This is a genomic window from Acinetobacter geminorum, assembly GCF_013009345.1.
GTDB lineage: Bacteria > Pseudomonadota > Gammaproteobacteria > Pseudomonadales > Moraxellaceae > Acinetobacter > Acinetobacter geminorum.
Window position 1 is genome coordinate 1 of the sequence record NZ_JABELE010000013.1, and the last position, 57671, is coordinate 57671.

The 57671-nt window shown below is 38.9% G+C and carries 45 protein-coding genes, 3 tRNA genes and 1 pseudogene; 26 read left to right on the forward strand and 23 right to left on the reverse strand.

Translation table 11 applies throughout. The annotated features are described in order from the left end of the window. The 3 genes from HJG58_RS13115 to HJG58_RS13125 form a co-directional block, all read left to right on the forward strand. Nucleotides 1–4722, forward strand: a 4722-nt coding sequence (locus HJG58_RS13115) for a BapA/Bap/LapF family large adhesin (RefSeq protein ID WP_235944511.1), incomplete at its 5' end; no start/stop codon positions are given. Between the two features lie 143 nt (nucleotides 4723–4865). Next, complete coding sequence (locus tag HJG58_RS13120; RefSeq protein ID WP_170249228.1) at nucleotides 4866–6521, forward strand: glycoside hydrolase family protein; 1656 nt, start codon at nucleotides 4866–4868, stop codon at nucleotides 6519–6521. After that, complete coding sequence (locus tag HJG58_RS13125) at nucleotides 6518–8248, forward strand: CapA family protein (RefSeq protein WP_170249230.1); 1731 nt, start codon at nucleotides 6518–6520, stop codon at nucleotides 8246–8248. The genes HJG58_RS13120 and HJG58_RS13125 overlap by 4 nt, the downstream gene beginning before the upstream one ends. On the opposite strand, the gene HJG58_RS13130 is transcribed toward HJG58_RS13125, so the two are convergent. Continuing rightward, nucleotides 8245–8961, reverse strand: a complete 717-nt coding sequence (locus HJG58_RS13130; RefSeq protein WP_170249232.1) for a zinc metalloprotease — start codon at nucleotides 8959–8961, stop codon at nucleotides 8245–8247. The two genes, HJG58_RS13125 and HJG58_RS13130, sit on opposite strands and share 4 nt — an antisense overlap. 82 nt (nucleotides 8962–9043) lie before the next feature. Between HJG58_RS13130 and HJG58_RS13135 the strand changes: the two genes are divergently transcribed. Next, nucleotides 9044–9373: an MGMT family protein gene (locus HJG58_RS13135; RefSeq protein WP_170249327.1), complete on the forward strand. Its 330-nt coding sequence runs from the start codon at nucleotides 9044–9046 to the stop codon at nucleotides 9371–9373. A 73-nt stretch (nucleotides 9374–9446) separates the two neighbouring features. Here the strand turns inward: HJG58_RS13135 and HJG58_RS13140 are convergent, their stop codons facing one another. The 5 genes from HJG58_RS13140 to carA form a co-directional block, all read right to left on the reverse strand. Continuing rightward, nucleotides 9447–9884: a universal stress protein gene (locus tag HJG58_RS13140; RefSeq protein WP_170249234.1), complete on the reverse strand. Its 438-nt coding sequence runs from the start codon at nucleotides 9882–9884 to the stop codon at nucleotides 9447–9449. Nucleotides 9885–10005: 121 nt separating this feature from the next. Beyond that, nucleotides 10006–10638, reverse strand: a complete 633-nt coding sequence (locus tag HJG58_RS13145) for a CatB-related O-acetyltransferase (RefSeq protein WP_170249235.1) — start codon at nucleotides 10636–10638, stop codon at nucleotides 10006–10008. 75 nt (nucleotides 10639–10713) lie between these two features. After that, nucleotides 10714–11190 (reverse strand): transcription elongation factor GreA, encoded by a 477-nt coding sequence (gene greA / locus HJG58_RS13150; RefSeq protein ID WP_002115570.1) that lies wholly within the window; start codon nucleotides 11188–11190, stop codon nucleotides 10714–10716. Nucleotides 11191–11278: 88 nt separating this feature from the next. Continuing rightward, entirely contained in the window at nucleotides 11279–14509 is a 3231-nt protein-coding gene (carB, locus tag HJG58_RS13155; RefSeq protein WP_068930225.1) for a carbamoyl-phosphate synthase large subunit, read from the reverse strand. A 14-nt stretch (nucleotides 14510–14523) separates the two neighbouring features. Beyond that, nucleotides 14524–15663, reverse strand: coding sequence for a glutamine-hydrolyzing carbamoyl-phosphate synthase small subunit (gene carA, locus HJG58_RS13160; protein WP_016146221.1), 1140 nt, complete (start codon nucleotides 15661–15663; stop codon nucleotides 14524–14526). Between the two features lie 124 nt (nucleotides 15664–15787). Between carA and HJG58_RS13165 the strand changes: the two genes are divergently transcribed. Both HJG58_RS13165 and HJG58_RS13170 read left to right on the forward strand, forming a co-directional pair. Then, nucleotides 15788–15946, forward strand: coding sequence for a hypothetical protein (locus tag HJG58_RS13165; protein WP_170249237.1), 159 nt, complete (start codon nucleotides 15788–15790; stop codon nucleotides 15944–15946). Nucleotides 15947–15975: 29 nt separating this feature from the next. Further along, nucleotides 15976–16563: a hypothetical protein gene (locus HJG58_RS13170; protein WP_033847991.1), complete on the forward strand. Its 588-nt coding sequence runs from the start codon at nucleotides 15976–15978 to the stop codon at nucleotides 16561–16563. Nucleotides 16564–16622: 59 nt separating this feature from the next. Here HJG58_RS13170 and HJG58_RS13175 read toward each other — a convergent pair whose 3' ends face one another. After that, entirely contained in the window at nucleotides 16623–17159 is a 537-nt protein-coding gene (locus HJG58_RS13175) for a DOMON-like domain-containing protein (RefSeq protein ID WP_170249238.1), read from the reverse strand. 16 nt (nucleotides 17160–17175) lie between these two features. Then, on the reverse strand, nucleotides 17176–17499 hold the full coding sequence (gene yhbY / locus HJG58_RS13180) for a ribosome assembly RNA-binding protein YhbY (protein WP_002115576.1): 324 nt from the start codon (nucleotides 17497–17499) through the stop codon (nucleotides 17176–17178). A gap of 199 nt (nucleotides 17500–17698) precedes the next feature. Here yhbY and rlmE point away from each other — a divergent pair, with 199 nt between their 5' ends. From rlmE to HJG58_RS13200, 4 genes are all read left to right on the forward strand, one after another. Further along, nucleotides 17699–18349, forward strand: coding sequence for a 23S rRNA (uridine(2552)-2'-O)-methyltransferase RlmE (rlmE, locus tag HJG58_RS13185; RefSeq protein ID WP_000235573.1), 651 nt, complete (start codon nucleotides 17699–17701; stop codon nucleotides 18347–18349). Between the two features lie 133 nt (nucleotides 18350–18482). Beyond that, nucleotides 18483–20378: an ATP-dependent zinc metalloprotease FtsH gene (gene ftsH, locus HJG58_RS13190; RefSeq protein WP_033848050.1), complete on the forward strand. Its 1896-nt coding sequence runs from the start codon at nucleotides 18483–18485 to the stop codon at nucleotides 20376–20378. 133 nt (nucleotides 20379–20511) lie between these two features. Next, complete coding sequence (gene folP / locus HJG58_RS13195) at nucleotides 20512–21363, forward strand: dihydropteroate synthase (RefSeq protein ID WP_216076571.1); 852 nt, start codon at nucleotides 20512–20514, stop codon at nucleotides 21361–21363. 134 nt (nucleotides 21364–21497) lie between these two features. Then, a complete protein-coding gene (locus HJG58_RS13200) occupies nucleotides 21498–21812 on the forward strand; it encodes a DUF5713 family protein (RefSeq protein WP_216076572.1) in 315 nt (104 codons plus the stop codon). Here the strand turns inward: HJG58_RS13200 and HJG58_RS13205 are convergent, their stop codons facing one another. Continuing rightward, a complete protein-coding gene (locus tag HJG58_RS13205) occupies nucleotides 21813–22190 on the reverse strand; it encodes a hypothetical protein (protein ID WP_375143865.1) in 378 nt (125 codons plus the stop codon). A gap of 40 nt (nucleotides 22191–22230) precedes the next feature. After that, nucleotides 22231–22316 (reverse strand) — tRNA-Leu (locus HJG58_RS13210). A gap of 196 nt (nucleotides 22317–22512) precedes the next feature. Here HJG58_RS13210 and HJG58_RS13215 point away from each other — a divergent pair. Then, complete coding sequence (locus HJG58_RS13215; RefSeq protein WP_170249239.1) at nucleotides 22513–24297, forward strand: alkaline phosphatase D family protein; 1785 nt, start codon at nucleotides 22513–22515, stop codon at nucleotides 24295–24297. A gap of 102 nt (nucleotides 24298–24399) precedes the next feature. Here the strand turns inward: HJG58_RS13215 and HJG58_RS13220 are convergent. Together HJG58_RS13220 and HJG58_RS13225 are read right to left on the reverse strand one after the other, a co-directional pair. Continuing rightward, nucleotides 24400–24485 (reverse strand) — tRNA-Leu (locus tag HJG58_RS13220). A gap of 11 nt (nucleotides 24486–24496) precedes the next feature. Beyond that, a tRNA-Cys gene (locus tag HJG58_RS13225) sits at nucleotides 24497–24570 on the reverse strand. A gap of 152 nt (nucleotides 24571–24722) precedes the next feature. Between HJG58_RS13225 and folD the strand changes: the two genes are divergently transcribed. Together folD and HJG58_RS13235 are read left to right on the forward strand one after the other, a co-directional pair. Then, entirely contained in the window at nucleotides 24723–25571 is an 849-nt protein-coding gene (gene folD, locus HJG58_RS13230) for a bifunctional methylenetetrahydrofolate dehydrogenase/methenyltetrahydrofolate cyclohydrolase FolD (RefSeq protein WP_170249240.1), read from the forward strand. A 240-nt stretch (nucleotides 25572–25811) separates the two neighbouring features. Then, on the forward strand, nucleotides 25812–26480 hold the full coding sequence (locus HJG58_RS13235) for a class I SAM-dependent methyltransferase (RefSeq protein ID WP_170249241.1): 669 nt from the start codon (nucleotides 25812–25814) through the stop codon (nucleotides 26478–26480). Nucleotides 26481–26502: 22 nt separating this feature from the next. Here HJG58_RS13235 and HJG58_RS13240 read toward each other — a convergent pair whose 3' ends face one another. Both HJG58_RS13240 and HJG58_RS13245 read right to left on the reverse strand, forming a co-directional pair. Beyond that, nucleotides 26503–26925, reverse strand: a complete 423-nt coding sequence (locus HJG58_RS13240) for a hypothetical protein (protein WP_086264431.1) — start codon at nucleotides 26923–26925, stop codon at nucleotides 26503–26505. A 117-nt stretch (nucleotides 26926–27042) separates the two neighbouring features. Beyond that, nucleotides 27043–28374 (reverse strand): MFS transporter, encoded by a 1332-nt coding sequence (locus HJG58_RS13245; RefSeq protein WP_005803945.1) that lies wholly within the window; start codon nucleotides 28372–28374, stop codon nucleotides 27043–27045. 373 nt (nucleotides 28375–28747) lie between these two features. Between HJG58_RS13245 and glpK the strand changes: the two genes are divergently transcribed. After that, entirely contained in the window at nucleotides 28748–30256 is a 1509-nt protein-coding gene (glpK, locus tag HJG58_RS13250) for a glycerol kinase GlpK (RefSeq protein WP_170249242.1), read from the forward strand. Between the two features lie 154 nt (nucleotides 30257–30410). Next, nucleotides 30411–31928 (forward strand): glycerol-3-phosphate dehydrogenase, encoded by a 1518-nt coding sequence (gene glpD / locus HJG58_RS13255; RefSeq protein WP_170249244.1) that lies wholly within the window; start codon nucleotides 30411–30413, stop codon nucleotides 31926–31928. A gap of 41 nt (nucleotides 31929–31969) precedes the next feature. Here the strand turns inward: glpD and HJG58_RS13260 are convergent, their stop codons facing one another. Next, nucleotides 31970–33802, reverse strand: a complete 1833-nt coding sequence (locus HJG58_RS13260; RefSeq protein WP_086264434.1) for a phosphoenolpyruvate carboxykinase (GTP) — start codon at nucleotides 33800–33802, stop codon at nucleotides 31970–31972. A gap of 391 nt (nucleotides 33803–34193) precedes the next feature. Between HJG58_RS13260 and HJG58_RS13265 the strand changes: the two genes are divergently transcribed. The 4 genes from HJG58_RS13265 (at nucleotide 34194) to groL (ending at nucleotide 38040) form a co-directional block, all read left to right on the forward strand. Continuing rightward, a complete protein-coding gene (locus HJG58_RS13265) occupies nucleotides 34194–35132 on the forward strand; it encodes a diacylglycerol/lipid kinase family protein (RefSeq protein WP_170249246.1) in 939 nt (312 codons plus the stop codon). Continuing rightward, nucleotides 35113–35871, forward strand: coding sequence for a metallophosphoesterase family protein (locus HJG58_RS13270; RefSeq protein ID WP_170249248.1), 759 nt, complete (start codon nucleotides 35113–35115; stop codon nucleotides 35869–35871). Before HJG58_RS13265 ends, HJG58_RS13270 begins: the two co-directional genes overlap by 20 nt. A gap of 185 nt (nucleotides 35872–36056) precedes the next feature. Next, entirely contained in the window at nucleotides 36057–36347 is a 291-nt protein-coding gene (locus tag HJG58_RS13275; protein ID WP_002120604.1) for a co-chaperone GroES, read from the forward strand. Nucleotides 36348–36405: 58 nt separating this feature from the next. Further along, nucleotides 36406–38040 (forward strand): chaperonin GroEL, encoded by a 1635-nt coding sequence (gene groL / locus HJG58_RS13280; RefSeq protein ID WP_002120607.1) that lies wholly within the window; start codon nucleotides 36406–36408, stop codon nucleotides 38038–38040. A 172-nt stretch (nucleotides 38041–38212) separates the two neighbouring features. Here the strand turns inward: groL and HJG58_RS13285 are convergent, their stop codons facing one another. Further along, the gene (locus tag HJG58_RS13285; protein ID WP_002118962.1) at nucleotides 38213–38587 is read right to left on the reverse strand and encodes a diacylglycerol kinase; all 375 of its coding nucleotides are present in this window, start codon (nucleotides 38585–38587) and stop codon (nucleotides 38213–38215) included. 106 nt (nucleotides 38588–38693) lie between these two features. Here HJG58_RS13285 and HJG58_RS13290 point away from each other — a divergent pair, with 106 nt between their 5' ends. After that, nucleotides 38694–39656, forward strand: coding sequence for an MBL fold metallo-hydrolase (locus tag HJG58_RS13290; RefSeq protein ID WP_170249249.1), 963 nt, complete (start codon nucleotides 38694–38696; stop codon nucleotides 39654–39656). A 44-nt stretch (nucleotides 39657–39700) separates the two neighbouring features. Here the strand turns inward: HJG58_RS13290 and HJG58_RS13295 are convergent, their stop codons facing one another. Next, on the reverse strand, nucleotides 39701–40843 hold the full coding sequence (locus HJG58_RS13295; protein ID WP_170249251.1) for a glycerophosphodiester phosphodiesterase: 1143 nt from the start codon (nucleotides 40841–40843) through the stop codon (nucleotides 39701–39703). 263 nt (nucleotides 40844–41106) lie between these two features. On the opposite strand from HJG58_RS13295, the gene HJG58_RS13300 reads away from it, so the two are divergent. Both HJG58_RS13300 and HJG58_RS13305 read left to right on the forward strand, forming a co-directional pair. Beyond that, entirely contained in the window at nucleotides 41107–44202 is a 3096-nt protein-coding gene (locus HJG58_RS13300) for a multidrug efflux RND transporter permease subunit (RefSeq protein WP_170249254.1), read from the forward strand. A gap of 73 nt (nucleotides 44203–44275) precedes the next feature. Then, nucleotides 44276–44851, forward strand: a complete 576-nt coding sequence (locus HJG58_RS13305) for a DUF4112 domain-containing protein (RefSeq protein ID WP_170249255.1) — start codon at nucleotides 44276–44278, stop codon at nucleotides 44849–44851. A gap of 48 nt (nucleotides 44852–44899) precedes the next feature. On the opposite strand, the gene htpX is transcribed toward HJG58_RS13305, so the two are convergent. Together htpX and HJG58_RS13315 are read right to left on the reverse strand one after the other, a co-directional pair. Beyond that, nucleotides 44900–45805, reverse strand: coding sequence for a protease HtpX (htpX, locus tag HJG58_RS13310; protein WP_017399628.1), 906 nt, complete (start codon nucleotides 45803–45805; stop codon nucleotides 44900–44902). Nucleotides 45806–46063: 258 nt separating this feature from the next. Beyond that, nucleotides 46064–46924 (reverse strand): lytic transglycosylase domain-containing protein, encoded by an 861-nt coding sequence (locus tag HJG58_RS13315; protein WP_216076573.1) that lies wholly within the window; start codon nucleotides 46922–46924, stop codon nucleotides 46064–46066. Between the two features lie 505 nt (nucleotides 46925–47429). On the opposite strand from HJG58_RS13315, the gene ttcA reads away from it, so the two are divergent. Both ttcA and HJG58_RS13325 read left to right on the forward strand, forming a co-directional pair. Beyond that, nucleotides 47430–48335 (forward strand): tRNA 2-thiocytidine(32) synthetase TtcA, encoded by a 906-nt coding sequence (gene ttcA, locus HJG58_RS13320; RefSeq protein ID WP_170249258.1) that lies wholly within the window; start codon nucleotides 47430–47432, stop codon nucleotides 48333–48335. A 204-nt stretch (nucleotides 48336–48539) separates the two neighbouring features. Continuing rightward, nucleotides 48540–48923 carry an SCP2 sterol-binding domain-containing protein gene (locus HJG58_RS13325; RefSeq protein ID WP_003650124.1) on the forward strand — a complete coding sequence of 128 codons (384 nt, stop codon included), beginning with the start codon at nucleotides 48540–48542 and terminating at the stop codon, nucleotides 48921–48923. A gap of 90 nt (nucleotides 48924–49013) precedes the next feature. On the opposite strand, the gene HJG58_RS13330 is transcribed toward HJG58_RS13325, so the two are convergent. Then, entirely contained in the window at nucleotides 49014–50126 is a 1113-nt protein-coding gene (locus HJG58_RS13330) for an MltF family protein (protein WP_170249260.1), read from the reverse strand. 372 nt (nucleotides 50127–50498) lie between these two features. Here HJG58_RS13330 and HJG58_RS13335 point away from each other — a divergent pair. Then, a pseudogene (locus tag HJG58_RS13335) lies at nucleotides 50499–50645 on the forward strand (transcription elongation factor GreB); the annotation flags it as partial. Nucleotides 50646–50816: 171 nt separating this feature from the next. Beyond that, nucleotides 50817–51794 carry a hypothetical protein gene (locus tag HJG58_RS13340; protein WP_168378301.1) on the forward strand — a complete coding sequence of 326 codons (978 nt, stop codon included), beginning with the start codon at nucleotides 50817–50819 and terminating at the stop codon, nucleotides 51792–51794. Nucleotides 51795–51829: 35 nt separating this feature from the next. Here HJG58_RS13340 and HJG58_RS13345 read toward each other — a convergent pair whose 3' ends face one another. Genes HJG58_RS13345 through HJG58_RS13355 form a run of 3 tightly spaced genes read right to left on the reverse strand, consistent with a single transcriptional unit; the run spans nucleotide 51830 to nucleotide 57545 of the window. Continuing rightward, nucleotides 51830–53179 carry an ISL3 family transposase gene (locus HJG58_RS13345; RefSeq protein ID WP_170249262.1) on the reverse strand — a complete coding sequence of 450 codons (1350 nt, stop codon included), beginning with the start codon at nucleotides 53177–53179 and terminating at the stop codon, nucleotides 51830–51832. A 12-nt stretch (nucleotides 53180–53191) separates the two neighbouring features. Beyond that, nucleotides 53192–56485 (reverse strand): type I restriction endonuclease subunit R, encoded by a 3294-nt coding sequence (locus tag HJG58_RS13350; RefSeq protein WP_170249264.1) that lies wholly within the window; start codon nucleotides 56483–56485, stop codon nucleotides 53192–53194. Nucleotides 56486–56501: 16 nt separating this feature from the next. After that, a complete protein-coding gene (locus HJG58_RS13355) occupies nucleotides 56502–57545 on the reverse strand; it encodes an Abi family protein (protein ID WP_235944513.1) in 1044 nt (347 codons plus the stop codon). Nucleotides 57546–57671: the final 126 nt, after the last annotated feature.

The window sequence follows — 57671 nt, forward strand, 5'->3', positions numbered from 1 at the left end:
GATGCAAGCGACATCACGGTTGTAGGCGGTACATTGACAGGCCTGACTACGACTGACAACATCACCTGGACAGCGGTGTTCACACCGGACGGTACAGGCACAGCACCAAGCATTGCGGTGGCTGATGGTAGCTACACAGATGTCTTGGGCAACTTGGGTACAGGCGATGTACTTGACGGTACAGACGGTTTCGTTGTAGACATTGTTCCACCAACACTTGCAATTACTACTGATGATCTAGCTCTTGCAGCAGGTGAAACTGCGAATATTAGCTTCACATTCAGTGAAGCAGTTGCAGGCTTTGATGCGACAGACATCGCGGTAGTGGGCGGTACCTTGACTGGCCTGACTACGACGGACAACATCACCTGGACAGCGGTGTTTACACCAGATGGCACAGGCACAGCACCAAGCATTAGTGTTGCTGATAATACTTACACAGACCTTGCAGGTAACTTAGGTACAGGTGATGTACTTGATGGTACAGATGGTTTCGTTGTAGACATTGTTCCACCAACACTTGCAATTACTACTGATGATCTAGCTCTTGCAGCAGGTGAAACTGCGAATATTAGCTTCACATTCAGTGAGGCAGTTACAGGCTTTGATGCAAGTGACATCACACTTATTGGTGGTACATTGAGTGCGTTGGTTACAACTGACAATATCGCTTGGACAGCGGTGTTCACACCTGATGGTACAGGCACAGCACCAAGCATTAGTGTTGCTGATAGTACATATACAGACCTTGCTGGTAACTTGGGTACAGGCGATGTGCTTGACGGTACAGATGGCTTTATCGTTGACCTGGTTGCACCAGTGGTTGGTTTCACAGATGTAACTACTAATGATGACACACCTCCATTGACTGGTACGATCGATGATCCGACAGCAACCGTGGTGGTGAACGTAGATGGTGTGGATTACCCAGCGACCAACAATGGTGACGGTACCTGGACCCTTGCAGATAATACTTTGCCAACACTCGCAGATGGTCCGCACACTGTAAGTGTAACGGCAACAGACCCTGCAGGTAATGTATCGATTCCGGCAACTGGTACGGTAACGATTAGTTCTTCTAGTATCTTGGCCTTTGATAACACTGATACAGCCGTACTTGCTCCTCAACCATTGCTTGTACAAGATGATGCCCCGTTAGGTAGCGAAACTTACCTAGCCTTGGTTTCACTTGCTGGACTTGATTTACAACTTGGTTCTGAAGCAATTGATTTTACAGTAGGCGCTGGTCAAGAAGGCAACGCGACATTTACCTATAGTGCATTGCTTGGTGCAGATGTTTTATCCGATTACTCATTGGTACTACAAAAACTAGACCCAATAACTGGTAATTGGACTTCTGTTTACGGTGGTGGTGAAGCTGATATTCTAGATTTAACTCTACTAGGTGGAACTCCAAGTGTAGTTATTGATGGATTAGAAGAAGGTCAATACCGTGCATTCATGACTTATAACGGTCTTCTAGGCATCGGTTTACTTGGTACCTTAACAGGGTCAATGGATGTCTATGATACGACACAAGTAGGTGGATACTACACTGAAGTTGCCGATGGTAATGTGATTACTGATATTAATACCAGTGGTGAAATAGATATCGTAACTCCTACAACAGTAGTTACAGCGGTAAATGGTCAGCCTGTTACAGCGGCAGATACTGTGATTAACGGCTTGTACGGTACTCTGTTAATCGATCCAGACGGTACATATACTTACACTCCTAACTTAGATTCCGCCGGAGTTGGTCAAACAGATGTATTTGTCTACACATTAACTGATCCTTTAACTGGTGATACAGCTCAAGCAAATCTCAATATCCAATTGAGCTCTGTGAAAGCGGTGGATAATGTTGTAACCGCAGAAATTAACCCAGAGCCGTTGCTTGTTGCAGATGATGTAGCTCTTGGAGATGCATCTTACCTTGTAGCTGTATCGTTAGCTGGTCTGGATTTACAATTACTCGCTGATGAAGCAATTGAATTTACTGTTGATCCGAACCGTGAAGGTACAGCAACATTCACATTTGATGCCATAATCACAGCAGATTTACTCAGCGATTATGCGATTGTTGTTCAGAAATTTGATGAAGCAACAGGTGAATGGGTATCGATTGGTGGTACTAACCCAGAAGCATCACTCATTGATCTATCACTTATCGGTGGTACGCCAACAGCTGTTCTTGAAGGATTGGATGCTGGTCAGTACCGTGCATTCATTGGATATGAAGGTTTAGTCGGTGTAGGTTTAGGCGGAACATTAACTGGTACGATGGATGTCTATAATCCATACATCGTGGCAGGTTACTCTGTTGAACCGATCTCTGGTAATGTCATCAAAGATGCAGGTCTCACTGGTGAAGTTGATGCAGCAAGCAGCAGTGCTGTGATTTCTCAAGTGAATGGTGTTGCGGTTGATCCAGTTGCTGGTGCAACAATCACTGGTGCATACGGTACATTGGTGATCGACCAAGATGGTAACTACACTTATACCCCAACTGTAGACGGAGCAAACTTAGGTCAGGTAGATCAATTTACCTACACCTTGCTTGATCCTGTAACAGGTAACACTTCTGAGGCAACACTTTATGTTCGTCTCGATAGTGACAGTGTAGATATGACTTGGAACGATGCAGATCCATCTCAACCAGCTGTAATTACTAGCCCGCTTCCAGTAGATGCAATGGATAACGTTGCTTCAGCTGAAATAGACATGGTGTATCCAGTAACAACTGAGGTACTTGATAATGCGATCAGCTATAACTGGTTACTCGGTGTAGGTGGAATTGTTATCGGTTCTAGAGAAGGTACAGCGACATTTACAGTTGATCCAGGTAATCTGACTGACGCCATCATTGCAGTGAACTTTGGTTCGGTTGCTACGGTTGTCGACGGTTTACATGTGGTATTAACACGAGTAAATCCAGATGGCACTCGTACTGTAGTTGCGGATAGTTCTGATACTGGCGTAATTGACTTGTTAGGTATCTTTGGTTCTGAAGTTCAATTCAAGATTGATAACTTAAGTGCCGGTACTTATGAGTTGTTCATGGAAAGCAACACATTACTTACAGCTCTAGGTAGTGTTACTGCGGATATCACACTAAATCATGGTGATATTACTCAACCACCTGTACTGGTCGTTGACCCTGTAACTGGTAATGTACTCGCTGATGATAACTCTACTGTTTACGGTACAAACTATGTGCCAGACTACATTACGACAACTTCAGTAGTAACTACAGTTACAGCTGAAAATGGTAATACAGAGGCAGTTGTAGTAGGTACTCCGACAACGATCGTAGGTGCATATGGCAGCTTGATAATCAATTCAGACGGCAGCTATAGCTATCAGGCAACTGCAGATATGGCGAATGTAGGTAAAGTTGATAGCTTCACTTACACGGTCACAGACCCAGTGACTGGCAGAACTGATACAGCTACATTACATGTTCAAGTTGGTTCGCCAGATGTTGATGTAACTTGGAATACAGCAGATCCTTCGGCAGATGCAACGCTTCCAACACCTTCTGCAACAGCTGATACTGACGATGCAACAATCAGTATGTCACCAGTGGTAGATCCACTTGTGGATGTGGTAAGTGGTAATGTGACCATCGGTAACTTGGTTGGTTTCCCAATTCCACTTCCTGTACTCAGCAGTACGGTAACATCGGATCAATTTGTGATTGCTGCTAATACAGTAAGCGATGTACATGTACAGTTGAACTACACTGCATCATTAAGCTTGTCTGCTTTCCCAACAACTGGATATACAATTCAGCAGTTCGTAGGTGGAACATGGGTTGATACAGCATATTCAGGTTCTGCAACTGCCTTGGCAGGTGTACTCGGTGCTCCGGCATTCTCGGCAGATGTACCACATTTGACGGCAGGTACTTATCGAGTTGTATTCAGTTTATCAAGTGTGCTTTCACTAGGTGTGGTAACTCTAGACTCTGTAGTGACAACTACAGCGACTCATCTAGACCAATATACACCAGATGGTCAAACAGACTGGATTACTGGCAACGTACTTACTAACGATGTCGTAGAAGGTACTCAGCTCTATGTACTGAACTCAACAACTGGCACATATGAGCTAGCTGCTGGTCAAGGAGTGAATACGGGTGAAGGCACATTGTATCTATACAATGATGGCTCTTACTTCTACAAACCATTAGACAGTGCTGCAAATGCGACTGTTGATGTGATTGATTACAAGTTGGTTTCAGTGATCGATGGTAGTGAATATGCCTCTACATTGACGATTAACTTGAGTCAAGAGTTGAATAGCCTTGCGGTAAGTACTGCGGCAAATGATACATTTGCTCTCGGTAATGGCTCTGATACCTTGATCTACAACACATTAACAGCTGCAAGTGTCACTGACGCAACTGGCGGTAACACAACAGGTGGTGGTGTAGATGTATGGACTGACTTCCATGTAGGTGATACTGCAACAGATGATCAAGCTGATAAGATTGACTTAAGTAACTTGTTAATTGGTTCTCAAACTAACTTAACAATCGGTCAATATGTGACAGTAAGTTATGATGCTGGTACTCAAACTGCGACAATCAGCGTAGACCGTGATGGCGGATTACTCATCGAAGGTACTTACACTGAAACGCCATTGCTTCAATTGACTAACCTTACAGGTCCTGTGACATTGAATGACTTGATCAATAATGGTCAAATCATTTTCTAAACTGACAAGTGACTTATAAAAAAGGGCCTTCGGGCTCTTTTTTTATGTTTAAACAATACGTTCACTTAGCGTTTCACATGTTCATGTTATGATGTATTGAAAACTTTATAGAACAACAAATAACGGATAGGGACTGATTTCGAGTGACGGCTTTTTTAAACTTCCAAAGACAACTGAACCTTTGGTTAGAACATATCGCTCCACATGCTTCCGCTTTTCAGGATGAAACAATTTTATTTATATCTTATGGGCCTAAAGACCAAAGATGTAACGTATGGCACAGTAAAAAGACAAGCTTTTCACAAGCAAAAAAAGAATTATTAGCTTTCATTAATGAACAGTTTGCACATGAGTCACTTGTTGATTATATAAAAATTGATGTTGCATATAATTTAACGAAGCAAACTTGGAAAGTAGTAGAGCAGCAGGTCCATCATCAATTTCACAACAACCACTACCGTAAAGGTATTGGGTTTGATGAACAATGTTCAGTAGCTTTTCTTGAGCAAGAGATTTATGGAAAAGCAATTATTCGAGGTTTGAGTTATGACAAACCCAACTTTTTTGATGAAACAAATCTGAATTACGCAATTAAGCAAAAATATAGCGCGACTAAACCACAGATTAAACTACAACAGCTACAAGGCATTTGGACTTTTGATACTTACGCAGCATTTTATGAAAATGGGCAATTGATTAATTTAGCGAGCGGTTATGATGCAAATGGTATTAGGGCGATTTCGAGCAATAAGAAACAGCATTTTCAGTCGTTAATTGAAAAAAATTCGGCATTTTTGCATGATCAAATTCAAGAAAATGGCAAATTTATCTATGGCTATTTTTCTGCCTATGATCGCAATATTCGTAACTACAATACTGTACGCCACTGTACTTCAGTGTATGCATTGCTAGAAACATTTGAAGTGCAGAGTAAGCCAGAATATTGGCCCAAAATACATGCTGCTATTCAATATGCACTGACCAACTTTTATAAAGAAAAAGACTCAGAAACTGCTTTTATGATTGATGGTAAAGAAGGGGAGTTTGAAATTAAATTAGGAGCCAATGCGGCAGCTATTTTAATGCTAACAAAATATCAAGAAATTACTCAAAAAACTGATTATCAAAAATATGCAGAGAAACTCGCAAATGGTATTTTAAAGCTAGTAGATTTAAATGGATCAACGACTCATGTATTAAATTATCCAGATTATGATTTAAAAGAAAAATTTAGAATTATTTATTATGATGGAGAAGCTGCTTTAGCTTTATTACGTTTATACCAAATTAACCAAGATTCTAGATTATTAGAAACGGTTAAGTTAATGTTTGAATGTTTTATTGAAAAGAGATATGAAAAATATCATGATCATTGGTTAAGTTATTGTACCAATGAACTCACTAAAATATGCCCAGAAGAAAAATATTTTATTTTTGGTTTAAATAATTACTTAAAACATTTTATTTTTATTAAAAATCGAAAAACCACATATGCAACTTTGTTAGAGATGTTAATGGCTGCTTATAAAATGGTGAACCGTTTAAAAGAGCAGGGGCGCACAGCACTTTTTGAGCAATCTTATATGTCTGAGCTTCAAAAACTAATTGAGTTTAGAGCAGATTTTCAAACTACAGGATTTTTTTATCCGGAAATGGCGATGTATATGGCACGCCCCGATAAAATTTTACATGCGTTTTATATTCGTCATGACCGTTTTCGAGTAAGGATTGATGACCAAGAGCATAACTTATCGGGTTACATCGCTTACGTTAAAGATTACCAAGGTGATGAGCCATGAAATATCAACCCGTTGAGATCAAATTATTAGCACATGTTGATACTACAAGTTTTGATGAAACTTTATGGCAATTCGAATTTGATGATGATATTTCAACGCTCTTACTCATCGACTATGCATTAGAGCAATTTCAGCAAAACAATATACAGGCTCAAGATGTCTATGCCGTGCCTGAATATCTATCTGAGCAAGTAGGTCAGCACAATCTAGGCTTAAAGCCTTCTGAAAATTACACCTTTACTGAGCTATTACAGTTCTTAATTTTTACCCAAGCAGCAGATGTAAAACATGCTTTAAGCAATATGCTTTGCGGTACAAGTGAAAAAGCACATTTAATTTTGTCCGAAAGAGCTGATGTCTATCACTTAAATTTAAAAAAAGAGGGTAAACGAAATCAGCTAAAACATTTGTTTTTATTAGTCAAAAATATTTATACCTATCCAGCTGAAATCAGAAATCTGTTCTTTGTAAAGGAGCTAAATTTTAAGGGTAAGGCCTATCATCCCCAGACGCCATTAATGGCTCAATCAGTCGTAACGGTCTTATACCTCTCTAATTCGTTTCGAGAAATTTATCTCACGTTCTTTGAAGAAAACCAGACCATCGGTTTCTTTTCATTTTTAGATGATATTCATCGAATTGAACATTTGGTTCCTTACTATCACTGCTTTCAAGAGCAGAACGTAAAACCTAAAGTTTGCTCTACTCAAAGTGGCATGATCAACATTTTGGGAGATACTTATTTTGGGGAGATCTATACAGAAAGGCGTAAGTCTAAGGGGCAAAAAGATGCCCTACAACAATATGGGTACAGCTATTCATTCGAAAAAATAAAAGCCTTTTTAGGTGAAAATGACTTAAATATTGCTAACTTTGAAGCAGTATTTTCTTTAGAATATCAATCACCATTAGCGCGTAAAAAGCCGTTTATTCTTAAAGCTGAGGCTGAAAAAACATTAGCAGAATTTAAGAATATTCACCTTAACCATGTTGTGTTGGCAAATAATCATCTAAAAGATTATGGAAATCGAGGATTAGCTTATACATTACAACAATTTGATCAGGCCAAAATTTCTTATATCGGTGCAGGATTGAATCAAAAAGATGCTCATAGCTACTTTGAAATCATGTTTAATAACAAGCACTACGCTATTTTTAATGGCTATTGGCACAGAGATACAGCCTATTTAGATTATGATTTTTACGCTTTAGCGCACAAGAGTGGAGTGGCTTGTCTAAATGGAGTTTTAATTGAACAAATAAGTCGTTATAAGTTGGCTCATCCTCACCATAAAGTCATCGTTATTTGTCATTGGGGTGTTGATTTTAAACCTATTACAAAAGAACAAACTAAACTCGCCAATATTTTAACCCAAGCTGGGGCTGACCTTGTGATTGGGCATGGTGCGCATACTGTTCAACCCATTCAATCCATTCATCAAAAGCCAATAGTATTTGGTATTGGTAATGCAGTTTTTAATAGTAATGGTGAGTATGCAGAGCACAATGCTCTACCATATGGATGTATAGCACGGCTAGATTTGTCAAAAGATCGACTGCGTTTATATCCGATCTATACCAATAATTTGAAAACATTTTGGCAGCCGTATCCAGTCGATGCTGAAGATTTCTTAAAGGCGAGTACTTACATGACATCTTTACTGACCTCTGAAAATTACATCGCTACCCAAGATAACTTAGGAGCATATATTGAAATTAAATTTTAGGGATATTGTTTGTACGTTGATAAAATCGTTTGAAGTTGTACAGGTGTAAAACCTAAATTCCTTAATCCACCACTACCACGTTTACATTCAGCACTTGCCATAATATTCGTTGGAGTCCGTTTTGTAGCATTCGGTGCGCAAACATGTTTTAGACCAAATGCATGCCCCATTTCATGAACGCTTCCTGCCTGAATATTATAATTTAAACGATTCCAGTCTAATAAAATAAAAGGTTTGCCATTATTACGAAAAGTTCTACTTGTTACATCTTCAAATTTCCATTTGGTTGAATAGGCATCATAAATAAAAACAATAACTTCTTTACTTGCAGTTCGTTTCGGAAAACAGGTGTTTACACTGGCAGGAATTGTTTCAAGGGAAATAGGATAAGGCTGATTAATTTGCTGTTTAAGATCACATCGTAATTTAGAGAATTCTGTATATGGAATATAGCGGTTTAATTTGAACTTAAAGATTTTATTGTTTTTATCATCTACATAATATTTATTTAATATTTTAATCTCCTTACGCATTTGTTGCAGATTATCAAATTTCGTAGATTCAAGAGCGTTGGTGGTAAAAACAAAAGTGACTGGAACAATAGGGCGGTCATCTGTAGGGACTTTAGGTGCTTCTCCTAAAGGAAGAGGGGGACGTGTTGTACAAGACACGCAAAGTAAAGTCCCAGTAACTACCAGTAATGTTTTTTTCATGCAGATTTCCCTCAAGCCCACCTTGGATTGCATTTAGTTTTATTCAAAAAATTTTTATATGATATGAATTATGTCAATTTTTATGGAGTCCACTTTGACAACTCAGTATGAACTACATCGGCAAATTTTAGAAGTCATTGCTTTGATTCCTTACGGAAAAGTTGCAACGTATGGACAAGTGGCTCGTATGGCAGGTTTACCTAAACATGCGAGGTTAGTTGGCTATGTCCTTAAGCATCTTGAAGCAGATCATCAAGTCCCTTGGTATAGGGTTATTAATTCTCAAGGCAAAATTAGCCTAAGTAAATTTAATGAAAAGGGTGAAAATGTTCAACAGTTAAAGCTAGAAGCTGAAGGCGTCTATTTGTTAAATGGCAAAGTAAACTTAAAGCAATTTGCTTGGCAGCCTTAAATTGACTTAAGGGCTATTTATTTAAAAATAATTGCCTAAATCATTAAAATTAACAAGATAGGAAATATGGAAATTATCGAACAATTAAAACAGGAATATGACTTTCGCCTAAGACTTTTTGTGCAACGCTACCCAGCACCAGTTTTCGGACACCTGTACGACCATGTGAACCCATCACAATGAGATCAACATTTAAGTCTTGAGCAGCCTCAATAATTTCTTCATGCACTACAAAACCTTCCAATAACTTAGTTTCAACAGTAATACCTTCTTCGGCAAATTTTTGCTTTGCTTGTTCTAAAATGTCGAGTAAATAAGTTCGTGTGCGTTCAATCAAATCATTCGTTTGACCAGTTTTTACATAGACATCTGCAATAAACGGGTCAAGTGCCATAACTTGTACAACCGTAATTTTGCTATTTAGCGCTTTTCCAAGTTTGATCGCCTCTTTCATGGCGATCATAGAAGTTTCAGAACCGTCAATTGGTACAAGAATATGTTGATATAACATGAGTATCTTCCTTATTGTAATGATGCTTATTTATTAATACTTTATACTTATTTTTTGACGATTTAAATTCAAGCACGTAATCATTTGTGATTTTATAACAACAAATTTTGTAGATAAATTTTTATAAATTGCGCAAATTTTCTATATGTGTAGATAAAGCATCAATATCATCAGTTTGAAGATATTCACGTATTTTCAAAATTTGCTTCTCATCTAAACCATAAAGTTTTAAAGCAAGTAGTTTGTCGATTTGTTCTTGAGGAAAGCGATATTTAATAATTTTTGCAGGCACGCCACCTACAATTGCATAGGGAGGAACATCTTTAGTTACCACGGCTCCAGTGGCGACCACTGCGCCTTCACCTAGTTTGACACCTTGCATAATCATGGCACGGCTACCAACCCAGCAGCCATCAGCAATAATAGTATCGCCAGCCGCCAAAAAATTACGAGTATCAAAAGGAAAAGTTGAAATCCAGTCGGGTCTATGAAGCTGATTACCACCCATCATGATTACACACTCAGCGCCAAAACAAACAAAATTGCCAATATAAAGTTGGTCAATTGGTTTTTCTGGCGTTGAAGCTTTGTCATGTAAATAACGGACTACACAACGTTCAAAGCCTTGATCCCAATAAGCTGAATAATAAGAATAATTTCCTTTAATATGGATATTTGGATTTTTCACAGTTTTGGAAATAAACTCAAATTCACACCAATGACGAACAGGAGTGTTAATTAAAGGAGTATCCATAAGTATTTTTCCAAAAAGTATATCAACGCTTGAACTAAAAAACCCCTCTTTAAGAGGGGCTGTTTGTACATTATCTTAGAGATATTCTACACTTACAATTTCATATTCCACTTCGCCTTGAGGAGTAACGATTTTTACTTCATCACCTTCACTCTTGCTCAAAAGGCCACGTGCGATTGGTGAGTTCACTGAGATTTTATTGATTTTAAAGTCAGCTTCATCATCACCAACAATTTTATAAGTCTTGCGTTCTTCAGTATCAAGGTTTTCAATCGTTACCGTAACACCGAATACAACACGACCGTTTTGTTCTAAGTCTTTAACATCGATGACTTGTGAAGCACCCAATTTTCCTTCGATATCTTGGATGCGTCCTTCACAGAAACCTTGCTGTTCACGAGCAGCATGGTATTCTGCATTTTCTTTTAAGTCCCCATGTTCACGTGCTTCAGCAATTGCTTGAGTAATACGTGGACGTTCAACAGATTTCAGATGTTGTAATTCTTTCTCTAAGGCGATTTTACCTTCAGGGGTCATTGGATAACGTTGCATTTCGGTCCCTCTTAAGTTGAGAAAACACAGTTAAAAAAATGAAAAAATCCCGCCACCGATAAGGTGACGGGACTTATCGGTAAAAAAATTAACCTACAGTTAAATCTTGCAAGCGGTATACATCCATTGGCAATTTCACAGCAAAGGCTTGGCAAACAGCTTCTGCGCCATTGATAGTCGTTGTGTAATACACTTTGCCTTGTAGGGCAGCACGACGAATCATTGCAGAGTCATATTGAGCCTGTTTACCTTCAGTGGTATTGACAATAAGGTGTATTTCACCATTTTTCAAGCGGTCAACAATATGTGGACGACCTTCAGTAACTTTATTTACAGATTCGCATTCTAAACCTGCTTCTTTAAGCACTTGGTAAGTACCACCTGTTGCAACAAGCTTGAAGCCATATTCAACTAATTTCTTAGCGATATCAGCGATGTATTTCTTGTCAGATTCACGTACTGATAAGAAAGCATGTTTTACTTCGCCTTCAGTTGGTAAACCAGGTAAGCGTTCATTCGAGCCTAAAACAGCTTTATAGAATGCTTCACCAAATGTTTTACCTACGCCCATCACTTCACCTGTAGATTTCATCTCAGGTCCAAGCATAGGGTCTACGCCTTGGAATTTAGCGAATGGGAAAACGGCTTCCTTCACAGCAAAGTGAGTTGGAATGATTTCTTTAGTAAATCCTTGAGACTCAAGAGATTGACCTGCCATACAACGCGCAGCAACTTTCGCTAAAGAATCACCAATACACTTAGATACGAATGGAACTGTACGTGAAGCACGTGGGTTAACTTCTAGAACGTAAATATCGTCACCTTTTACAGCGAACTGAACGTTCATCAAGCCAACAACGCCAAGTTCTTTTGCCATCGCAATCGTTTGACGACGCATTTCATCCTGAATTTCTTTTGATAAAGAATAAGGAGGAATTGAACATGCAGAGTCACCTGAGTGAATACCAGCTTGTTCGATATGCTGCATGATACCGCCGATCACAACGTCTTTACCGTCAGATACACAGTCAACATCAACTTCAGTTGCATCATCTAGGAAACGGTCAAGAAGAACAGGGGCTTCATTAGATGCTTGAACTGCTTCACGAAGGTAACGTTTAAGTTCTTCTTCGTTATATACGATTTCCATTGCACGACCACCTAATACATAAGATGGGCGAACAACAAGCGGATAACCTACTTTTGCAGCTTCAGAGATACCTTCTTCAGCAGATTTTACAATGCTGTTGTTTGGTTGACGAAGCTGTAAACGTTGGATCATTTGTTGGAAACGTTCACGGTCTTCAGCACGGTCAATCGCATCTGGTGATGTACCGATAATTGGAGTACCTGCTTCTTCTAAAGCACGTGCCAATTTAAGTGGAGTTTGGCCACCATACTGTACGATTACGCCTTTAGGCTTCTCTGTACGTACGATTTCAAGTACATCTTCAAGTGTTACGGGCTCGAAGTATAGACGGTCAGATGTGTCATAGTCGGTAGAAACAGTTTCAGGGTTACAGTTCACCATGATTGTTTCGTAACCGTCTTCACGCATAGCTAATGCAGCGTGTACACAGCAGTAGTCAAATTCGATACCTTGACCAATACGGTTTGGACCACCACCAATCACCATGATCTTGTCACGGTTAGATGGGTTTGCTTCACATTCTTCATCGTAAGTTGAATACATGTATGCAGTACCAGATTCAAACTCTGCTGCACATGTATCAACGCGTTTGTAAACTGGATAAACACCCAAGTTCCAACGTTGTTTACGGAATTGCTTTTGTGAAATGCCCATAAGGTGAGCAATACGAAGGTCTGATAAACCTTTGCGCTTGAACGAACGGATGTTGTCAGCGTTTAAGTCACCAAAACCTAAAGTTTTCACTTGAGCTTCAGTTTTAACGATATCTTGAATTTGGATAAGGAACCAGCGGTCAATCTTAGTCGCTTCAAAAACTTCATCTAAAGAGAAACCGTGACGGAAAGCGTCAGCTACGTACCAGATACGCTCAGGACCCGGAACTTTAAGCTCTTTTAAAATAGTTTCTTTTGCATTTGCTGCACCAGCTTCGATTTTTTCATCAAAACCGCTTACACCAACTTCAAGACCACGTAATGCTTTTTGTACAGATTCTTGGAAGTTACGGCCAATAGCCATCACTTCACCAACAGATTTCATCTGAGTAGTAAGAACTGGTTCAGCTTGCGGGAATTTCTCGAAGTTAAAACGAGGAATCTTCGTTACAACATAGTCAATAGATGGTTCGAAGCTTGCAGGAGTCACGCCACCAGTGATGTCATTTTTCAATTCATCAAGGGTATAACCAACAGCAAGTTTTGCTGCGATTTTAGCAATCGGGAAACCTGTTGCCTTAGAAGCAAGCGCAGATGAACGAGATACACGAGGGTTCATCTCGATAACAACCATACGGCCGTCTTTCGGGTTAATACCGAACTGAACGTTAGAACCGCCTGTCTCAACACCAATTTCACGAAGAACTGCAACCGAAGCGTTACGCATCAATTGGTATTCTTTGTCAGTTAATGTTTGAGCTGGTGCTACAGTGATTGAGTCACCAGTGTGTACGCCCATTGGGTCAAAGTTTTCGATCGCACATACGATAATACAGTTGTCGTTTTTGTCACGAACAACTTCCATTTCATATTCTTTCCAACCAATTAAAGATTCATCAATCAATAGCTGGTGAGTAGGAGAGAGGTCAAAACCACGTTCACAAATCTCAAGGAATTCTTCGCGGTTATATGCGATACCACCACCCGAGCCACCCATTGTGAATGATGGACGGATAATTACCGGGAAACCAAAGCGTGACTGGATTTCTAAAGCTTCTTCCATTGTTTCAGCAATGGCAGCTTTTGGACATTCCAAGCCAATTTTACGCATAGCGATATCGAAGAGTTTACGGTCTTCCGCTTTCTCAATTGCGTCTTTAGTTGCACCAATTAATTCAACATTATATTTTTCAAGAACGCCGTGTTCATCAAGTGCAAGAGCACAGTTCAACGCAGTTTGGCCACCCATAGTTGGCAATACTGCATCTGGACGTTCTTTTTCAATAATCTGTGCAACTGTTTGCCAAGTAATTGGCTCAATATAAGTTGCATCAGCCATTGAAGGGTCTGTCATAATGGTTGCTGGGTTAGAGTTAACCAAAATAACACGGTAGCCTTCTTCACGAAGCGCTTTACACGCTTGAGCACCTGAGTAGTCAAACTCACATGCCTGACCAATCACAATCGGGCCAGCACCAATAATTAAGATGCTTTTAATATCCGTACGTTTAGGCATTATTCGCTCCTTAATTACTGTTTAGATGCTTCGATAAGTTCGATGAAGTGATCGAACAATGGGGCACAATCATGTGGACCTGGGCTTGCTTCAGGATGACCTTGGAAGCTGAAAGCTGGTTTGTCTGTACGATGAATCCCTTGTAAGGTGCCATCGAACAATGATTTATGCGTTGCTTTTAAGTTAGCTGGTAAAGTTTCAGCATCTACAGCGAAACCATGGTTTTGTGAAGTAATCATCACTGTACCATCTTCAAGATTTTGTACAGGGTGGTTAGCACCGTGGTGACCATGGTTCATTTTTACAGTTTTTGCACCAGAAGCGAGTGCCAAGATTTGGTGGCCTAAGCAGATACCAAATACAGGTAATGTTGTGGTTTCAACAATAGTTTTTACAGCTTCGATTGCATAATCACAAGCAGCTGGATCGCCAGGGCCATTTGAAAGGAATACGCCATCCGGATTAAGTGCCAATACTTTTTCAGCCGGAGTTTCTGCAGGTACAACGGTTAATTTGCAACCGCGGTCTGCAAGCATACGCAAGATGTTGGTTTTGACACCGTAATCGTATGCAACTACATGATATTTTAATTCAGGTTGAGAGAAGCCTTGGCCTAGAGTCCATGAACCTTCAGACCATTCAAAACCAGTTGGATCGCAACATTCTTTTGCAAGGTCTAAACCGTTTAAGCCACCAAAAGCGCGAGCTTTGGCAATTGCTTCTTCTTCAGTAATATTTTCGCCAGCAAGGATGCAACCATTTTGTGCACCTTTGTCACGCAAAATACGTGTTAATTTACGTGTATCAATATCCGCGATTGCAACAACATTGTGCGCTTGCAGATATTCACTCAATGACTGTTCAGCACGGAAGTTGCTGTGTAGTAGTGGAAGGTCACGAATAATTAAACCATTCGCCCATACTTTATGGATACGACCAGATTCAACGTCTTCCGCGTTGCAGCCAGTGTTTCCAATATGTGGGTAAGTTAATGTCACAATTTGTTGTGCATAACTTGGGTCAGTCAAAATTTCTTGATAGCCTGTCATGGCTGTGTTAAAAACGACTTCTCCAGTCGTACTTCCCGTTGCGCCGATTGACGTTCCTTTAAAGATCGTTCCATCTGCGAGGGCTAAAATGGCGGGGGTGCTCAAACCAAAGCTCCTGAATTTCGGCTGTAAAAAAGCGAGGAGACCCAAAAAAGATAGGCGATGTTGTGATAAAACATGCCCCTCCCTATCGGTCTGCTCGCTTGTAACTTAACAGCGCATTATACGCATGGAACCTCAAAAAGTCTATTTATTTTCTGCTAAAAAACATAATTCATTGCTTGATTTTTACAAAAAAATTATGCGCTCATCCGAATCAGTTACTTTTAATAAATTGTCTAACAATTTGCTGGCTGAATTTTTAGAACTGGATTTATTGTATTGCTAGTTAAAAAATAAACAATATGAGGAAATAGTATGAGTAATGATCAAGTTTCAAAAGATGTGAGCGAGAAAGCTCAAGCAGTCGTTGATTCAGTAAAAGCTGAGGTGAATGAAGTGAAAGAAACCGTAGCTGCTACTACAACTAAAGCAAAAAGAACAGTAACTGCTAAAACTGCGCAAGTAAAAGAAAGTGTTGCAGAGAAAACTGAGCAGATTAAAGAAGTTGCTACAGAAGCAAAAACTCAAGTGAAAGAAGCTATCACTGAAACTCAAGAGCAGGTCAAAGAGGTTTTAAGTGAAACTCAAGAAAAAATTGAAGCTGAAACTCATGAGTTAAACAAGAATATTCAAAATCAATTTATTCAAATTAAACAAGATATTTTACAACGTCTTGATGTGATTAAAGCTCAGTTTAGCACTTCACAAGAAGGACTATCTGAACTTAAAAATGCTTTGAAAGCAGAAATTAATGCACTTATTGAAGATTTGACGAAAGTAAGTAAAGAACTTAAAGGTGATATTAGCCAGATTTCTTTGAAGCACAAAGATTCTTTAAGTGAAAGCATTAAACGTACTAAAAACAATGCAGTCGAAGCATGGAATAAAGCACGAGATAACTAATGATCTTAGCTTTTACCCAGCTATAAAAAAGCGAGAATTAATTTCTCGCTTTTTTATTTTTAAAACTGATGTAACCAGTCACGCTTATTATGGAAATCTGCACTTTTTCCACTATGCTGCATTGCATAGTACTGCATACCTTCTTTGGTTTTTAAAACTGCAGTTAAACCTAAATAAAGGTTTGCCCATTTCAAACGTTGCTGTTGCATAAATTGTCCCAAATCAAGACTAACATTTAAGCCATAATGAGTACGCTTGAGATGGTTCAGTTCGATATCGTAAGCAGCAAGGGGAGGCATACTTTCTGGATAGCGATATTCTTCAAACTGATAAGACTGCCATGCTTGAGAAGGGGAAAGGTTAATTTCCCGATAATAATCTTCATCATGCACGCCAACAAAAATTTCGAAACAAGTTTCTTCCCACAAAAAATCCTGACGAGGATTAGCCGTGACTTCTTGGGGCCAGACAATGAGTTGATTTGGATCACGAATCCAAAAACCGACATTTAAAGTGTGCGGTGCTTGCTGTTCAATTGCGCCAACAACAGAAACAGCATGAAAACGATCAAAAGCTGAAAGTTCGTAACTTGCCATAGTTTGTCAAATCAAATTAGTTTGCTAAATGAGCGTGGCGAACAAGATTAGACAAATGCTGATTTTGCTTAGCTGCTTTTTTGTAAAGTAAAACAATTTTACCAATTTTTTGCACAGCTTCTGCGCCAGTGGCTTCTACAATTGCATCAATTACAGCAGTACGTGCTTCACGGTCTTCACCAGCAACTTTAACTTTGATAAGTTCGTGGTCGTTTAAAGCACGAAGAGTTTCTTCGATAACAGCATCTGTTAAGCCTTGTCCACCAATCATGACAACCGGATTAAGCACATGACCAATTTGACGTAAACGTTTACGTTCATGGATAGATAAAGCGGCCATTAAAAATACCTGATTTTAAAAACGACTTAGTATAGCAAAAAACTTAAATTCAGATGTACGAAAAACTGTATAAATAATCGATCAACATTATTGAAAAAAAACTGTAAAACTTAGTGAGATTACGCTACATCCGTACTGTAATGAGAGTAATTTTCACGTACAATGAACGATCAGAAGTTTTTTTGATATTTAGTGAGTTATGGCAACACGCATTACAAACCAGAAATTGTCGAAAAGCAGTCGTGCGTGGATGAGGGAACATCTAGACGATCCTTTTGTAAAAAAAGCACAAAAGGAAGGATATCGTGCGCGAGCAGCATATAAACTTCTTGAAATCCAAGAAAAATATAAGTTGATCAAGCCAGGCATGACGGTAGTCGATTTGGGTGCAGCTCCTGGTAGCTGGTCTCAAATTGCTGGAAAACTTGTGGGTAGCAAAGGTTTAGTGATTGCTTCCGATATTTTGCCCATGGATGCTTTGCCTGATGTCACTTTCTTACAAGGCGACTTTAGAGAAGAAGCTGTATTTGAAAAATTGTTAAATATTTTAAATGGGCGACAAGTAGACATTGTAATTTCTGATATGGCCCCCAATACATCAGGTAATAGGGCTGTTGATCAACCTAGACAGATTTACTTATGTGAACTCGCTTTAGATTTTGCTCAAAAGGTTCTTGGTCCTAATGGACAGTTTGTGGTTAAAGTGTTCCAAGGCGCAGGATTTGATGAGTTTCGTAAACAAGTGGTTGATAGTTTTGATGTGTTAAAGACAGCAAAACCAGCAGCTTCTCGGGCACGCTCTAAAGAAGTTTTTTTGGTTGGACAAGGGCGTAAGAAAGCATTGCAATAAAGTTTACTTGCCAAGCTCCTAAAAATTGTGCATTTTGTACTTTTAGGTTATCCGCAAGCAATACAGTTGCTGTTTTTATGACGATCAGCCAAGATTGGGCATGATCAAATTAGATCGATATGGGAATAAAGCTTTGAGCGATTACTTCAAGAATGCCGTATTGTGGCTAATAATACTTGGTGTTCTGATTTTAATTTTCAGTAATATCAGTGACCGCAATAAGCCTACTGCGATGAAATATTCAGATTTCGTTGCAGCGGTGAATGCTGGCCAAATTAAGCAAGTCACAATTGACGGTTTAAATATTAATGGTGAAAAAACTAACGGATCACAGTTTGAAACTGTTCGTCCGCAAGTTGAAGACACTGAGCTTATGCCGAGCTTAAATAAGCAAAATGTTGTTGTAGAGGGAACAGCTCCTCAACGTCAAGGCATTTTGATGCAACTTCTCATTGCTAGTTTCCCTGTACTGTTAATCATTCTGTTATTCATGTTCTTTATGCGTAACATGGGTGGTGGTGCAGGCGGAAAAAATGGACCGATGAGTTTTGGTAAGTCGAAAGCAAAAATGCTTTCTGAAGATCAAATCAAAGTCAATTTTTCTGACGTCGCTGGTTGTGATGAAGCAAAACAAGAAGTTGTTGAAATTGTAGATTTCTTAAAAGATCCTGCAAAATTCAAACGTTTGGGCGCTACTATTCCTCGTGGCGTACTTATGGTTGGTCCTCCGGGTACTGGTAAAACGTTATTAGCCAAAGCAATTGCTGGTGAAGCTAAAGTTCCTTTCTTCAGCATTTCAGGTTCTGACTTTGTTGAAATGTTTGTGGGTGTGGGTGCGTCCCGTGTCCGTGATATGTTCGAGCAAGCGAAGCGTCATGCGCCTTGTATTATCTTTATTGACGAGATTGATGCAGTAGGACGTCATCGTGGTTCAGGTACAGGTGGTGGTCATGATGAACGTGAACAAACCTTAAACCAAATGCTTGTAGAGATGGATGGTTTTGAAGGTAACGAAGGTGTAATCGTAATTGCTGCGACGAACCGTGTTGATGTCTTGGATAAAGCATTATTACGTCCAGGTCGTTTTGACCGTCAAGTAATGGTAGGTTTACCTGACATTCGTGGTCGTGAGCAGATTCTGAACGTACATTTGAAAAAATTACCTTCAGTTACGGGTGTGGATGTTAAAGTTCTATCTCGTGGTACTCCAGGTTTCTCTGGTGCGCAGTTGGCAAACCTTGTTAACGAAGCTGCATTATTTGCTGCACGCCGTAATAAGAACACGGTCGACATGCATGACTTTGAAGATGCAAAAGACAAAATCTACATGGGACCAGAACGTAAGTCGATGGTTCTACGTGAAGAAGAGCGTCGTGCAACGGCTTATCATGAAGCTGGTCATGCGATTGTTGCCGAGATTTTGCCGGGTACAGATCCTGTTCATAAAGTAACGATTATGCCGCGTGGTTGGGCTTTAGGTGTAACTTGGCAGTTACCTGAACAAGACCAAATTAGCCACTATAAAGACAAGATGCTAAACGAAATTGCAATTTTGTTTGGTGGTCGTATTGCTGAAGAAGTATTTATCCAACAGCAATCTACTGGTGCTTCAAATGACTTTGAGCGAGCTACTAAAATGGCACGTGCAATGGTTACGAAGTACGGTATGTCTGACAAAATGGGTGTAATGGTTTACGAAGATGAAAACCAAAATGGTTTCTTTGGTAATGTAGGAAGCCGTACGATTTCTGAAGCAACTCAACAGTTAGTTGATGAAGAAGTACGTCGTATTCTTGATGAGCAATACAAAGTTGCACGTAATATCTTAGAAAGTAATAAAGATATTGCACACGCGATGGTAAAAGCTTTGATGGAATGGGAAACTATTGATCGTGATCAAATCCGTGACATTATGGAAGGTCGTGAGCCACAACCGCCTAAAGTATATGTTGCTGAAAACCCAGTGGCTGCATTTGAACCACCAAAAGATGGTCCATCTACACCGCCACCATTGCCAGCAATGAACTAATTAGTTAATTAAAAAAGCCACAGTCATGTGGCTTTTTTTATGGGTTTAATTTTGTTAAAAGCTGAAAACAAATCAACACCATACATAGATGATAATTGCTAAAATACAGCCTGATTTTAAACTGGAGCTTTTTATGCAACTAATGCCTTTGCCTCAACAAATTTTACAGTGTGGACAGCTTCAGTTAGATCTATCACAGCCTCACGTTATGGGTATATTAAATGTCACACCAGATTCTTTTAGTGATGGTGGAAAGCATAATCAAATAGATCAAGCGATTGCTCATGCGCTAGCCATGATAGAGCAAGGTGCCAGTATTATTGATATTGGTGGAGAGTCTACCCGTCCAGGGGCATCTGAAGTAAGCATAGAAGAAGAAATACGAAGAGTTGTGCCCGTAGTTGAAGCTTTAGCTAAACATAATATTGTTCTATCAATTGATACGAGTCAGCCTGATGTTATTCGTGCAGCGAAAGAAGCGGGAGCACATATTTGGAATGATGTACGTGCGCTTACTCGTCCCAATGCTTTAAAAACGGCAGCAGATCTGGATATACCTGTAGTGATCATGCATATGCGTGGTGAGCCGACTACAATGAATCAGTTAGACCAATATACGGACGTAACCTTAGATGTTATAACGGAGCTCCAGCAGCGCGTGAATGAAGCTTTAAATGCGGGGGTGAAAAAACATAATATTATTATTGATCCTGGATTTGGTTTTGCAAAAAATGCGCAGCAAAATTTAAGACTACTCAAAGAATTTTGGAAGCTTGGTGAAATGGGTTATCCGATTTTATCTGGCCTTTCTCGCAAACGTTTTATTGGTGAAGCATTAAAAGGTGTAACTGCAGATCAGCGAGCAATAGGAAGCGTTGCAGGGCATTTGCTTAGTATTCAGCAAGGAGCATCGATTGTTAGAGCACATGACGTGAAAGCAATGACTGATGCAATTCTAGTTTGGAAGGCGATGATACAAGCTTAACAAAGTAGGCTTTATAAAATCAGGTCGTGGCTCATTAAATTAATGAGCTAGATGATTGAGTCAGGGAAAAATATCGTTATTCTTTTGAAAATATGTTATAAGCGGCAAGTTTTTGCTGTTGTGTAAACTTTTGTATGTTCGAAGACTTACTTCTCCCGATGTTTGATGATGAATATTATCCAGATATTTTGGTCGCTGAACTCAAGCGGCTCATTGAACAATTTGCTAAAAAAGTTCAGAAGCCTGCTTTAGCTGAGCAGGATATCTATCGATATGCTCATCAAACTGTAATTGAAATCAATGAAATGAAACCTCAGTTCGAAGATCTAGATTCTTCCTTGGATGATAGTGCAGCTGACTATATTGCTGAAGCAATGATGATGGTGGCACAGGATGCAGGATATTTAGACCTTGAAATGGAAGAGCTGGTGATGAATCGAGAGTGGTGATTACTCTCGATTTTCAATATCTTTAAATACATCTAACAAGTGGCAAGATGCCTTTAAATGTATTTCGTCTATTTCTTTAACTTTTAAAATTAAAACACCATTCTCTTGATAATCTGCGTCCGCTAAAAAACTGACCCAATAAGTTTCTCGTTTTTGTTCCAGTGTTTTAAATTTATCTACTATCTGTTCGGGTGCTTTAACTAAATAATCATCTTTAGTAATAGAGCAACGTGAAAAATACCAATGGTTGTCTTTGAAAGAAATGGTGCCAGAAAAAAGATCTGTGGCGTAAACCCTTGTTATAAAAAGGGTAGTGCAAATGAGTAATAATATTCTTATCATAAAATTCATTTTGATTAGGCATAAAAAAACCAGCATACGCTGGATTCTTTGAAGCACCAAATTCAATATTTGAAAATGGTGCCCGGGGCCGGACTCGAACCGGCACGCTTTGTGGGCGGGGGATTTTAAATCCCCTGTGTCTACCTATTTCACCACCCGGGCATGTGCGCAATAATAGAGGACAAGTGCGCGATTGGCAAGAGAAAACCAGAGAGTTTGCTTTATTTTCAATCAGTTCTTGTTGGTATTTATATAAATTAACCAATTTATGTCATGATTTGTTCATTAAACTGAGATCAGTTGTTCATCTTATCTACCTAAATTTAAGACACTCATTGCTTAAAACTTAGGTAATTTTATGTCAGAGAAAATTTCACGCCGAGAATTAATTCAAAAAAGTCTGTTCGGTTTTGGGGCGCTATCTTTGCCTGTAGCTTTTACAGGATGTAATGATGGTTCTGATGAGGAGAATTCAGAAACACAAGCAGATTTTTTACATGGAGTTGCCAGCGGTGACCCTTTGCAAGATAGAGTAATTTTGTGGACACGATTAACACCAGTAGATATTAATGCGCGTCTTAAAGTTACTTGGGAAATTGCTGCGGATGATCAGTTTAAACAGAATTTAAAGACTGGTACGGTTGAAACGACCAAGACTGATGATTTCACTGTGAAAGTAGATGCAACAGGATTGGAAGCGGGTACCATTTATTATTATCGTTTCCGTTTTGGTAATAAAATTTCCTCTGTGGGGCAAACTAAAACGCTACCTATAAGCACTAATAAAGTTAGTTTTGCAGTATGTTCTTGCTCTAACTATCCTGCGGGTTACTTTTACGTTTATCGTGAAATGGCAAAACAGAATGTGGATGTAGTCATTCATTTGGGTGATTATATTTATGAATATGGGGCTGATGGCTATGCGACAGAAGATGCTGCAAAGCTGGGCCGTACTTTACCGTCCGATAATAATAAAGAAATTATTAAATTAGATGATTATCGCAAACGTTATGCGCTCTATCGCCAGGATAAGGACTTGCAGGCGGTTCATCAGCGTCATCCTTTTATTGTAATTTGGGATGACCATGAGTTAGCGAATGATACTTGGCGCGAAGGTGCAGAGAATCATCAAAGTAATGAGGGTCCTTTCTTGGAGCGTAAATTAGCTGCTCTACAAGCTTATTTTGAATGGATGCCGATTCGCCCTGTCGATGATCAGCATACCAAGATTTATCGCCAGTTTGATTTTGGGGGGCTTGTTAATTTAATAATGTTAGATACTCGTATTATTGCCCGTGACAAGCAGTTGGATTATGGCAAATATATAACAGCGAATGGCTTAGATATTGAAAAATTCCAAGCGGATTTAACTAATCCAATGCGGACCTTAATGGGGCAAACTCAGCGTGAGTGGTTATTGGGTAGTAAAGAGAAAAATATAGTAGGTGTCTTACAAAGTTCAACTGCAACATGGAATGTGATTGGGCAGCAAGTCTTAATGAGTAAAATGTGGATTCCAGCTGAGTTGTTGGCATCGTTAGGGCAAATTACTTCAGGCGGAACTTCGCCGGATACGTTAGCTAAAATGAATGCGCAAATTACAGAATTAGTCACATTAAAATTACGATTAGAGCAAGGTGATCCAACTTTAACCGTTCAAGAAAAAGCGCGAGTCACAACATTAGTTCCCTATAACCTCGATGCTTGGGATGGTTATCATGCTGAACGAGAGTTTTTGTACGCTAAATTGGCAGAGTTTAATAAGAAAATTATTGTTTTGGCGGGTGATACTCATAATGCGTGGACATCTTACTTATATAGCCAAAAGGGCGAATATGTTGGTGTTGAACTGGCGACAAGTTCGGTTTCTTCTCCGGGTCTTGAAAAATATTTAAGTATTCCACTAGCTCAGCTACAACAGTTTGAATTTGCCTTTACTACGCTTATCGATGAATTGGCATATTGTAATTTAAATCAGCGGGGTTATTTGATGGTTACACTTGATGATAAGCAGGCGCAGTCGGATTGGATTTTTGTAGATTCAATTAAAAATCCAGAATATAAAGTAGATTCTAGCCGAAGCTATCAATTGGTGTTGGATGCGAGTTTAACACCTGAAAAAGACAAGCAAAAAACTGCTTAAATATATGGAGCGAGAAAGGATGCTAATAAGCATCCTTTTTTTAGACATAAAAAAACCAGCTTTCGCTGGATTCTTTATGACACCAATTTCTGTACTAGAAAATGGTGCCCGGGGCCGGACTCGAACCGGCACGCTTTGTGGGCGGGGGATTTTAAATCCCCTGTGTCTACCTATTTCACCACCCGGGCTTTACCAAATTTGGAGGCGGAGGTCGGAATCGAACCGGCGTCCACGGAGTTGCAGTCCGCTGCATGACCACTCTGCCACCCCGCCTACATTTGGTGATGCACATATTAGCAACCTTTACAAAAAAAACAATACTGTTTTGAGATAAGATGAACATAAAAGCAACATCTAGAATAAATTTGTCCAAATAATCATGTATTATTGGCACATTAAATTCATGTCTACCTTGGAGATGTGCTGTGGCATTGGTTTTAGACGGTCGCGCATTAGCAAAGCAAATTGAAGAAAATTTGTCAGTACGTGTTGAAGCTTTAAAAGCTAAAACAGGTCGTACCCCAATTTTGGCGACTATTTTAGTTGGGGATGATGGCGCATCTGCAACTTATGTACGCATGAAAGGAAATGCTTGCCGTCGAGTAGGCATGGACTCTTTAAAAATTGAATTGCCACAAGAAACGACAACAGAACAATTATTAGCTGAAATTGAAAAACTTAATGCTAACCCAGATGTACATGGCATTCTTTTACAACATCCAGTTCCAGAGCAAATTGATGAGCGCACATGTTTTGATGCAATCTCATTAGCTAAAGATGTTGATGGTGTAACCTGTCTTGGTTTTGGCCGTATGGCTATGGGTGAAGCTGCATATGGTTCAGCAACTCCTGCGGGCATCATGACCATTTTAAAAGAAAATAATATCGAAATTGCTGGTAAACATGCGGTTGTAGTTGGTCGTTCTGCAATTTTAGGTAAACCAATGGCAATGATGCTTTTGCAAGCGAATGCAACAGTAACGATTTGCCATTCACGCACACAAAACTTACCTGAGCTTGTGAAGCAGGCTGACATTATTGTGGGTGCAGTTGGTAAAGCTGAACTTATCCAAAAAGATTGGATTAAACAAGGTGCAGTAGTTGTAGATGCTGGTTTCCATCCTCGTGATGGCGGTGGCGTAGGCGATATTCAACTACAAGGTATTGAAGAAATTGCTTCTGCTTACACACCAGTACCAGGTGGTGTTGGTCCAATGACCATTACAACTTTGATCCGTCAAACTGTAGAAGCTGCTGAAAAAGCTTTAGGTTAATTTAATTTATTCACGACGGCGTCCTACCGTTTAACGCAAATGTTAGGAGCTCGTATGTTACTTTTCTTTCGGGATGAGTAGCGAAGCTACGCAAGACCAAAACGGTTGCTGTAATTAATACATTGGAATTGAACTAACGTATTTTTTAGTAACTAAACGCTATCATGTTATAAGCCGCTGTTTTAGTCTTGCTCGCGATGTAGATGATCAAATAGTAATTATAAATTGTTGAGCTTATTTATGAGCTGCACCTTTCAACTGTCTAAAGCCCCTGAACATTTACTGCAAGCACTAAATGAAGTTATTCCCAATTGTGAGTTGATGGTACAACAGTTGCCTGAAACGCCTATTTCTTTATGGTTGATTCCACCAGTTTTTCCAACTGATCGATTGGATGATGAAGTTATTCGCCGTATTTGGAATGATACGCCGTATTGGATTTTTTGTTGGGCATCTGGTTTAGCAATGGCACAGTGGTTACTTGCAGAGCCACAACATGTTAAAGATAAAGTTGTTTTGGATTTCGGAGCTGGTTCTGGTGTAGTCGCAATTGCAGCTAAAATGGCTGGTGCTAAAAGAGTAATTTGTTGTGATATTGATCAAGTTAGTCTTGCTGCTTGCCGTGAAAACGCTTTACTTAATAATGTTGAGCTAGAATATTTAGATGATTTATATAAGGCCGAGCATGTTGATATTTTATTGGCAGCTGATGTTTTATACGATCAATGTAACCGCTTTTTCTTAGATGAATTTTTAAAATTTGCGCCAGAAGTCTGGGTGGCTGATAGCCGTGTTAAGAACTTTAGTCATCCCAAATATCAAAAGATTGATGAAAGAAGTGCTTCTACATGGCCTGATCTGGATGAAGCTAAAGAGTTTAGAAATGTAAGTTTTTATAAGACGCTGTAAAAGAACAGCGTCTTTTTTTATTTTATGAACAAGTATAACGAACAACTTTTAATGTGCTTGGACGTGCTTCAAGCGCTTGGCGAGTTGCATAGTCCTCACCATTATTTAAGCTAGGTGTGTTTGATAAACCAAAAGAAGCACGAGTTTCGCCGAGTTTAATTCCATAATGCTCATCTTTCGCTGGATTAGGAATTTCGTTGATACTCAAAATTGATAATTTATAAACTTTCTGAGCACCTAGTACATTCTGACAAGCTCGTTGTAATTTACGTTCATCGAGTTGCTGGTTACTACGACCCGCTAAAGTGTAAGCTAAAGTCGCTGAAGTTTTTGTTTGGTTTTCAATCTGATATCCAGTTGAACCATTATATTGTCGAGGGGTAGTCTGACAAGCAGTTAAAACAAACATACTACTTAATGCCAAGCATAAAATACTTCTATTCATCAGTATCGTCCTTATTTTCTTATAGCTAGTATCTCATAAAATACAAAGGTTGTTGGGGCTTAATCTCATGATTTGAGCTAACATCGGCGAACGATATTAGCCCTTATTGGTAACGTATTAATGTTCTTTGATTTTTGAATGGTGCTTGGTGTCTTTCATAAAAATATAAATAATGAGAGAAATGAAGATCATGATACTTACATAAATAAAGTACCAAGATTCATGCCCAGCCTCTTTAAAACTTAAAGCAAAGAACTCTGCTGTTCCGCCAAATAATGTATTGGCAATCGCGTAAGGTAATGCAACTCCTAAAGCACGAATGTGCGCAGGGAAAAGTTCTGCTTTCACTACAGCATTAATTGAAGTGTAGCCAGTCACCATTACGAGACCTCCAAAACATAACCAGAAAGCTGTCCAATAGTTATGTGTATTTGCGAGTGCATCAAATAGAACGTATGTGAATAAAACACCTGTTATTCCGAAGAAAATCATAAGGGGTTTTCGACCAATGCGATCTGATAAAGCACCTGCTACAGGCTGTAGACACATAAAAATAAATAGCGCTAAAGTTGTAATTTGAGTGGCTTCAGGTTTGGTAAATCCAGAAGTATTGACTAAATATTTTTGCAGATAGGTCGTGTAAGTATAAAAAGCTAAAGTCCCGCCAGCTGTTAAAAATAATACTGTGAAAGCTTCTTTAGGGTAATGTTTAAATAAAGCAAACATGCCTGATTTTGGCTGGTCTGTCTCTGCCTGAGCATTTTTAAAAGATTGAGTTTCTAGTAGGCCACGTCGAATACGGAAAACTACAATCGCAAGTAAAGCCCCGATAAAGAATGGGATACGCCATCCCCAATCATGTAGTTGTTCTTCAGTTAATACCATTTGTAATATTAATAGAACACATAGTGCTGTGAGTTGCCCAGCAATCAAGGTGACATATTGGAAACTAGAGAAAAAACCACGTCGATTTCTCTCAGCCATTTCACTTAAATAGGTAGCACTAGCACCATATTCACCGCCTACACTTAAACCTTGAATTAAACGAGCGACAACTAAAAGAAGAGGGGCAAATACACCAATACTTTCATAACTTGGTGTCACGGCAATAAGCAGCGAACCTATACACATTAAAGTGACGGAAAGGGTCAGACCCGCTTTACGACCTTTACGGTCGGAATAGATTCCCATAATCCATGCACCGATTGGGCGCATTAAAAAGCCTACAGCAAAAATTGCGGCCGCTTGAAGGAGCTGAGCTGTCTGGCTACCTTTCGGGAAAAAAGCATGAGCAAAATAGAGCGTAAATGCTGCATATACATACCAGTCATACCATTCAACAAGGTTACCGGCAGAACCGCCCAAAATGGATTTTAGACGAGTTTTTGTATCTAAATTAGAATGTGGAGTTGTTGCGGTAGAAGGTTGATCAACCATGAGTCGCTCCATGTTTCGCTTGGGTTGAATGCTAAAAAAGAGAAGATTTATTCCGTTTTTACATATTTTCTAGAGGAGTATTTCACTTTATTTTTTTTATGTCTGTAAAACAATGTTTATTATTTAAGCAAAGGAATAAGTTGAATATTTATATGATTTCAAATTAGCCGATTAGTCCATTTTTATGATCTTATTCGGTTATTTAGCCTATTATTTTTTTCCAAATAGTAAAAACTAATAAAGAATGAGTAGAGTTTGGGCGAAGAAAACCTATATGCTTTAAAAATAATGATATATTCCAAAGAAAATTTTAAATAAATACAGTTAGGCATGATGTCTTGGCATTGTGGACTAGATGTGTGTGGATAATGAAAGGGACATTCAGATGTCAAATTGCCTGAAAAAATATATTATTGCTTTTGATCAGGGAACAACGAGTTCAAGAGCAATTGTTTTAGACCATGATGCTAACGTTATAAGTATTGCTCAAAAAGAATTTACCCAGATTTATCCGCAGCCTGGCTGGGTCGAGCATGACCCTATGGAAATTTGGGCTACGCAAAGTGCTGTGTGGGTAGAGGCTCTAGCTCAAGCAGGCATTAAGAGTGAGCAAGTTGCAGCAATTGGGATTACAAATCAGCGTGAAACCACAATTGTTTGGGATAAAAAAACAGGCAAGCCTATTTACAATGCGATTGTTTGGCAAAGTCGACAAACGACTGAGATATGCAATCAATTGCATAAAGCAGGATGGCAAGAATACATACGTAAAACAACGGGTTTGGTGATTGATCCGTATTTTTCGGCCACAAAAATTAAATGGATTTTAGACCATGTTGAAGGAAGCCGTGAACGTGCTGAGCGAGGAGAGTTGTTGTTCGGTACGGTGGATACTTGGTTAATCTGGAAACTAACCAATGGTACAGTCCATGTCACTGATTTTACCAATGCTTCACGAACTATGCTGTTTGATATCGAAAAGCTAGAATGGGATGAAAAACTTTTACAAGTTTTAGATATTCCTCGAGCAATGTTACCCGAAGTACGTAGCTCATCTGAGGTTTATGGATATACACATACCATTAGTGGGCAAGAAGTTGGTATCCCCATTGCAGGAATCGCAGGTGATCAACAAGCCGCACTGTTTGGTCAAATGTGTGTTGAGTCTGGTCAGGCAAAAAATACCTACGGCACAGGCTGTTTTCTATTAATGAACACAGGTAAGAAGATTGTCCGGTCAGAACATGGATTACTAACTACTATTGCATGTGGTGCGAGTGGTGAGGTGAACTATGCCTTAGAGGGCGCCGTGTTTAATGGTGGTTCTTGCGTGCAGTGGTTACGCGATGAATTAAAAGTCATTAAGAATGCTAAAGACTCTGAGCTTTATGCAACACGTGTGAAAGACAGTAACGGTGTATATGTTGTACCTGCTTTTACAGGGTTAGGTGCACCGTATTGGGACCCAAATGCGCGAGGAGCAATTTTTGGTCTCACACGTGGAGCCAGTATTGAACATATTATTCGTGCAACTTTAGAGTCTATTGCTTTTCAAACCCGAGATGTTTTGGATGCAATGCAGCAAGATGCAGAAGAAAAGCTCCGTACACTCCGTGTTGATGGGGGAGTGACGGAAAATAATTTCTTAATGCAATTTCAGGCCGATATTTTAGCAACACCAGTAGAACGTCCAATAATGAAAGAAACCACAGCTTTGGGTGCAGCTTTCCTTGCTGGACTGGCGACGGGTTTCTGGCAAGATCTACAAGAGTTAAGAAATAAATCTGCCATAGAAAAGGTATTCGAGCCAAAAATGTCTTCTGAACAATCAGAAATTATTTATAAAGGTTGGCTCAAGGCAGTTAAGCGTAGTCAAAGTTGGGCTGAGGATTAATTCATTCTTTAATTGGTTGAATTCAATAGTAGGGTAATCAATTAACGGTTAAATACTTGGTTATTTAAAATTGATTATTCTACTTTTTTGATTGTTGTTTCTTCAATTTGGTGTTTTAATTTTTATAAGATCAACAATAAAAAGAAAATGAGAAATGAAAATACAGCCTAATGATTATTCAAAAATATATGACATTGCCGTGATTGGTGGTGGTATTAATGGTGTTGGTATTGCTAATGATGCTGCAGGCCGTGGACTATCGGTATTTTTATGTGAAAAAGATGATTTAGCTAGTCACACCTCATCTGCTAGCAGCAAATTAATCCATGGTGGTCTGCGCTATTTAGAGCATAAAGAATTTCGACTGGTTAGAGAAGCTTTAGCAGAGCGTGAAGTGTTGTTGGCTAAAGCTCCACATATTATTAAACCAATGCGCTTTATTATGCCTCATCGACCACATTTACGTCCTGCATGGTTAATTCGGGCGGGCTTGTTTTTTTATGATCATTTGGGAAAACGAGAAAAATTATTAGGTTCAAATCTTATTTATTTCAAAGAAAATAGTCCTTTAAAACCGGCTATAACGCGTGGTTTTGAATATTCTGACTGTACTGTAGATGATGCACGTCTTGTGGTGTTAAATGCATTGCAGGCCAAAGAGAAAGGTGCCAAAGTCGTAACACGTACGCATTGTATTAAAGCTTATAGGGAACAAGAGCTGTGGCATCTGGAGTTACAAAGTGGAGCAGAGTTTTACCAGATACGTGCAAGAGCTTTAGTGAATGCAGCAGGCCCTTGGGTTGAAGAAATTATTAGTGAAAATCTGAAGCTAAAATCGCCATATCGAATTAGGCTGATCCAAGGAAGTCATATTGTTGTGCCAAAATTATATGACTGTCATAAAGCCTTCATTATGCAAAACGAAGATCGACGCATTGTGTTTGCAATTCCATATTTAGAAAAATATACACTAATTGGCACGACCGATCAGGAATATACAGGTGATCCACAAAAGGTAGAGATCACAGAGGTAGAAATAGATTACCTCTTAACAGTGACCAATTCACATTTTAAAAAGCAGTTAACTCGAGCTGATATTGTAAGTCAGTACTCGGGTGTACGTGCTTTATGTGATGATGAGTCTGATAATCCTTCAGTGATCACACGTGACTATACTTTGGCGCTACAAGCAGAAGAGAGAAAGCCACCATTGTTATCTGTGTTTGGTGGCAAGATCACAACTTACCGAAAATTAGCCGAAGCTGCTTTAGAGCATTTGTCTGCGTTTTTTAATGACATGGCAGAAGAGTGGACTGCAGTTGAGCCATTACCTGGTGCTGAAAACTGGACAACACTAGATGATTTAACGCATCAGATTCAGGCACGTGTAAGTGGAGTGTCTGAATCACTTGCTAACCGTTGGGCGCATGCATACGGCACAAGAGTCTGGAATATGCTCCGAGAGAAAAATGCAATAGAGCAATTAGGCCAGAATTTTGGAAATGATTTATTTGAATGCGAAGTCAAATATTTATGTGAATATGAATGGGCGACTACTGCTGAGGATATATTGTGGCGTAGAACAAAACTAGGTCTAGAATTTGATGAAAAACAGGTAAAAATATTAGAAGCTTATTTATCTGAGCGTCGACAAAAAGACGATGCCGCATAATAAAAAAAGTCGCACATGGCGACCTTTTTTATATATAGCAATTAGAAGCCAGTTTTTACAGCTTCAAGTAAAGCTGCTTGACGTTCTTTTAATGCTTTCGGTAAGCGATCACCGAGTTTATTAAATAAATCAGTGTGGCTTTCAATTTCAGTAATCCACTGATCTTTATCTTGAGCTGTGATTAGATCAAATTCTTCTTTAGAGAATTCAGTACCTTCCCAGTTCAAGTCGTCATATGTTGGAACAAGACCAATTGGAGTTTCAACAGCGTTTGCACGACCTTCACAACGATCAATGATCCACTCAAGAACACGCATGTTTTGACCGAAACCAGGCCATACGAAGTTGCCTTCAGCATCACGACGGAACCAGTTTACATTGAAGATTTTTGGTAATTTATTACCAGCTGCTTCAGCTTTTGTACTTACTTGTTGACCAAGGCTTAACCAGTGATCAAAGTAGTCAGCCATGTTATAGCCAGCAAATGGAAGCATCGCGAATGGGTCACGACGAACGATACCTTGTTGACCAACAGCAGCAGCAGTAGTTTCAGAACCCATAGTTGCCGCTTTATATACACCATCAACCCAGTCGAAAGCTTCAGAAACTAAAGGAACTGTATCTGCGCGGCGACCGCCGAAGATAAATGCAGAAATTGGAACGCCTGCTGGATTTTCCCAGTCAGCATCGATAGAAGGGCATTGACCAGCTGCAACAGTGAAGCGAGCATTTGGATGCGCTGCTTTTTCACCATTTACGTGAGGTTGGCCTTTCCAGTTAGTTAAGTTTGTTGGAACTTCTTTAGAAAGACCTTCCCACCATACTTGACCATCTTCAGTTACCGCTACGTTTGTATAGATAACATCTTTATGAAGAGTTGCCATACAGTTCGGGTTAGTCTTGGTGTTTGTACCAGGAGCTACACCAAAGAAACCAGCTTCAGGATTAATCGCATATAAACGACCATCTTCACCTGGTTTGATCCAAGCAATATCGTCACCTACAGTTTCGATTTTCCAACCTTCATAACCTGCAGGTGGAATTAACATTGCAAAGTTTGTTTTACCACATGCAGAAGGGAATGCTGCAGCGATGTAGTGTTTTTCACCTTGAGGGTTAGTTACACCAAGAATAAGCATGTGTTCAGCTAACCAACCTTGTTCGCGTCCCATGACAGAAGCGATACGAAGAGCTAAACATTTTTTGCCAAGTAATGCGTTACCGCCGTAACCAGAACCGAAAGACCAGATTTCACGAGTTTCTGGGTAATGAACGATATATTTTTCAGGGTTACATGGCCAAGCAACGTCTTTTTGACCTTCAGCAAGTGGAGCACCCACTGTATGTACACAAGGAACAAACTCACCGTCTGTACCTAATACGTCATAAACTGCTTTACCCATACGTGCCATTTTACGCATGCTAACAGCAACATAAGGAGAGTCAGTTAATTCGATACCGATATGAGCAATATGGCTACCAAGTGGGCCCATAGAGAAAGGAACAACGTACATCGTACGGCCTTTCATTGAACCGTCAAATAAACCGTTTAACTTTTCACGCATAACAGCTGGATCTTCCCAGTTGTTTGTCGCACCAGCATCTTCTTTATTTTGAGAGCAGATGTAAGTACGGTCTTCAACACGTGCAACGTCAGATGGGTCAGAATTTGCAAGATAAGAACCAGGATGTTTTTCTTGGTTTAATTGCTGCATGGTGCCGTTAGCGATCATCAAGTCGATTAGACGTTGATATTCTTCTTCGCTTCCGTCACACCATTCGATTTTTGCTGGTTTGGTTAAGTTTGCAATTTCTTCAACCCATGCAATAAGCTTAGGATGACGAACGAATTCTGGTGCGTTCACTGTGGTCATGGTGAGGCCTATTCAAAATATGTACAACGTACAAGTCATTCATTGAGAGGTACAATGAAAGATCAAATAAAAAAGTGGCTGTATTAAAGCACAAAATCACAAAAAAAATAAGACTAAAGACTAAGAAATAGATATTTTACTTTTTTGTTTTTTTCTTATTTAAATCATTAGCTTGTAGTTTTTTGCAATATCTTATTCTCGATATTTTTATGTTGTATGTGTGTTATTTATATTATTTATTTCTTTAAAAATCAATATCTTGATTCTTATTTTTTTCTTGAGAATTATTATTGATTAAACAAATGATCTTCATTCAAAATTTGCATAAAGAGACTTTTATTAGGCGTTTTTATATACAATATTCAGGACGAATCCCTCTAAGATAATAAAAATGCGGACTTTAAAACCTCTCTCTATCATTTATAACCAAAAGTCGGGTTTTCATGCGTCAAAACATGAAGATATGTATGAACAGTTAATGACTGTGTTCACCGAATTTGGTTTCGAAATACAAGTTTTTGAATTAGCCGAAGATGTGTCTTTTGAGGATTTAATGAATCAAGTGATACATCGGCATAGTCAAAATGCAAATTTAGGTGTTGTTGTTGCAGCGGGTGGGGATGGGACTTTAAATGCGGTAGCATCAAAACTTAGACATACTCATATTCCAATGGGAATATTACCTTTGGGAACTTTTAATTATGTTGCTAAAGTTTTGGGTATTCCTTTAGATTTGTTAGAAGCTGCTGAAGTCATCGCTACAGGTACACCACGCTCTGTACATATTGCGACAATTAATGACCATGTTTATTTGAATAATGCGAGTCTAGGACTTTATCCATTATTTATAAAAAAACGTGAGCTTTATAATAAATACTTAGGGCGTTTACCTTTACATGCTTATACCTCAGCTTTGGATGTCTTATTAAGAGAAAATAAATCCATGAAACTTTCCGTCACAGTTGATGGCAAGAAATATCCGGTCAAAACACCTTTAATTTTCTTTGGTAATAATCAGTTGCAGTTATGTGATATGAAACTAAGAATTGCCGATTGTGCTGCACAAGGACGAGTTGCAGGAGTGGTTATTACGAAAAGTGATAGGCTTAGTTTATTAAACATGTTATGGCAGTGGATACAAGGCAAAGTAGAAGAGGCACAAGATGTTTATAGTTTTTGTGCAGATCATGTGATGGTTGATTGTGCAAAAAAATCAAAACTTACCGTGGCTTTAGATGGGGAAATATTAGAGATGAAAACACCTTTAAACTTCTCTGTAGAAAAGAATGCTTTAAATATTATGGTGCCAAATGTTGTTACATCTGTCTGATCTGCATTTTGGAACAGAAGTTGAGGCATGTTTAGATGCAATCCGACTTTTTTGCACTCAACATAAACCTGAAGTCATTGTGGTGAGTGGTGATATTACTCAACGTGCCCGATATCAACAGTTTTATAAATGCCGTCAGTTTTTAGATAACCTTAATATTCCTTATCTTGTTGTTCCTGGTAACCACGATATTCCGTTGTACCATGTCTGGAATCGTTTTTTTTCACCATTTACTCGCTACCAATATTTTTTTGGCCAGCTTGAACCGACTTTAGAAACTGAACATTTTTATATTGTTGGGGTGAATAGTATTCGCCGTCGTTATCATACTCGTGGACATATTTCGATTGAACAAATTCAGACGACTTATGAGCGATTACAGCAAGGGCCAGCGGATAAAATCAAATTAGTTGTTTTCCATCAGCCTTTTTATACTCCACCTGATGATGAGCATGGTATTAAAGATTGTCCTGTATTAGGAAAAATGGCACTCGAAAAATGGAGTACAACAGGACTATTTGGAATGTTACACGGGCATTTACATAAAACTGCTGTATACGATTTGACACAAATTTATCAATTAAAGATAGATCATCCTATTTATGATATTCATGCAGGAACAGCGACTTCTAGCCGTTTGCATTATCATGTTCCGAATAGTTTTAATGTCATTTCAAATGAAGGAAAAATTAATCATTATTGGTTTAATAAGCAGTTGGCTGAATTCACTTCTGATTGATTTGGTTTAGATGAGTTTAAATATTTGATTGTGTAAAAAATATTCAAAAAATAGAAAAATTTTTCTTATTTCCCCTTGAAGCCTTTTTTTTCATCCCCACAAAAGTGACATCTAAATATTTTGTTATTGCTCTGGATTAAAGCAATAACGATTAATCAAAAAGACTTAGTCTGATGGAGTTAATTATGAGCAACATTCGTCCATTACATGATCGCGTTGTAATTCGTCGCGTAGAAGAAGAAACCAAAACTGCTGGCGGTATTTTACTTCCAGGTTCTGCTGCTGAAAAACCATCTCAAGGTGAAGTAATTGCAGTAGGTAATGGTCAAATCACTGAGAATGGCGTACGTGCTTTGGATGTTAAAGTTGGTGACAAAGTATTGTTTGGTACTTATGCAGGTACAACAGTGAAAGTAAGTGGTGAAGAACTCTTAATCATGAAAGAGTCAGACATTTTAGCTGTGTTGGAAGGCTAATCAATCCATAACTCAATTCATTATCAGATTCAGTATTTAAAAAGATTCGGAGTTTAATATGTCAGCTAAAGACGTAAAATTTGGTGATTCAGCTCGCTCAAAAATGATTGCAGGCGTAAACGTACTTGCAGATGCGGTTAAAGTGACTTTAGGCCCTAAAGGTCGTAACGTAGTGATTGACCGTTCTTTCGGTGCTCCGCACATCACTAAAGACGGTGTAACTGTTGCTAAAGAAATTTCTTTAAAAGACAAGTTTGAAAACATGGGTGCTCAACTTGTTCGTGAAGTTTCTAGCAAAACTAATGACATCGCTGGTGACGGTACGACAACTGCAACTGTACTTGCTCAAGCAATTTTAAATGAAGGGATCAAATCTGTAACTGCAGGTATGAACCCAATGGATTTAAAACGTGGTATCGATATCGCAGTAAAAACTGTAGTTGAAAATATCCGTTCAAATGCAAAACCAGCTGACGATTTTAAAGCGATCGAGCAAGTAGGTTCTATCTCTGCTAACTCTGATACTACTGTTGGTAAACTTATCGCTCAAGCGATGGAAAAAGTAGGTAAAGAAGGCGTAATTACTGTAGAAGAAGGTTCTGGCTTTGAAGACGCGTTAGACGTTGTAGAAGGTATGCAGTTTGACCGCGGTTATATCTCTCCATACTTCGCAAACAAACAAGATACTTTAACTGCTGAACTTGAAAACCCTTTCATTCTTCTTGTTGACAAAAAAATCAGCAACATCCGTGAATTGATTTCTGTTTTAGAAGCAGTTGCAAAAACTGGTAAACCACTTCTTATCATCGCTGAAGATGTTGAAGGTGAAGCACTTGCTACACTTGTTGTAAACAACATGCGCGGTATTATCAAAGTATGTGCGGTTAAAGCTCCTGGTTTCGGTGACCGTCGTAAAGCAATGCTTCAAGACATCGCAATCTTGACTGGTGCAACTGTTATTTCTGAAGAAGTTGGTATGTCTTTAGAGCAAGCAACTCTTCAAGATTTGGGTACTGCGCACAAGATCACTGTGTCTAAAGAAAACACTGTTATTGTTGATGGTGCTGGTGACGCTGCTGGTATTGCTGAGCGTGTTCAACAGATCCGTGCTCAAATTGAAGAATCTACTTCAGAATATGACCGTGAAAAATTACAAGAACGCGTTGCTAAATTAGCAGGCGGTGTTGCTGTAATTAAAATCGGTGCAGCAACTGAAGTTGAAATGAAAGAGAAGAAAGACCGTGTAGATGATGCGCTTCATGCAACTCGTGCAGCAGTTGAAGAAGGTGTTGTTGCTGGTGGTGGTGTTGCTCTAGTACGTGCGGTTAATGCATTAGATGGCTTAAAAGGCGCTAATGAGGATCAAACAGCAGGTATCAACATTTTACGCCGTGCGATCGAAGCTCCACTTCGTCAAATCGTTGCAAACGCTGGTGATGAGCCATCTGTAGTGATCAATGCAGTTAAAGGTGGTGAAGGTAACTTTGGTTACAACGCTGCAACTGGTGAATATGGCGATATGTTAGAAATGGGTATCCTTGACCCAGCTAAAGTAACTCGTTCTGCACTTGAGCATGCAGCTTCTGTTGCTGGCTTAATGTTAACTACAGAATGTATGATTACTGACATTCCTGAAGATAAACCAGCTGTTCCAGATATGGGCGGTATGGGTGGTATGGGCGGCATGATGTAATAACGCATCAACGCTTTAACCAAAAAAATCCCTGCTTATGCAGGGATTTTTTATTTTTCACGTAATTTTAAGAAATAATTAAGTTCCATTCTTTATATTAAAAACAGGAACAGCAGCTAGAAGTTCCTCTTTTGTTACAACCATGCTTATTTACTTGTAGGCATGGTTTTTTTTAGCCTAATAAAATAATTAACCAAGTAATAGCAATGATAGAGAGTGCAACAAACTGGGCGGCGCTTCCCATATCTTTTGCATTTTTAGAAAGCTGATGTTTTTCAAGAGAGACTCGATCAACCACTGCCTCAATAGCCGAGTTGAATAGCTCAACGATCATTGCAAAAAGACATACAATAATCAGTAATACATGCTCACTACGGCTCACATCAAGAAAAAAACTAACTGGAATCAGAATAATATTTATCAAAACAATTTGGCGAAAAGCTGCCTCATTTTTATAGGCTGCTTTAAATCCTGAAATAGAGTAGCCCGTTGCATTTAATATGCGCTTAAGACCGCTTTTACCCTTATAGGGAGAATAGCTATTCATATACTTATATTTCTGACACTTTTCATGCATTATATAATTTGGGTCTTAAAAAATTATTAAATCTTTTTTAAAGATTTCGACTTTATAACTCAATAGAGAAGAAAAGATGAAAAAATTATGTGTAGCGTTGGGCCTTGCAATTGGAAGCATCCATGCAAGTTATGCTGAGCCAACAGCAACCTCGCAAGTACCAGGATATTATCACCATCAATTTGGAAACTATCGCGTAACTTCTTTGCTTGATGGTACGATTTATTTAAATCCTGATTTATTCAAAAACTTAAATCAGGCCCAGAAAACTAAAATCTTAACGAAATATGCTGCTGTTAATGAAAAAGGGATTCAAACCTCGGTAAATGCATTTTTAGTTGATGATGGAAAAAGCTTAACGCTTGTAGACAGTGGCGCAGCAAGTTGTTTTGGCCCGCAACTTGGTTCCATTGCAAAAAATATTGAATTGGCAGGTTATAAGCTTGCTGATGTAAAAACTGTCTTACTTACTCATCTACACCCAGACCATGTGTGCGGTATTGCTCAAAATGGAAAAGCCGTATTTCCAAATGCAACTGTATATGCACATGAGCGTGAAGCTAATTACTGGTTAAATCCAGCGTCTGAAAAAACAGTGCCAGCAGACAAAAAAGAAAGTTATTTGGGTACTGTTAAAAACGTAAAAACTGCTCTTGCTCCATATCAAGCGAAAAAAGCATTCAAGACATTTAAAGACGGCGATGTCATTCAAGGTTTTGAAGTGATCGATACGCGCGGTCATACACCAGGCCATCATAGCTTCCGCTTAAAAAGTAATGATCAGCAAATCATTTTTGTTGGAGACATTGTCCACTCACATTCATTGCAATTTGATGCTCCAAAAACTGGGGTAGATTTTGATGTGAATTCTGAGCAGGCAATTAATACTCGTCTCAAAATGTTTGCAGAAATTTCAAATAAGCAACAATGGGTTGCAGCACCACATTTACCATTCCCAGGCATTGGTCATGTTTATAAAGTAAATGCTGAGCAATATCAGTGGATCCCACTTTATTTTGACAATGTTGTAGGGAAATAAAAAAAACAGGGCATTTATTGCCCTGTTTTTCTTCATAACTTTATTTATTTTGCAGCTTTTTCAAAATTGATGACCGCTTCACGGCCAAGTGCTGGGTCATCTGTAAAGACACCATCAACACCCGCTTTGAAATAGGCTTCAAACTCTTTTAAAGCACCAGATGGACAGCGCTCCGCAGGTTTATCTTGACTACATTTTAAAGGCGTTGGTAAAAAGTTGTTTTCTGGACGGAAAGTATAAGGGTGTACTTTTAACCCAGCTGCATGAGCATCAGAAATAAACGAAGTCGTTTGGACTGAACCATTGTCATTAAAGTTAAGAATATAGCCTTTACTTGGTCCTACACCATTTGCATATTTAGCGACATCTTTTAAGCCTTGTGCTGTGGCTAAATCAGCATAAGTTTTAGTTTCTCCCGATTCAACGAAGTCGGCTGGTTGAGCGATTTTAGCATCATATAATTGAATGATTTGTGCGTGTTTAATAGTTTTATGAAGGTCAAGCTCATTTTTTAAATCTATTAGGTTTTGAACTTCAAACGACTGTAAATAGACAGGTGCAATATCACGTGTATATTCGTATTTGGCTAAGGTTTTAAGAAGAGTATCTTCCATTGCAAGATTACGATTTTTAAAGTAAGTCGGATGTTTAGTCTCAATATATAAACCAATAATTTTTCCTGTTTTCTTATAATTTGCTTCAGCCAGCTCAATCACTTGTTCTAGCGTCGGAACAGGGTAAAGGTCATTATAGGTGGTGTTTGCTGGGCGGAACTCTGGAATACGTTCACGTGCTTTAAGCTGCTGTAATTCACTTAAAGTGAAGTCTTCTGTAAACCAGCCTGTTAAGTCTTTACCATCAATATTTTTTGTTGTTTTACGATCTGCAAACTGGCTTAAAGTGCTTACATTGGTTGTTCCACCAATCTCATTTTCATGGCGAGTAACCAATACGCCATCTTTTGTAGAAACTAGATCAGGTTCAATGAAATCTGCACCATCATCAATGGCTTTCTGGTATGAAGCTAACGTGTGTTCTGGACGTAAAGCGCTTGCGCCACGGTGTCCTACCACTAAAATTTTAGGAAGTTGATATTCTGGTGTGGTTGGTGAGTTTTCAGTTTTATCATCGTCATTACAACCAACCAAACTAATTAAACTTAAGCATAAAAGTGCTTTTTTAAACATAATTCTACTCATATTGTTTTAGTTGAAACGTATTTAGTCTGATGCTTGAAATTGACGTGATCATGAAGAATTCATGAATTTTCAGTGACACTTGTTAAAACCTTGTTTATGGGTTTGTAGGAAATGCGAGTTCTTGCTTTGTTTTTGTTCTAATTGCATTTATTGTGTTAATTCTACTTGTCTTTTTTATATCACTCGTTGATGATCAAGAGGCCAAATTTGGTATTGCCACCTGTTAATTGACGACCTAATTCTGAGCAGCCATGCTATCTAAATTTTTTATTCAGCGCCCCATTTTTGCCAGTGTACTAGCAATTATTGTTATGGCATTTGGTATTTTCTCGGTGCTGAATTTACCCGTAGAGCGCTATCCTGATATTGCCCCTCCTAAAATTACAGTATCGGCAAGTTATAGTGGTGCAGATGCACAAACGGTTGAGCAAAGTGTTACTCAGATATTAGAACAGCAAATACAAGGTATTGATAATTTACTTTATTTCAGCTCTACCAGTGATTCATCAGGACGTAGCCGAATTACCATTAGTTTTGAGAATGGAACAAATCCAGATACAGCACAGGTCCAAGTACAAAATAGTATTAGTGGCGTCATAAGACGTTTACCCGATGAGGTACAACGCCAAGGGGTGACTGTGAGTAAGTCGCTCGGCGATACTTTTATGGTGGTAGGTTTATATGACTCAACTAGTAAATCGGGCAATATTGAGCTATCGGACTATTTGAGTACGCATGTGGTAGATGACCTGAACCGTATTGAAGGGGTGGGTGAGTCAGATGTTTTCGGTTCGCAATATGCAATGCGAATCTGGCTTAATCCAGAGAAATTAAAACAATATAATTTAATGCCAAGTGATGTAGCGAATGCAATCACTGCCCAAAATACACAAGTTGCTGCAGGTGCAATCGGTGATTTACCCGTCATTGATGGACAATATTTAAATACAAAAGTCACCGCAGGATCTCGACTAAAAACAGTCGAAGATTTTAAAAATATTGTAGTGAAAGCAAATCAAACAGCGAGCTATGTCTACTTAAAAGATATTGCTAGAGTCGAGTTGGGGGCAGAAAATTATCAGTCTTTTAACACTATTAATGGTTATCCAGCCGCTGGTTTAGGTATTTCGTTATCTTCGGGGGCGAATGCGATTCAGACCTCGAAACTCATCCATCAAACTCTAGATCAGCTTACAACTAAGCTACCTGCTGGCTATAAAATTGTTTATCCACGAGATAATACGCCATTTGTCCAAGAGTCAATTAAAGAAGTTGTAAAGACGCTTATTGAAGCGATTATTTTAGTTATTTTGGTGATGTTCTTATTCTTGCAAAGCTGGCGCGCTACACTTATTCCGAGTATTACCGTTCCAGTTGTTATTTTGGGAACTTTTGCTGTTTTATATGTGCTCGGTTTTAGTATTAACACCTTAACGCTGTTTGCATTAGTGCTCGCGATTGGTTTGCTAGTAGATGATGCGATTGTGGTGGTTGAGAATGTTGAGCGGCTCATGCATGAACAGCATTTAACACCAAAAGAAGCAGCCATTGAGTCAATGGGAGAAATTAGTAGTGCCTTAATCGGAATTACATTGGTTTTAACTGCTGTTTTTATTCCAATGTCGTTTTTAGGTGGCTCAATTGGCGTGATTTACCGTCAGTTTTCTATTACTTTAGTTGCCGCTATGGCGTTATCACTCGTCGTGGCATTAGTGTTAACGCCTGCTTTATGTGCCTTAATTTTAAAGCCTAATCCAGAGTCTAAGCGTTGGGCGGTTTGGTTTAACAAAAAAATTGATCAACTTAAAAATCAATATATCAAGATCGTCCAGACAAGCATTCGTTACAGTAAATCGGTTATCGTGATTTTTGTGGCTTTGATTGCTGTTTTTGCACTGTTCTATAACGGTTTAAAAAGTGGATTTATTCCTAAAGAAGACCAAGGCATTTTAAGCGTTCAAATTAAGCTTGTTGATAGTGCGCCAATCTCGCAAAGTCAAAAAATTGGAGAACAAGTCCGCCAATATTTCTTAACTCAAGAAGATAAGAATGTGGATCTGGTTTTAATCCGCTATGGACGAAATTATTCTGGTACAGGCCAGAACTTGGCACAGGGATTTATTGCCTTAAAACCTTGGGATGTGCGTACTGGTAAGGAAAATTCAGCTGACGCTATTCAAAAGCGTGCGATGAAATATTTTAGTCAATTTAATAATGCGCAAATTAATGTGACATTACCTGCTTCGGTCAATGGTTTGGGCCAAACTGATGGGTTGGATTTATGGATTCAGGATTTAAATGGTCAAGGTCAAGATTTTCTGGATAACACCTTCCGTCAGTTGCAAACGCAGAGTAAAAGCTATACAAGTTTTGAAAACTTTGATAAGCAATCTACTAACAGTAAAGCAAACCTCAATATCAAAATTGACCAGAAACAAGCATTGGCAAATGGATTAGAGCTCCCCGCGATTAACAACACCTTGTCGAGTGCATGGGGTGGAACGTATGTGAATGACTTTATTGACCGTGGTCGTATCAAGCGCGTTATGATCCAAGGTGATGCCGAGTTCAGATCGAAACCGGAAGATTTATATAATTGGTCTGTACGTAATAATCAAAATGAGATGGTGCCTTTTAGCTCATTTGCTAACTTCAGTTGGGGTGGTGCTCCTGAAATTGTAAAACGCTATATGGGTTATAGTGCATTACAACTTCAAGCTGATGTTGCGAGTGGTAGCAGTTCGGGTCAGGCAATGAAAGATGTTGAACAACTTGTAAATCAGCAAAAGGATGTTGGCTTGGCATGGACAGGTTTATCTTTTGAAGAGCAGAAGTCGACAAATCAGGCTGTCTGGTTATATTTAATCTCGGCAGGCTTTATCTTCTTATGTTTAGCTGCACTCTATGAAAGTCTAAGCATTCCCGCTGCGGTAATGACCTCTATTCCGCTTGGTGTGGGAGGAAGTGTCATTTTCTCTTATATTTTTGGTCTACCAAATGATGTGTATTTCCAAATTGCGCTATTAACTACAATTGGATTGTCTTGTAAAAATGCAATTTTAATTGTTGAGTTTGCTGCCTTGGCGCAAGAAAAAGGTAAGAGTGCAATTGAAGCAGCTTTAGAAGGCGCGAGCTTACGTTTAAGACCGATTTTAATGACATCTTTGGCTTTTGGTGCAGGTGTGATTCCTCTTGTCTTTGCGCAAGGTGCAGGAGCTGTAAGTCGTCAAGAAATCGGTATTAGTATTTTAGGTGGCGTTATGTTTGGTACAGTACTGGTTCTTTTCTTTATTCCAGTCATGTACGTGTTACTGCGTTCGCTGTTTAGATCGAAAGCTACTAGTTAAAAGTAAACAATTTAAAAAAAGGCATCAAATCAAGTATATTAAGATTAACTTTCTCTTTATATATTTGATTTAAATGCCCCAAGAAAAAATATTAACAGAGCAACAGGTCATCGCACTAGAACGAGATCTGGCCAAGTTTGCCACCATGATGGATAGTGCGGTTCGCATTCCTTTTACAAAGCAAGGTATTGGTGCAGATGCTGCGCTGAGTACGATTCCGATTGCAGGTGATGTCGCTGGTTTCGCATTGACCTGTTATGCCATCTATAAAGCCAAACAAATTGGTGTGCCTCAGCATAAGTTGACTCCAGTCATCAAACTGGCCGTTGTAGATGCAGTAGTCGGATTTGTTCCTGTGGCTGGGACTATTTTTGATATTTTTATAAGACCAAGTCGAAAAGCATTAGATGTAGTTCACACGCATATACGCGAAGAATATGCGATTCAGAGCGATATCCATGTTGTTCATCCCTATTTGCATGAAAAGCTTGAAAAGAAGCAACAGCATTCAGCTTTTTGGCGCAATCCTGTTGTCAGTTGGTTATGGTTGCATATTCCTGATTTAGTAGGTGCACTTGTACTGCTTTTAATTGGCTTGGCTGTTTGGTGGGGCGCAAGTTATCTCTGGGGTCTCTATCAAACAATGTAATAAAAAATAAAGCCTCCATTTGGAGGCTTTATTTTTACATTAAACGTTTTATGGGCAATCTAATTGATGTAAAGCTGCCACACGTTGTTCAATTGTTGGGTGGGTTTGGAACAAAGCAGCTAAACTAAAGCCTTGTTCTTTACCTTCCGCAATTGCGAAGGCTTTCATTTCTTTTGGCATTTGATCTGGCATTTCAGTCTCAGCTTGTAGACGTAATAATGCAGAAATCATTGCTTGTTTACCTGCTAAACGTGCACCTGCTTCATCAGCACGGTATTCACGATAACGAGAGAACCACATCACAATGGCAGATGCGAGAATACCAAAGACGATATCCAATACCATGGTAATAATGAAGTAACCCATACCTGGGGCTTCATCGTCTTGACGACCAAAAACATTACGGTCAATAAAGTCACCAACGACACGAGCAAAGAACATAACAAAGGCGTTCACAACACCTTGGATGAGCGCTAGGGTAACCATGTCACCATTCGCAACGTGACCAATCTCGTGTGCAAGCACAGCACGTAGCTCATCTTTGTTCATACGCTCAAGTAAGCCGGTGGAAACGGCAACTAAGGCATCATTTTTGTTCCAGCCTGTTGCAAAGGCATTGGATTGATATGATGGAAAAATACCAACCTCTGGCATGTTGATACCAGCACGTTGAGAAAGTTCAGCGACTGTTTGCAATAACCAGCTTTCAGCTTGGTTACGAGGAGCATTCGGGTCGATCAGTTCTGTACCGGTCGTTTTCTTAGCCATCCATTTTGACATGAATAACGAGATTAAAGATCCCACCATACCAAACACAAAACAGATCACTAAAAGGTTGCCTAGATTCAAGCCACCCGCGCCATGGTAACTACCGACACCGAAGAGTGACAAAATAATGCCAGCTACAACCAGTACCGCGAGGTTGGTAAGCAAAAACAAACCAATCCGCATCATTGAGAAAATCCTCTTATAAATAAAATGTTATCTGATTTATAAACTCTAAATCATGCAGCTAATATGCGGGGCTTGGGCAAAAAATTCAAGAAAAAAATAAGGAATTGATACATTCTTTCACGTAGCAGAATGTGCCTAAATTTAAAGAATTATTGGCTAAAATCGTCAAAATGGTAAAGATTAGGTAATAGATCATTACAATTTAAAACACAGAGAATCGTTGGAATAGAACTGTGAGTAACAGTTCTTCTTCATTATTTATTCAATTCGTATATGGGCAATTGCAGTGGCATTGTTTGTAACATAAGTGCCTGTCGGTGCATCTGTATAGGTGCCGTCAGGTAAAGTCACAATTTGACGAGAAGATGAATATTTAGGTGCTGGTGCTGAGATTTGTGCTGTTGTATTTTCTGCAAAATTAGAAGAATGGGAAACAGTTTGTGCTGAAGCATTCGTAAAAGATGAAAAGCCTGTTCCAGATGCATATAAGTTTTGATATCGGCTTGTCACACGGCGTACATAATCTTGTGTTTCACGGAAAGGGGGAATACCACCATATTTATCAACGTTACCTTCACCTGCATTGTAAGCCGCAAGTGCCATTTGTGTGTTTCCATTAAAACGCTTGAGCAACCAGCTTAAATATTTAGCACCAGCAAAAATATTTTGTTGCGGGTCATACGCGTTAGAGACATTAAAACGACGAGCAGTCGCAGGCATCAGCTGCATTAAACCTTGAGCACCTACTGGTGAACGGGCTTTTACATTAAAGCCTGACTCGGTGTGCATAACGGCTTTGATTAACCCTTCCGAGACACCATGTTGTTGTGCAGCTTGTTTAATGATGTGGTCAAAAGCATTTTTATTCTTATTATAGCTTGGCAGAACAGAAGCTTCTGATGCTCCCCAGTTTGTATAACTGTGAATATTGCTATCCGGATAATAGGTTACTTTTACTTTTTTTAGAGATTGGTCATAGCTTTTTCGGTTGGTGAGCAATGTACTACCGTTTTTATCTTGGTAAATATACATTTGACCTGCTGAACTCGAAGTTATGCCGACCGTAAAAGTGGTCATCCCCAGCAAACAAGAAATAAGAAATTGAACCGAATTTTTCATTTTATGTTATTCACAATTTTAAGGTATTTAAAACTTGCCAAAGAGTTTATCAAAAAATATTACTTAAAGAAGTTTTGTGTAATTTTTTTTATTTCGACTCTTTCAAAAAATCAAGCTGATTTGTTCGAATGCTCATCAAAAAAAATTAAATTTTTTTTTTAAAATGATTCTATTGACATGATTAACTCATTGATAAATAATAGTAAAAAACATTGGTTAAAAAATGATCAATTTAAATAGAACCCTTAACAGAAGGTCAAAACAGTTTGTCAAGCACGAAGAAATCCACAATTTTATCCACAGGTTTTGTGGAAAACTGTGGAAAAGTCCAAAAAGTAAGCATTTTGCACAAAATTTGAACGCTATAGTCAAAATTAGAGCGTGTCTTTTGCATCATGCACGAGCAATGTGACGACTTCAAGAATTGAAACTATTCTTTTGATGCGATTCTCTTCTGAATCATATAAAATTGCGCGGTATTTTTATTTATGGGTATATCTCGTCTATGTACGCGCCAGTTGAGTCCAATCAGGGATTTAATTTTAAGCCTGAACTTCCAACAAGCTCGGCCTATTACCGTTTGCTCAAGAAGCTTCGCCGTCAAGTTGGGCATGCTATTCGTGACTTCAATATGATTGAAGATGGCGATAAGGTCATGGTGTGTGTGTCTGGTGGTAAAGACAGTTATACCTTGCTCGATATCTTGTTGCAGTTTAAGCGTATTGCGCCGATCAATTTTGATGTGGTTGCGGTTAACCTTGACCAAAAACAACCTGGCTTCCCTGAAGATGTTTTGCCTCGTTATATGGAAGAAAACAACATTCCATATTACATTTTAGAAAAAGACACCTATACCATTACTAAACGTCTAACACCGGAAGGTAAAACTTACTGTGCAGTGTGTTCACGTTTACGCCGTGGTTCTTTATATGGCTTTGCACAAGAGATTGGTGCGACTAAAGTTGCCTTAGGTCATCACCGTGATGACATCATTGCAACATTCTTCTTAAATTTGTTCCATGGCGGTAGCTTAAAGGCGATGCCTCCAAAGCTTTTATCGTCAGATAAAAAGAACATTTTGATTCGTCCTTTGGCATATGTTGAAGAAAAAGACATTATCAAATATGCCGAGATACGTCAGTTCCCAATCATTCCATGTAACCTTTGTGGTTCGCAGGAAAACCTACAGCGTGCCATGCTTAACGAAATGCTACGTGAATGGGATAAACAATATCCAAAACGCTTACACAGCATTTTCGGGGCGTTACAAAACGTATCTCCGTCTCAGTTAGCGGACCGTGAACTGTTTGATTTCGAAGCGCTAGATTCTCAGCGCGAGTTGGATTTTAAAGATCCAGAAGAGCTTAAGAATCGCTTAGATGTTGTGAACTTAAGTTTTGCTGCTGAGTAAAACTTCTTGATAAGTCAATTAAAGGCACTTTATAAACAAGTGCCTTTAATGTATCAAAATACTAAAAAATGAATGTTCCGTACAAAAAGTCATAGCCCTAAATTTAAATTACATGCTATAACAACGCTCAAGCAGAATTGCTTCACATGATGTTGTCTGGATAGGCAACTAGAGAAATTGAACAAATAAATTTGAGGAAGAATCATGCCTGCATTTTTAACTGAAGATTGGTTTGCTACTGTCGAAAAATTAACTGCTGAAGCAGGGGATCTTAATTTGCCACCTGCTCTTGCGAATTTGGCAATTAATTTAGTAGTTACAGATGCGTCTGGAAATACCGAATTAGCTTTAGATGGGGGTAAAATCAAAAAAGGTTTGTCTTCAAATGCCAAAACAACTTTAAATATGGATGCTGAAACTTTACGTAAAGTATTCTTAGAGTTTGATATGGCTGCTGCTATGCAGGCATTCATGACTGGTAAAATTAAAGTTCAAGGCGATATGTCTCAATTGATGGCTTTACAAACAGCTAAGCCAAGCCAAGAACAAAAAGATTTGTTCAAGAAAGTATTAGAGCAAACAGCTTAAATTTCAAAGAATTCATATAAAAAGCTTACCCATAGAGGTAAGCTTTTTATTTATACAAACAATGAATTTATCAACTTTTAAACAATAAAATTAGATATTGATTCGTGTTTGCGCCGTTTTGATATGTTCAAGATAAGCACGGATACGAGTGACATATTGAACTGCTTGCTTATATCGACCATTTCGCGTTTTATTGCTTTGCAAATAGTTATAGAGGTTGACCCATTTGTTCGGATCTTTCCCTTGAGATTTCAAGCGCTTCTGAATCTGACCGACCGCGCCCGGTCCCATGTTATAGGCCACAAGCGCATACCAGTTCCGATCAGGGAACGGAATATTATCAAATTCAGTTAGCATCAAATCGTAATACTTCGCGCCACCTTGAATACTTTGAGCTGGATCACTACGATTGCTTACACCCATTGCTCGAGCAGTGCTATTGGTGAGCATCATTAAGCCGCGAACACCTGTGGGAGAAACAGATTCTGGCTTTAAGTAAGACTCTTGATAACCAATGGCTGCAAGTAAATGCCAATCTAGATCATACTTCGCGGCACTTTGCTTAAAGCTCGCTTTGTAGATCGGTAAACGTGTACTTAAGTCACGTTGAATGGTTGACCATGCTTCTGGTTTCACCACATTGCGGTTATAAAAAGAGGCAAGCTGTTGTGTCACACCATTTTGCTTACTTTGGCATACAAAGCCACTGGCGGTCTGGGTGAGTGGGTCATCAGCCTGTTTAAATACCCAACTTAACTCAGGATTTAAGCCATTTTTTTGCAAATTAGCTGTGTCACCACAAGTTGCAGAAAAAGACATCAAACCTTTGTTTTCGATTGTGCTTAAACCAGCTGTAGTCATCGCAAAGTTTGCTTTACCTTGCTGAACCCATCTAAGTGCAGTGGTATTGTCTGCCACGATTTTAAAGTCCAGCTTTACATTTAGGTTTTGCGCATAATTACGTGCTAAGTCGTAACCAAAACCATGTAGAAACTGATCTTCTTTGAAAACGGTTGTCGGGCTTTCTACCGCAACAACAGTTAAAGTGTTTGTATTAACTACAGTATTGTACTGTAGGGTTTTCCCTGCATTAAGACTATGAAATGGAAAAAGCATAGTACTGAGTGCAAGTGCTTTTAACGGGAGAGAAGAAAATAAAGAGTTAAGGCAAAGCCTCGACCCAGAACTTGAATTACTGTGCATGTTGTCTCCGCTACAGATAATTTATGCCCTAAAAGTCAGACAAAAAGCTGCCATAACTTCTAAAAGTTGATAAATTCAATAAGGGGTGGGCAGTCATGACGTCATTCAAAATGACATGAAATGAAAAAAACAAACTGTGTAGAAAATCTACATAGTTTTCGAATGGGTTAAAAAACGCTCAACATTTAAACTGCGCGCATCATAATATTGAAAAAAAGTAATGTCAAATTTTGTACAGTTAAAACTTCGATATATCATCATAACCACATGAATTTCTTAAGGAAGAAAATTTATACACTTCTGATGTGAGAAAATAGGGTATAAAATGCTACATCTTGTAAGCGATATGTTGTTGAACAGTGGTTTTTTATCATGAAATCTAACTTAATCACTCGGTCAGGGCATGACAAATTAGTTGCTGAATTAAAACAACTTTGGCATGAAGAACGACCGGAAATCACCAAAAAAGTAAATTGGGCTGCAAGCTTAGGTGACCGCAGTGAAAACGCGGATTATCAAAAATAACCCTATTTTTTATACTATTTGTATTTTTTTTATATAATAACAACAAATTACAAATAGTATATATACAACTATGATGTACTATTCTAATTTTAGTAACAACAAAAGTGTAACAATTAGAAATAGTCTTAAAAGTTATATAAATACGACTTAAATAGTGAGTATTATATGGATGCACCTGTAAATGAAATTGCAAAAAATGTAGTTGATAGCATAGAAGATATAATTCGTGAAGAATACAGTTTTTTATTTAAAAATAATGAGTTGAAATTAACATATCTCGAAAAAATGTATTTGTATCTTATTGCTCTTAAATGCCTGGTAAATGAATATGGAAGATTAAATAGAGAAATTTGGCAAGATATGTTCATCACCGAGAGAGCAGATAAAAATTTTTTAATTAAATCACTATATATTAAAAGAGTAATTTTCAATACGAAAAAAAGTGATGAAATTATAAAAATTATTAATAAAAATAGCATGTTTTTTTTCAAAAAATCTCATTTGATAGATTTGGAATTGAAAAATAAATATCAAAAATATAAATACCTTTTTTTGGAAGAAAATACTTTTTTAAATTTTGATCTTAATTATGAAAGTTTTAATGAAATGTTGGAGGACTTGAGAAATCAATTCGATTACTATGAGCTAGATTATTTAGATATTAAAGAAATCAGAGAGTTTATTATTGAGCAGAAAATCATAGATGCGTATGAATTGATTTCAAATATACAAAAATATAGACCTATCCCAATTGAAAAATCTATAGAATTAGATTGTGTGCTTGTTGAATTAGTTGAAAAGTATAACCTCTTGGTTGTGAATAGTTTATTAAATTATCAAGCGGATAAAGTTGCTTCTAGTTTGTATAGTTTAGAACATAGTGAACGTAAGGACCGAGATCATTATTTTGTAAATAAAATGTTTATTGCAAGGATCACATCCTATTTGGAATATTGTAAATTAAATAATAAAACTCCGTCTCATATACGCGGTATTGGGCCAAACTGGAGTTATACCTCCTTAGAATACTTTGTTAGCAAAAGTATAATAAATGAGGGACTTTCTTGGACTACTTTTAGTGGTGATGAATTAATTCATAAGTGGTTGAATAGTGAAAAGGTGACAATTAAGCCAGAATTTTAACCTTTGAAAATAATAAATTTATTTGGCTATTTGCATTATATGGTTGAAATTAGTTCTTCATCTAAATATTCATCACCGCCATACAATTCAACCAAGGTTGGAATATAAGCACCATATTCCAATTTAGTTTTCTCTTGCTTGGTTGGAAATGCAGTTAAACCCTCATAACCTTCGGTTGATTTTAATGAAGATGATGGAGTCTTTAAAGTTGTAATAGATCGAGCCACTTTGTTATATAACATTTTTGCTCGAAGCACCTCAAAGGTATATCCTCGTCCCATTCGATTTGCGACCCTTGTAATACCATTATGCCCCTCAGTATAAGCATTGGTAATTCTTATTGGCGCATCCCAATAGGTAAATATATCCTCAAAGTTATTATTCACAGTTTTAGCAACATCACGAAAAGACTTTAAATACTTGGGAATACAGCTTTCCCATTCATGAAACCTTTGTATAGCATCGTCTTTGGTTGTTGCTTCATAAATATTATAAAATTGCTCTTTGAGGTCATAAGCTTCCTTAAATTCAGGATGCCATTTTTCTAAATTTCCTAAAATTCTTTGTTGATCTTCGGTCAATGAATTTGGTCGTCTAAGCAGTATCCACCGTAAATGTTTTTTCATATTCAATCGGGCATCACGGTCCAAACTACTTTGTAAAGCTTTACGTTCAGTGTCTAAAGCTTCACTTGCCATTCTCACCACATGAAATTTATCGATGACCAACTTGGCATTGGGTAAATGCAGACGAAATGACTTTTTGAAGGGTCGCCACATATCACTGCAAATCCATTCTACTTTGTCTGCATAAGGCAGTTTGGCGAAGTATGGTATCAGGGTATCTTGAGTCCTTTCAGGCAGCATGTCATACAAGCTGTTCATCGCAAGGTTGGTGATGACACAACGATATGTTCCCATCAATTTAAGTTCATCAATACCCATAATCGTTGGAGTTTCAAACTTAATATCTCGTTCTAATTCCTCCACGAAATCAAGCGTAATGTTTTTAATGGTGTTCACGACTACACCCGTATCTTCGGCAAGCTGCGTAAAGGTTCGATCTAAGCAATGCTTACGTACTTGCTGAATCAGCCGATGGGTCGCTCTACGTTTTTCATCCAAGAAGCTGAGTTGAGGGGTAATCATGCTTTTGCATTCAGAACAGCGATAGCGTGTTCGTATCACCTCAATTTTTACAGGTTGCATCTGCAAGGGGGTATCAGCAAAATGATTGATACGCTGACCATGCTTATATAAGCGTCCACCGCATTCAGGGCATGTTTCCAAATGCTCACCGCTTGGCTGTACAGTAATCATAATACAGCCATCTTCATTACGGTAATCTATCGGCTGTACACCTTCCAGTTGCAGAATATCAATCATTCCAATACTCCATTATGTTAGACGATGCACATCAATGGTTTCACCATCTTTTAGCAGCTTATACAGCACCTTGATCACATTCTGCATCGCTTGTGCATCGGTCTTGAGCAACAATGCTGATAAGTCTTGATGTGAGGTCAGTGCTTGAATAATTGCGCCTTTCGTTGCCGATGGCAAATTACCTTGCAAGGCTGTGGATTCAGGATTATTTTCAATCTGAGCCATAACTACATCGTTATTTCGTAGAATGGTTACTAAATGATTGATGTACACCACCTGTTCTTCACGGGTAGAAATATCCCCAAAGGTCTGTGCAATCAGCTCGATCACTTCTTTGAGATAAGTCATTTTGTTTGGCTGCAAGTCACCGTTTGCTGTGCCTTGGATAGGTGCTAATGGTTGAGGTCCATCCGCTTCGGGTTCATCTGTACTACCATCGCCATCGGTTTTGAGTTTCTTTTTAAAGATGCCAAAGCCAGTCAGTACCAAGCCTGAAATATCAATTTCTTTAGCAGACATACCATTTAATCGTTTGGATAAGAGCTTGGTAAATGCCGAAAAGTTTTCAAGTTCAGGGTCGCCAAAGTCAATAAGCTGTGCTACATAGGAATAAATACGGCTAAACTTATCCAAATTGCCTTTAAAGCGCATCAAGGTTTGTAATTCTACGTCCAATTGCTTGCGCTCAAATTCGGCTTTTTCCGCGCCTTCATCATTACCATCTGCTTTAGCCTGATCGAACGCTATTTCTTGTAGCTCAATCGCCTGTTTGAGCATTTTCAGTTTTTGGTTAAATAGTCGAGCGACACGATCAGTTGCTTTAAACAGGTCGGGATGCGTGGTTTCTTTGAAATCATGATTGCTAATATCGCGAATAGTTTTAAAACGAGCTGCTTTAAACTCCACCAAATCATCTTCGGTAATCAGATCAAGTTCTTCAATATTATCTTTGATGGTATAAACCACATTCGGGTCTTGTACATCCACCATTTTTGCCCCGTTGTCGTACTTTTTGAAGCACTTTAAAATCCATTCAGGGTCATTTACAAAGTCAACTACAAAGGTTTGATCTTTGCCTGTGGTGGTACGGTTTAAGCGTGACAAGGTTTGTACCACCTCAACTTCATTGGCAATGACTTTATCAATGTACATGGCGCAGAGTTTGGGTTGGTCAAAGCCTGTTTGGAATTTATTCGCCACTACCATTAAGCGATATTCAGGGCGGTCAAATGTGATGCGTAAATCAGAATTAGGTGCATCGGCATTCATATTGGCTTCGGTAAATTCAGCATCTTCACCAACTTGAAATAGCGCCCCATTTTCGCTATCACCATCTGCTTCATGGCTAATCTGTTTGCCCGTGAGCTTACCCGAAAATGCCACCAAGACACGGTAGGCACTGTATTCAGGGTTATCTTCAATATATTTTTCCAAGGCAATTTTATATCGTGCTGCCGCAGGGCGTGAACTGGTCACGATCATGGCTTTGGCTTGACCATTAAGCAAATTGGCAACATTGTGGTGAAAGTGTTGAATAATAAACTGCACCTTTTGCGTGACATTGGTCGCGTGTAAAGCCATCCAACGGGCTAAGGCTTTCTTGGCTGCTTTAGAATTGACCCGTTTATCATCATCAACAGCTTCACCGCCGAGTTTAAAAGCTGTTTTATAAGGCACGTAGCCTTGCAGTACATCTAAAATAAAGCCTTCTTCAATGGCTTGACGTTGCGGATATAGATGGAAGGATTCAGGCAAGTTATCATCACTGGCAGGCTCACCATTTTTAGTGCGCCCAAACAACATTTTAGTCGAGTGTTTTGGAGTTGCAGTAAAGGCAAAGTGACTGATGTTTTTGGACTGTACACGGGCTTTTTGAATCTGCTCAAGCAATTCCTCAACAGTCAGGTTAGCCATTGCTTCACCCGACTGCAATGCCAATGTCGCTTGCAGTTTAGATGCTGTTGAGCCTGTTTGCGAGGTATGTGCTTCATCAATCACAATACCGTAGTTACGGTCGCTTAAACTGGTATTGGTCAGAATCGCTTCCATCACATGCGGGAAAGTCTGAATGGTCACAATAATGATCTGTTTATTGGACAACAGTGCATCTTCAAGCTGTTTGCTTTTCGATTTGCCTGCATGTTCTTTGTCATCACGATTAATTGCAGCAATTAAGCCTTTCTGATGGTCTAATTGTTGAATCGCTTCCTGTAACTGGTCATCCAGTACCGTTCGGTCAGTGACGACAATGACGGAGTTATAAAACGGTGTACCGTCATTGTGACGCAAACGTACCAGTGAATGACACACCCAAGAAATCGTAGAGGTTTTACCTGACCCTGCGCTATGTTCACATAGATAATTCAGTCCTACGCCTTTTTCTTGCACATCGGCAATGATTTTATTCACCGCATCAAACTGATGATAACGCGGGAAGATCAAGCGTTCCTGTACCGTCCAATTACCATATAGATCGACTTTGTTTTTCTTTTCTACATAGACAAAATTATGGAAAATTTTCAGCCAATTATCACGTTGGCAGACATAATCCCAAAAGTAAGCTACTGGATAATCTTCACCTTTAGCCACATCCGCAGGAGGATTGCCTGCATGTCCCTGATTACCTTTATTAAATGGCAAGAAATAAGTGCTTTCACCATCTAAAGCGGTGGTCATGGCAATTTCAGATTCAGACAAGGCAAAATGCACAATTGCACCACGCTTGGGTGTCAGCAATGGCTCTTTACGTCTTGTTTTAGGGTCTATCGGCTTACGGTCATTTTTATACTGCTCAATGGCATCTTCTAAAGACTGGTTAAACTCGGTTTTTATTTCTACCGTTGCCATTGGCAAGCCATTAATAAAGAATACAAGGTCTAAAATGCCTGCATCTTTGGATGGATGATATTTGAGTTGTGGGACAACACGTAGAATATTGGCGTTATAGCGGTCAATGACGGCTTGATTGCGTCCATCTTCGGGTGCGCTTTCACTGAGGTCGATTGTGCCTGCGCCCGCCATGCTAAAGCCATTACGAAAGATATGGATTGTGCCTTTTTTATTCAGTTCATCATCCAAGCGGTCGATGATGCGTTTTTCGGTATTATTGCCATTCAAGGCTTGCAGTTTTTCCCACTTTTCAGGCTGTGTGGCTTGAATCCATGTGATTAAATCTTCGGGATAGAGTGCATATTCGGTATGATAATTTTTACTTTGCCCAACCACCCAACCTTGCGCTTGCAGATTTTGCACAATATAGGCTTCTAAGTGACTTTCATAATGGGCTTTGTCTGCCAAGATATTCATGCGATTCCCCTAATTTTTAATTCTGTTGTAATGCGTGTTGCCAAAACGGGTCTTGATGCCATAACTCAGGCATTCCCATGTTGGCTTTGGATAGTGATGGATACTGCTCGATTAAGTCTTTGAGTCGTTTTGCCCATGTTGAATTTGGGCTGATCTTATAAAGTAAGGTTTGTATTGCCACTAAAAGCATATAGGTACGCTTCTCATAGCGAATCGCGGTATTACTTAATATGATTGGTTGTTGAAGCCATTGAATTGCATTTGAAGTTGGAATCTTGATGCTGCGACCATGTTCTTTATTCCATAGTCTGCTATGGTGGGCGCATAAGTTTCGCACGTCATTCAGGCTTTTCAGCCATGATTCCAAGACTTCAGCATGTAGCCCTAGATTCTGAGCGATCTGTTTTTTGGCTTGATTGGATTTTAGCCCGACATAGAGATGGCTGAGTTCGCCCCAAGTCAGCATTTCGATCATCATCCACGAAGGCGGTAATTTCGGGCTGTCATATTTAGATAAATAGTGGCGTAAGAAGTTTTCTTTACGCACTTTGTCTTTCAAAGCATCTTTATCAGCTTGCGATACAGATTTACGTTGATCAATGGCTTTTTCATCACGCTCTAAGCGGCTTTTTTCATCCAGTAATTGTCGTTCAATACTGGCAAGCAAACGCATGTGGGCATAGTTATGGCTAAAACGCTGTTCATCGGTGTACCAAAAGGCATTGCCTGATTGATGGCATAACACATTACAAATCTGCGCCCTTATTGCCACTTCAATACGTTCAATGGCATCCATGACCAAGAGCCTTAACTCCCGATCAAAGATATACAGATTGAGTACATCATCAAATGTGGTATTGGCTTTAAATTGATGTAATACCGTTGAATTAGCTGTGATCGCTTTTTGAAATGGAATGGTATAAGCAGATAGGCGATAGTAGCCAATAAAGCTTAAATAGCGGTCTGCCCGTGCAAGGTTAGGAATGATCAAGCCACGATCTTGCCAAGTTTGAAGGTGCTCTTGATTACTTTTTGCCTGTTTAGTAAATTGAACCATCATCATTTCTCAGGCAAAAAAAACCTGCCGATTTGTGCGTGAACAAGCGAACTTGAACCTAGGCATGGCAGGTATGTTGGTGAGAATAATGACAAATGTCGCTATTGAAGTAAAGCGAAATTTACACTT

Bases quoted from the DNA above. Each gene is read 5' to 3' on its own strand.
- HJG58_RS13290 (WP_170249249.1), top strand. From the start codon at position 38,694: ATGAAAAAATTATGTGTAGCGTTGGGCCTTGCAATTGGAAGCATCCAT.
- glpK (WP_170249242.1), top strand. From the start codon at position 28,748: ATGTCAAATTGCCTGAAAAAATATATTATTGCTTTTGATCAGGGAACA.
- HJG58_RS13145 (WP_170249235.1), bottom strand. From the start codon at position 10,638: ATGGATACTCCTTTAATTAACACTCCTGTTCGTCATTGGTGTGAATTT.
- htpX (WP_017399628.1), bottom strand. From the start codon at position 45,805: ATGATGCGGATTGGTTTGTTTTTGCTTACCAACCTCGCGGTACTGGTT.
- HJG58_RS13270 (WP_170249248.1), top strand. From the start codon at position 35,113: ATGTTGTTACATCTGTCTGATCTGCATTTTGGAACAGAAGTTGAGGCA.
- HJG58_RS13265 (WP_170249246.1), top strand. From the start codon at position 34,194: ATGCGGACTTTAAAACCTCTCTCTATCATTTATAACCAAAAGTCGGGT.
- HJG58_RS13125 (WP_170249230.1), top strand. From the start codon at position 6,518: ATGAAATATCAACCCGTTGAGATCAAATTATTAGCACATGTTGATACT.
- HJG58_RS13350 (WP_170249264.1), bottom strand. From the start codon at position 56,485: ATGAATATCTTGGCAGACAAAGCCCATTATGAAAGTCACTTAGAAGCC.
- HJG58_RS13340 (WP_168378301.1), top strand. From the start codon at position 50,817: ATGGATGCACCTGTAAATGAAATTGCAAAAAATGTAGTTGATAGCATA.
- HJG58_RS13305 (WP_170249255.1), top strand. From the start codon at position 44,276: ATGCCCCAAGAAAAAATATTAACAGAGCAACAGGTCATCGCACTAGAA.
- HJG58_RS13345 (WP_170249262.1), bottom strand. From the start codon at position 53,179: ATGATTGATATTCTGCAACTGGAAGGTGTACAGCCGATAGATTACCGT.
- HJG58_RS13275 (WP_002120604.1), top strand. From the start codon at position 36,057: ATGAGCAACATTCGTCCATTACATGATCGCGTTGTAATTCGTCGCGTA.
- HJG58_RS13295 (WP_170249251.1), bottom strand. From the start codon at position 40,843: ATGTTTAAAAAAGCACTTTTATGCTTAAGTTTAATTAGTTTGGTTGGT.
- HJG58_RS13325 (WP_003650124.1), top strand. From the start codon at position 48,540: ATGCCTGCATTTTTAACTGAAGATTGGTTTGCTACTGTCGAAAAATTA.
- folP (WP_216076571.1), top strand. From the start codon at position 20,512: ATGCAACTAATGCCTTTGCCTCAACAAATTTTACAGTGTGGACAGCTT.
- HJG58_RS13260 (WP_086264434.1), bottom strand. From the start codon at position 33,802: ATGACCACAGTGAACGCACCAGAATTCGTTCGTCATCCTAAGCTTATT.
- groL (WP_002120607.1), top strand. From the start codon at position 36,406: ATGTCAGCTAAAGACGTAAAATTTGGTGATTCAGCTCGCTCAAAAATG.
- HJG58_RS13170 (WP_033847991.1), top strand. From the start codon at position 15,976: ATGAGTAATGATCAAGTTTCAAAAGATGTGAGCGAGAAAGCTCAAGCA.
- HJG58_RS13200 (WP_216076572.1), top strand. From the start codon at position 21,498: ATGTTCGAAGACTTACTTCTCCCGATGTTTGATGATGAATATTATCCA.
- rlmE (WP_000235573.1), top strand. From the start codon at position 17,699: ATGGCAACACGCATTACAAACCAGAAATTGTCGAAAAGCAGTCGTGCG.
- greA (WP_002115570.1), bottom strand. From the start codon at position 11,190: ATGCAACGTTATCCAATGACCCCTGAAGGTAAAATCGCCTTAGAGAAA.
- ttcA (WP_170249258.1), top strand. From the start codon at position 47,430: ATGTACGCGCCAGTTGAGTCCAATCAGGGATTTAATTTTAAGCCTGAA.
- HJG58_RS13300 (WP_170249254.1), top strand. From the start codon at position 41,107: ATGCTATCTAAATTTTTTATTCAGCGCCCCATTTTTGCCAGTGTACTA.
- HJG58_RS13235 (WP_170249241.1), top strand. From the start codon at position 25,812: ATGAGCTGCACCTTTCAACTGTCTAAAGCCCCTGAACATTTACTGCAA.
- glpD (WP_170249244.1), top strand. From the start codon at position 30,411: ATGAAAATACAGCCTAATGATTATTCAAAAATATATGACATTGCCGTG.
- HJG58_RS13140 (WP_170249234.1), bottom strand. From the start codon at position 9,884: ATGTTATATCAACATATTCTTGTACCAATTGACGGTTCTGAAACTTCT.
- HJG58_RS13130 (WP_170249232.1), bottom strand. From the start codon at position 8,961: ATGAAAAAAACATTACTGGTAGTTACTGGGACTTTACTTTGCGTGTCT.
- HJG58_RS13330 (WP_170249260.1), bottom strand. From the start codon at position 50,126: ATGCACAGTAATTCAAGTTCTGGGTCGAGGCTTTGCCTTAACTCTTTA.
- HJG58_RS13165 (WP_170249237.1), top strand. From the start codon at position 15,788: ATGGAACCTCAAAAAGTCTATTTATTTTCTGCTAAAAAACATAATTCA.
- HJG58_RS13175 (WP_170249238.1), bottom strand. From the start codon at position 17,159: ATGGCAAGTTACGAACTTTCAGCTTTTGATCGTTTTCATGCTGTTTCT.
- HJG58_RS13285 (WP_002118962.1), bottom strand. From the start codon at position 38,587: ATGAATAGCTATTCTCCCTATAAGGGTAAAAGCGGTCTTAAGCGCATA.
- HJG58_RS13355 (WP_235944513.1), bottom strand. From the start codon at position 57,545: ATGATGGTTCAATTTACTAAACAGGCAAAAAGTAATCAAGAGCACCTT.
- HJG58_RS13135 (WP_170249327.1), top strand. From the start codon at position 9,044: ATGGAGTCCACTTTGACAACTCAGTATGAACTACATCGGCAAATTTTA.
- yhbY (WP_002115576.1), bottom strand. From the start codon at position 17,499: ATGGCCGCTTTATCTATCCATGAACGTAAACGTTTACGTCAAATTGGT.
- HJG58_RS13245 (WP_005803945.1), bottom strand. From the start codon at position 28,374: ATGGAGCGACTCATGGTTGATCAACCTTCTACCGCAACAACTCCACAT.
- HJG58_RS13315 (WP_216076573.1), bottom strand. From the start codon at position 46,924: ATGAAAAATTCGGTTCAATTTCTTATTTCTTGTTTGCTGGGGATGACC.
- HJG58_RS13205 (WP_375143865.1), bottom strand. From the start codon at position 22,190: ATGCTGGTTTTTTTATGCCTAATCAAAATGAATTTTATGATAAGAATA.
- HJG58_RS13215 (WP_170249239.1), top strand. From the start codon at position 22,513: ATGTCAGAGAAAATTTCACGCCGAGAATTAATTCAAAAAAGTCTGTTC.
- HJG58_RS13240 (WP_086264431.1), bottom strand. From the start codon at position 26,925: ATGAATAGAAGTATTTTATGCTTGGCATTAAGTAGTATGTTTGTTTTA.
- carB (WP_068930225.1), bottom strand. From the start codon at position 14,509: ATGCCTAAACGTACGGATATTAAAAGCATCTTAATTATTGGTGCTGGC.